This window comes from candidate division WOR-3 bacterium (assembly GCA_039804025.1).
Lineage (GTDB): Bacteria > Hydrothermota > Hydrothermia > Hydrothermales > JAJRUZ01 > JBCNVI01.
This window is the reverse complement of sequence record JBDRZP010000008.1, coordinates 1-57,671: the sequence shown is the minus strand read 5'-3', so window position 1 is coordinate 57,671 and position 57,671 is coordinate 1. Positions and strand designations below refer to the sequence as shown.

Here is a 57,671-nt window from a genome sequence, read left to right as displayed (position 1 = left end):
AAATTATTGAGAGATCCCCTTTTGTCAGATTAAAAATTGAGGAGATAATGGAAAGAAAAGCTGTGACAAGGGAGGAAATAAAAGAAATACTTATGGAATTAAGAGCTCAGAGAGAGGATACAAATAGAAGGTTTGAAGAAATAAATAGAAGATTTGAGGAGTTAAGAGAGGATACAAATAAAAGATTTGAAGAGATAAATAGGAGGTTTGAGGAGTTAAGAGAGGATACAAATAAAAGATTTGAAGAGTTAAGAGAGGATACAAATAAAAGATTTGAAGAGATAAATAGGAGGTTTGAGGAGTTAAGAGAGGATACAAATAAAAGATTTGAGGAGTTAATGGAGGATACAAATAGAAGATTTGAGCTTCTTACAAAGGAGATGAGGGATGGTTTTAAGGTATTAAGGGATGCGATAACGGCGGTGGGGGCAAGGTGGGGTATATTTGCTGAGGAGGCTTTCAGGGAGAGTATGGAGGGTATTTTGAAGGAGCTAGGTTTTTATGATGTTAAGAAGTGGGAGGATTATGATAAAGAGGGTTTTGTTTTTGGTTATCCTTCAAGAGTTGAGGTTGATTTAGTTATAAGGGATGATAAGCATTATTTAATAGAGATAAAAAGTAGTGTATCGGAGGGTGATGTTTTGAAGTTAAAGAGGTTAGGTGAGTTTTATGAAAAAAGGACAGGGGTAAAGCCGGAGCTTGTTATAGTTTCTCCTTATATAAAAGATGAAGCGAAGGAGAGATGTGAAGTTTTGGGAATAAAGTTTTATAGAAGAACTTGAAAGAAGAAATTTAATTTTTAAGCTTGGTATAATGGAGCAGATCCAGAAGGAATAATACAATTCGGAGAGATTATTTTTTAGGAAAAGCGACGGCTGAAAAATTTTAAAGAGATATTAGATAATGGGAAAATGTAAAAATTACCATTTTTTGAAAATTTTTAAAAATTTTCCCATATTCTATAATTTTATGTAGCCGCACCCTTTAGGGCGCGCAAAAATTCTTTAAGATTAAAATATGAAAAAAAGTGTAAAAAATAATGAGAGGGAGGAAAAATTAGTTAAATTTATAAAAAGGACTATTTCAAAAGATTTAAAGATGATTATACAGGAAATTGAGCCAAAAAAATTCAATATTGTTATGGTATTCTACAGGTACTTGACAAGATAAAGAACAATAAGGTATAATAAGATATATTATTATATGTGCATATAGGCATAAAATGTGATGCGAAAATTTATTGATTTATTTAAAATTCTGTCGGATGAGACAAGGCTAAGGCTTATAGTAGCCCTCATGCAGGGTGAATTCTGTGTCTGCGAGCTTGTGGATGCCTTAAAGGTCTCTCAATATAATATCTCCCGTCATCTTGGTGTATTGAGAAAGTCAGGACTTGTGGAGGACAGAAAAGATGGGGTGTGGGTCTATTACCGTCTTTCACCAAAAGTATCGCCAATTATTTACGACATCCTGAAAATCCTTAAAAAACACACGGCAAATGAAAATATTATCGAGGAAGATAAAGCTCGTCTTGAAAAAAGGCTTAAGATGAGAGTTGAGGGAAAATGTATCAAAGGATATGGAGAGATTGCGAAATAATTTTTATTTGGGCCACATATATGCTTCTACGGGCATAGATGCAATAAGAAAATATGAAAATAGTAGAGCTAAAAATTGATGGCCTGTGCTGCACTGAATGTGCAACAAAGGTTGAAAAGGTTTTGAAAGCAACGAAAGGGATAAAGGATTTAAAAATACTCATGGCAGCAGAGAAAGCTATTATTACATACAATGAAGCAGAAATCACGGAAGAGGATATTATTAAGAGGATTGAAGGTATAGGGCATAAGGCAGAAATAAGTTCAAAGTTAGAAACTGAAAGAAAGAGGAGAGATTTGGCTGATACGCTCCGCTTTGTCTTCATAACAGCTACAAGCCTTATTGCCCTCGGTGAAATTGCTTTTGAGTATTTTGGACTTCTTGAAAAAAGCATAGAGTTAATCCCGTTGCCTCTTTTACTCCTTGCCATCCTCCTTGGCGGATACCCCATATTCAAGAGGGCTTTTTTAGGTATTTTGAAAAGGCAGATAACTGTTGATCTGATGATGAGCATCGGGATTATCGGAGCAGCTGTTATTGGGGAATATATATCATCCATGCTGGTTGCATTTTTTATGAACCTTGCCCACTATCTTGAGGAGTTTACAGTAACAAGGTCAAGACAGGCGATAAAGGAGCTTATAAAGCTTGCTCCAAAAACAGCAAGGATAAAGGTGGATAATAGAGAGATTGAGGTTCCAGTTTCGGAGCTTAAGCCAGCAGATATAGTTGTAGTAAGGCCGGGTGAAAGGATACCTGTGGATGGGGTCGTTATAAAAGGTTTGAGTTCGGTAAATCAGGCACCCATCACAGGGGAGAGCATCCCTGTAGAAAAACAAATTGGTGACGAAGTGTTTGCAGGCACATTGAACGAAAATGGCTACTTAGAAATAAAAACAACAAAAATCGGAGAAGATACAACCCTTGGAAAGATTATAAAACTTGTAGAAGAGGCAGAAGCCCACAAAGCCCCTATCCAGAAGTTTGCAGATAGATTTACCACTTATTTTTTACCATGTGCCCTTGGTTTTGCAATTCTCACCTACTTTATATCTGGCAAAGCCATCTATGCAATTGCGGTTCTTGTCGCAGCATGCCCCTGTGCAGTTGGACTTGCAACACCTCTTTCTGTTATAGCAAGTGTTGGAAGCAGTGCAAGAAGAGGACTTCTTATAAAAGGAGGATTGTATCTGGAGGCACTGGCAAAGGTAGATTGCCTTGTAATCGATAAAACAGGAACAGTTACATTTGGAAGGCCGAAAGTAACAGATGTGATAGAAGTCAGTAATGAAGAATCAGAAGTTAGCAAAGAAGAAATCCTGAGGCTTGCAGCATCCGTAGAGAAGCATTCAGAACACCCCATAGCATCAGCTATAATTGAGAAAGCTGAAGAGGAAGGGATAGAGATTCCTGAACCTGAAGAGTTTGAATACTTTATAGGCCGTGGTGTTACAGGAAAGGTGGAAGGGAAAACCGTTGTTCTTGGAAATCGAAAACTCCTTGATGAAAAGGGGGTTATTCTTCCTGAAAATATAAGGTTAAAGGCTCAAGAGTTAGAAGCAGAAGGAAAAACCGTCCTCTTTCTTGGAAAGGATAGAGTGGTTGTGGGTCTTATCACAGCTAGTGATATCCTGCGGGATGAGGCCATAAGGGCGATAGAGGATTTAAAAAAGTTTGGGATTAAGAGAATCATCCTTTTAACTGGTGACAATGAAAGGGTTGCTTCAAATATCGCAAAGAGGCTTGGTATTACAGAATATAAGGCAAACCTTCTGCCCGAAGATAAAATAGCAATCGTGAAAAAACTCCAGGATGAAGGACATAAAGTCTGTATGATAGGTGACGGAGTAAATGATGCCCCTGCCCTCGCACAGGCGGATGTTGGGATTGCAATGGGTGTTGCAGGCACAGATGTGGCGATAGAAGCAGCCCATGTAGCACTTATGAGAGATGATCTTTCTCAAGTCCCTCAGGCTATAAAAATCGGAAGAAATACTTATAAGATTATCAGACAGGGGATAGCCCTGGGTATATTATGGGATATAATAACTATGGGGCTTGCATCTATTGGTATCTTAAGTCCTGTTATGGCAGCAGCCCTTGAAGAGCTGCCAACCTTAATGGTTGCAGCAAATGCATCAAGACTTATAGTCAATTCAAAAAATATAAAGATTTTTGGTGGCTAAAATATGCTTATATGGGTATAAAAACAACTATAAAAGGAGGTAAAAATTATGGAAAGAAAGAAAATTAAAAAAGGTATAAATCTAAAGCTTGTAACTGGGATTATATTGGCTATCTCAGTTATCATAGGTATAGCTTCAACCAGTTCAAACAGCAAAGGGACGAGAACAAAGGCTGTCAAGAAAGGAAAGATTCTAAGCATCAATGATATTATAGCTGACCCTTATATCTATAAAGGGACTATCACTGTCACAGGGGTTGTGGCAGATAAGTCAAGATTCAGGAAAATACCTAAAGATGTCTTTTTGATGATAGAGACTTCTGAGGCAAAGATCTGTAAGACAACAGGATGCGCAAGCTTCTACCTGCCTGTAAAATATGAGGGAGAACATCCCAAAGAATGGGATGAAGTGAATGTTACAGGGAGTTTTATTGAGGTTGAAGGTGGTATTCTATTTGTAGCCAAAAAGGTGGAAGTACTCAGACATCTGAAATTTTAAGTGGGCGCGATGAACATACCAAAACTCGTTTTTAAAAATCTAACATCAAAAAAGAGTAGATTTGTCTTTACCCTATCCGGCATAACAATAGGAATAGCTTCATTTGTGACTCTCGTCTCATTGGGAAGCGGGTTAAAGGCAGAAATAAAGAGGCAGGCAGGTGAAATCGGAGGAAACCTCATAGTAACACCAAAGGGATGGTGTGCCTACGAACAGGTATCTGTGCTTATAGGTGAAAAGTTGCCGGAGGCAATACCTTTTGATGAGTTCGAAAAGATTGCCAGCATAAAAGGGCTTACCGCGGTTCCATATTTAACAGAAAGGACTGCAATCAAAAACAATCCTGTTCCGGTTATCGGTATTCTTCCCTCTGAAATGAAGGCATTTAAAAAGTGGGAGATTGGAGAAGGTACTTACTTCGAATCACAAAATGAAAATGCCGTTATTATCGGTTTTAGCATTGCGAAGCAGTTCGAATTAAAGCCAGGAGATGAAATTACTATCAGGAAACAAATTTTTCTTATAAAAGGAGTTCTTAAAGAGACCGGGACAAAGGATGATATTGCCATATTCATGCCACTTTCAATTGCACAGAAAATTTACGGTATTGATAATAAGGTCTCTTTCATAGCGGTGAAAGTAGACGACATTTCAAAGATTAATGAATATATCCTGAAAATAGAGGATATAGCCAATGTTTCAGTGGTCTCGGATAAAGAGCTTTTAAAATCCGTCCTCTCAATTGTCGGAACAGTGAGCCTTACATTGCAGACTATCGCAGCAGTTGCAATCCTTGCAGCTTTATTTGGAATAATAAATACCATGATGATGGCAATTTATGAAAGAAAAAGGGAGATAGGAATTCTTCAAGCTATTGGATGCACAAGGGGCACCATATTTATCATCTTCCTTTTCGAATCGTTACTGTATGGTTTCCTTGGAGGGGTTCTTGGGCTTGTGATAGGCATTCTACTTTCATATTTCGGCTCACCTTACATCTCGCAGAATGAGTTCACAGCATTTTTAAAGGGGGGTGAATTTAGGGATGCATTTAATTTAAGTCTTATCATTGGGGTATTGGGATTTTCTGTTCTTATATCTCTTGCAAGCGGTTTGTATCCTGCATACAGGGCATCAAAAATTACACCTGTGGAGGCAATAGCTTATGAATAAAATAATAATAAAAACCTATAACCTTGAAAAAATCTATAATACCGGCAAGGTAAAGACACATGCATTAAGAGGGGTTACAATAGAAATACCAAAAGGAGTTTTTGCTGCTATTGTTGGTCCATCAGGAAGTGGCAAGAGCACCCTTTTGCACCTTATTGGCGGGCTTGATAGACCAACAAAGGGCAAGGTTTTTCTGGATGGAATAGATTTAAGTAAGGCCACAAATAGTGAATTAGCAAAAATCAGATGTAAGAAAATAGGTTTTGTATTCCAGTTTTTTAATCTTCTTCCTAACCTTACTGCACAGGAAAATGTAGAAATAATAATGTTGTTTGCAGGTTTAAAAAGGGATTTGCAAAAACAAAGGGCAAAAGAACTTTTATCTCTGGTAGGTCTTGGAAATAAGCTAAAAGCAAAACCATCTGAACTTTCAGGAGGTGAGCAACAGAAGGTTGCTATTGCAAGGGCATTGGCAAATGATCCTGAAATTCTTCTCATGGATGAGCCTACAGGGAATCTTGATTCTGAATCAGAGTCAGAGGTCCTTGAGCAGATATTTAAGCTCCATAAGCAAGGAAAGACCATTATAATTGTCACTCACAATAGCGAGATCGCAAAAATGGCGGAGATGGTTATAAGGATAAAGGATGGAAAGGTTGTAAATTAAAACTTTACAGGTTCAATCTACTGAGGGATAATTTTATAAAAATTTGATTTAATCCCGAAAGTCTTTTAAAATTAATGTATGAAAAAAATAATAATAATTTCACTTATCAGTTTTATTCTAAAAGCCCATATTATAACAGTGGATGGGGACCCTTCTGATTGGATGCCCCATTCTGTTTCGCAGAGAGATACTTTTTTTTACCTATTCCACCCTGGATACACAACAGATCAATATGAAGCAGTCTGGCTTGATGAAATTGATGATGATTTTGGAGATGGTGATTATACTTATCCTACTGATGTTTCATTTAAAGGTAAGGAAGCGGATCTTATAGAATTTAGATTCACAGAGGGAGCAACGAGCACTGATACTTTCCTTTATTTCTTAATAGTTGTAAGCGATACCTTTAATGGAGGACAGGACTGGCCATCTTTTATTGCCTATTTCACAATAGACACTCTAATAAACCGTCAAGGGGCAAAATATGCACCGCAGTATTCAGATGTTACAGTATCAGGTGAATGGCAATATTCTGGGGTTTTTTCAATGTATACAGCAAGATTACTAAAGTATGACTATAGTTATGTAAACCCTTCTGGACACAGTTTTGCTCATCAATATAATGTATACGAAGCAGGACTTAAAATTGATTCCTTAAAACTTTACCATAAATCTTACTGGGTAAGTTTCGGTATTGGTCTTGAGGATTTTGGCAATTTCAGAGAAGTTGATTCTATTGCTTCACAGTATAACGGCGGAGGAGGTATTCAAAACTGGGCAGATCCAGATTTATACGACCTTGCCTATATCAATGCAATTCAACAGAAAAATGAATTATCAGGTTACTCAGTAAATACACCTGTTACAATCACAAATGCAATGAGAAGAGTTTTTCTTTATGTAAGACTCAATGAAAAACCTACTTTAAAATTTGAAAAAATAAACGAAAAAATAAATAAAGGTATATACGATTTAACTGGTAGAAAGATTATAAATATCAAAAGAAAAGGAATTTACATAAATAAAGATAAAAGGAAAATACTGAAGATAAAATAGATAGTGAGTTATCTTGAAATAAAAGAACTCTATAAGAAATTTAAAAAAGAAGAAATTTTAAAAGATATAAATTTAGAGGTAAAAAAAGGGGAATTTTTTGTTGTTCTCGGACCCTCAGGATGTGGTAAGACAACACTTCTAAAAATTATTGCAGGACTTTTAAAACCTGATAAGGGTAAAATAATTCTTGAAGAAAGCGATATTACAAATCTTGAACCGGGAAAAAGGGATGTGGCAATGGTTTTTCAGAACTATGCTTTATACCCACATATGAAGGTTATAGAAAATATCCTTTTTCCCTTAAGAATAAAAAAAATAAAAATTGAAGAACAAAAGAAAAGGTTAGAATGGGTAACTGAATTTCTGAAAATTGGAGAAATACTTGAAAAAAAACCTTCTGAGCTATCTGGTGGCCAGCAGCAAAGGGTGGCTTTAGCAAGAGCACTTGTAAGAAATCCTAAAATCTTTTTAATGGATGAGCCCTTATCAAATCTCGATGCAAAATTGAGAACTGAAATGAGAAGTGAACTTAAAAATTTACAGAGAAATCTAAATATAACCACAATATATGTAACCCATGATCAAATTGAAGCAATGACTCTCGCTGATAGAATTTGCATTTTAAATAAGGGGGAAATAATGCAAATTGGAACACCTGAAGAGATTTATGAAAAACCCCAAAATTTTTTTGTGGCAAGTTTTATTGGAACTCACGGGATCAATATTATTGAATCTGAAAATTTTATACTCTGTGTAAGACCCGAAAAATTCTATCTTGCAAGACAGGAGGGCAAAAACTATGAATTTTATGTCAGGCTTAATTCTTACGATTTTATTGGAGAATACTATGTTTTAAAATGTGATATTGTGGATGTTGTATTTAACGGGAATCATATAGATACAAAAAAAGGAGAAATAAAAGTAATTATGAATAAAAAACCTGAATACAGAAATATAATTTTTTATGTAAGGGAAAAGGATGTTTATAGATTTGATAGAAATAAATTAAGACTTTCTTAATTCAAATAAAGCATCTCTATATTTTGCTGCCTTTTCAAATTCAAAAAGATCAGCAGCTTCTTTCATTTTCCTTTCAAGTTCTTCTATTAAACTTATTTTATCAAGGGTTGCTTTTAAAACCTCTATTTCCTTTTCAACATCCTCATATTCATCCCTTGCTTCAAGTCTTGCATCAGCAACAATTGTTGTCATTAAAATCTGTTCTTTAGTCTTTTTTATAGTTTCAGGAACTATTCCGTGTTTTTCATTATATTCCATCTGAATTTTTCTTCTCCTCTCAGTTTCCTCTATTGCCTTTTTCATAGCCTGGGTTACTTCATCAGCATAAAGGATAACTTTACCTGCTTTATTTCTTGCAGCTCTCCCGGCAGTTTGTATTAAAGCAGTTTCACTTCTTAAAAAACCAGTTTTGTCTGCATCAAGTATAGCAACAAGAGAAACTTCTGGTAAATCAAGACCTTCCCTTAAAAGATTAACACCAACAAGACATTCAAATTTACCAAGCCTTAAATCCCTCAAAATTTCCACTCTATCAATTGGATGAACTTCAGAATGAAGGTATTTAACTCTGAAACCTGCTAAAGACAAATACTCAGCAAGATCTTCAGCCATTCTTTTTGTAAGGGTTGTAACAAGAACTCTCTCACCTTTTTCCTTTATTTTCCTTATCTCTTCCATTAAATCATCAATCTGCCCCCTTGTTGGTTTAACAACAATTTCAGGATCCACAAGTCCTGTCGGTCTTACAATCATTTCAACTACTCTACCCTTAGCTTTTTCAATTTCATAATCTCCGGGTGTAGCTGACATATATATTACCCTATCAAGTAGTGCTTCAAACTCTTCAAACTTTAGGGGTCTGTTATCAAGAGCAGAAGGGAGTCTAAATCCATATTCTACAAGAACTTCTTTCCTTGATCTATCACCCCTAAACATTGCTCTTAATTGGGGAATTGTTACATGACTTTCATCTATTATGCATAAAAATTCCGGGGGGAAATAATCAAGTAAACATCTCGGTCTTTCACCGGGTTTTCTTCCGTCAAAATGTCTTGAATAATTTTCTATTCCAGGACAGTAACCTATTTCCCTTAACATTTCAAGATCATACCTTGTCCTCTGTTCTAATCTTTGTGCTTCAAGAAGCTTCCCCTGCTCCCTTAACTCTTTAAGTCTTTCCTCAAGTTCTTCTTCAATAGATTTTAATGCTCTTTCAAGAGTTGGTCTTGTTGTAACATAATGGGAAGCTGGGTAAATAGCAATTCTCTTTTTTCTTTCAAAAACTTTTTGAGATACTTTATCCCTTATTTCAATTTTCTCTATCCAGTCATCAAACATTTCTATTCTTACAAGATAATCCTCATAGGCAGGTATAAGTTCTATTATATCACCTTTAACTCTGAACCTCCCTCTTGCAAGTTCAAAGTCATTCCTTGTGTAATAAAGGTCTATAAGTCTTCTTAAAATAACATCCCTTTCAATATTCTGTCCTTCTTCTAAAATAAGATAAATTTTCTTTATCTCTTCAGGGTTTCCAAGTCCATAAATACAGGATACAGAGGCAACAACAATAACATCATCTCTTTCAAGAAGTGATGAAGTTGTCCTTAGCCTTAATCTTTCAATATCCTCATTAATTGAGGCATCCTTTTCTATATAAGTATCTGTCTCAGGTATATAAGCTTCAGGCTGATAGTAATCATAGTAAGAAATAAAGTATTCCACTTTATTTTCAGGAAAAAGCTGTTTTAACTCTCCGTAAATCTGTGCTGCAAGAGTTTTATTGTGGGAAATAATTAAGGTAGGTTTACCCCATTTTTCAATCACATTTGCAATAGTAAAAGTTTTACCACTTCCTGTAACCCCGAGAAGAACCTGATGTCTTAGACCTGATTCAAGACCTGAAAGTAATTCTTTTATTGCCTTTGGTTGATCACCTTTCGGCTTAAGGTCTGTAACCAGTTTAAAACTTGCCATATTATTTAATTTAATCCTTTTATAGAAAAAATTCAATTCTGTCCCCATTTTTTGTATTTTATTTTAAATAAGCATTAAAATTATTTTTAGAATCCTTTAAAGGAGGGATTTTAAATGAAAATAAATAAAATTTGTGTTCTTGGTGCAGGAACAATGGGCAGTCAGATTGCTGCCCTTTTATCAAGTCTTGGATTTAAAACCTATTTACTTGATATAGTTCCCAAGGAAGGAAAAGACAGAAATAAAATTGTAAAAGATGCAATTCAAAGGTTAAAAAAACAATTTCCACCTCCCTTATATTTACCTGAATTTGCAGATGATATTGAAATTGGAAATTTTGAAGATAACCTTGAAATTGTTAAAGAAGTAGACTGGATCATTGAGGCAGTTGTTGAAAATCTTGAAATTAAGAAAAATTTATTTAAAAAAGTGGAAAATTTTTATAAAGATGGAACAATTGTAACAACTAACACCTCAGGTTTACCACTAAGGGAAATATCTTCTGATTTTAAAAAGGAGATGAAGAGAAACTTCTTTGGTACTCACTTTTTCAATCCACCAAGATTTATGAAACTTCTTGAAATTATTCCAGGACCTGAAACTGATAAAAATATTTTAGAAGAATTTAAAAAATTTGCTGAAAGAAAACTCGGAAAGGGAATTGTAATTGCTAAAGACACTCCCAATTTTATTGCTAATAGAATCGGGGTATTTGGAATCATGTATATTTTTAAATTAATGGAGGAGATGGATTTGAAACCAGAAGAGATTGATGCCTTAACAGGGAAAGCAATGGGAAGACCTAAAACTGCAACTTTTAGAACCCTTGACCTTGTAGGACTTGATGTTCTATATCATGTTGCTAAAACTGTATATGAAAGGGCTACAAATGATGAAATGAGAGAAATTTTTAAACCACCCGAATTTCTTGAAAAAATGATAAAGGAAGGTTTGCTCGGTGATAAAACTCAAAAAGGGTTTTATAAAAAAGAAAAAGTGAATGGTGAAACAAAAATATATACTTTTGATATTAAAAACTGGACTTACAGGGAGCAAAGTAAGGCAAGTTTTCCCTCCCTTGAAAGAGCTATGCAGGAAGATAATGAACTTGAAAGAATTAAATTTCTCATAAACGGAAAGGATAAAGGAGCAGAATTTGCCTACAGGTCTCTTTCTGAAATCTTACTTTACTGTGCCAACAGAATTCCTGAAATTTCTGATGATGTATTGAATATAGATAATGCAATGAAATGGGGATTTGGCTGGAAATACGGACCTTTTGAAATATGGGATTATCTCGGAGTAAAGGAATTTACAAAGAGAATGGAAAGTGACGGTAAAAAAGTCCCTGACTGGGTTAAGGAAATTGATAGTTTTTACAAAAAAGATAAAACAAAAAGGCACTTTTACTTTTATCCAGAAAGAAATTACAGAGAAGAAATAAAAAGTAAATATGAGGTTTATATCAGTGATTTAAAGGAAGAGAAAAAAACTTTAAAGGAAAATAATGAAGCCACTTTATATGATATGGGAGAAGATGTGCTTTTACTTGAATTCCACACAAAAGCAAATGCAATAGGACCTGGAATAGTTGAGATGGTATTTGAATCTATTGATTTTCTCGAAAATTCTAATTATGCTGGAATGGTTATAGGAAATCAAGGGGAACATTTCTCAGCAGGTGCAAACCTATATTTAATACTTATGGCTATTCAGGAAGAAGAATGGGATGAAATTGATTTAATGGTAAGAAAATTCCAAGAAATGAATATGAGAATAAAATATTCAAATAAACCAATAGTTACAGCACCTTTTGGGAGAGTTTTAGGCGGTGGATGTGAAATTGTTCTACACTCACCTTATGTCCAAGCTTCTTCAGAATTATACATGGGACTTGTTGAAATTGCAGTTGGACTTTTACCAGCAGGAGGTGGAACAAAAGAAATGTTATTGAGACACAACGAAATTATACCAGAAGGTGTAAATGTTGATTTTTACCCTTATTTAAGAAGAATTCTTGAAATTATAGGAATGGCAAAAGTTTCCTCTTCTGCTTTTGAAGCTAAAAAATATTTATTTTTAAGAGATAGAGACGGTATAACAATAAATCAGGATCATTTACTTTATGATGCAAAAAGGAAAGTTATTGAATTAAATGAAATCGGTTTTCAAAGAAACAGAAAGAAAAAAATAAAAGTCGAAGGAAGAGATGGATACTTTTATCTTGAAATGCTTATATATAATCTACTTGAAGCAAAACAGATTACAGAACATGAAGCTCTTATAGCCAGAAAAATATCGGAAATTTTAACAGTTAAAGATGTGCCAAAGGGAACAGAGGTTAGTGAAGAAACCTTACTTGACCTTGAAAGGGAAAACTTTCTTTTCCTCTGTGGAACACAGAAAACAAAAGAAAGAATAGAGCATATGCTTTTAAAGGGTAAACCTTTAAGAAATTAAAAGGAGGCTTTAAAATGAAAAAAGCTGTGATTGTTGATGGGGTTAGAACCCCTGGAGGTAAAGCAAATAAAGGTTCTTTCAAAGACACAAGACCCGAGTACCTTGCAACCTGTGCAGTTAAAGAGCTTATCAAAAGAACCGGTATTGATAAAAAGGAAATTGATGATTTAATTTTAGGATGTGCTTTTCCTGAGGGTGAACAGGGAATGAATATAGCAAGAATTGTAGCACTTGCTGCTTCACTTCCAGTAGATGTTCCGGCTATGACAGTAAATAGATTCTGTGCATCGGGTCTTGAAGCGATCGCAATTGCTGCATCTAAAATAATAAGTGGACTGGCTGATTGTATAATTGCTGGGGGTGTTGAAAGCATGTCAAAAATTCCAATGGGTGGTCTTAAAACCTCTCCATTTCCTTTACTTATGGAAAAATTCCCTGGATACTATCTTTCAATGGGATTAACAGCTGAGAAAGTAGCTGAAAAATATAGTATTAAAAGAGAGGAACAGGATAAATTTGCCTATGAAAGTCATATGAAAGCCTTAAAAGCTCAGGAAAATGGAAAATTTAAAGATGAAATTGTTCCTGTTACCACAAAGGTTATAAAGTATGAGGATGGATTACAAAAAATAGAGGAGATAACTCTTGATTTTGATGAAGGAATAAGACCTGATACTTCAATTGAAGCCTTATCAAAATTAAAACCTGTATTTAAGGAGGGTGGAACTGTTACTGCTGGAAATTCTTCACAGATGACAGATGGAGCGGCAGCTTTACTTATAATGTCAGAGGAAAAAGCAAAAGCACTTGGTTTTAAGCCAATTTTAAGATTTGTTACCTATGCTGTGCATGGTGTTGAACCTGAGATAATGGGGATAGGACCTGTAAAAGCAATTCCTAAAGCACTAAAAATGGCTGGTTTAAATAAAGAAGATATAGGTCTCATAGAATTAAATGAGGCTTTTGCAGCACAATCTCTTGCAGTGATTAAGGAACTCGACCTTGATATGGAAAGAATAAATGTAAATGGTGGAGCAATTGCCTTAGGACATCCCCTTGGATGCACAGGAGCTAAATTAACAGTTACATTAATGAATGAAATGAGAAGAAGAAAAGTTCAATTTGGAATGGTAACTATGTGTATAGGTGGAGGAATGGGAGCAGCAGGAATTTTTGAACTAATATGAAAATTAAATAAGGAGGAAAAAATGGAAGAAAAAATTTATAAAAAGGGAGGAGGATTTTTAATAAGTGAAACCCCACCTGAGGAGGTCTTTATTCCTGAAAATTTCTCTGAGGAACAGAAAATGATTGCAAAAACTGCCGAAGATTTCATAATGAAGGAAGTACTTCCAAACACTAATGAAATTGAATCCCAGAATTTTGAAATTCAAAGAAAATTAATAAAAAAAGCAGGAGAACTTGGACTTTTAGGAGCTGATATTCCTGAAAAATACGGGGGACTCGGTCTTGATAAGGTTTCATCAATGTTAATTGCAGAAAAAATAAGCATGCATGGTTCCTTTTCAGTAACCTTTGGAGCTCATACTGGAATAGGAACCCTTCCTATTGTTCTATTTGGAAATGAGGAACAGAAGAAAAAATATTTACCAAAACTTGCAACTGGTGAATATATAGGAGCTTATGCTTTAACAGAACCTCAAGCAGGTTCTGATGCAATGAACATTAAAACAAACGCAAAACTTGAAGGATCTTATTTTGTTTTAAATGGAACAAAACAATTTATAACAAACGCAGGTTTTGCTGACCTATTTATAATTTTTGCAAAAGTAGATGGAAAAGATTTTGCTGCTTTTATAGTTGAAAGAAATTCAGATGGATTAATAATCGGAAAAGAGGAACATAAAATGGGGATTAGGGGTTCATCTACCTGTGCTTTGACCCTTGAGAATTTAAAAGTTCCAAAAGAAAATCTGCTTTACGAAATTGGAAAAGGTCATCACATTGCTTTTAATATTTTAAACATAGGAAGATATAAACTTGGTGTTGGAACAATAGGTGCATCAAAAGGAGCTTTAAAAGAGGCAGTTAGCTATGCGAAGGAAAGAGTCCAATTTGGGAAGCCGATTTCTGAATTTGGGCTCATTAAGGAAAAAATTGCAAATATGGTAACAAAAATATTTATGGGTGAAAGTATGGCTTATAGACTCGCAGGAAATTTAGATGAATCCCTTAAAGAACTGAATCCTGATTCACCTGATTACACACAAGAAGCTATGAAAAGAATTAGGGAATATGCTGTTGAATGTTCAATACTTAAAGTTTATGGCTCAGAACTTCTTGATTATGTTGTGGATGAATGTGTTCAGATATATGGAGGATATGGATTTATAACAGAGTATCCTGTTGAAAGGTATTACAGGGATTCAAGAATCAATAGATTATTTGAAGGAACAAATGAAATAAATAGGCTCCTGATTACAGGAATGTTAATGAGAAATGCCCTTGAAGGAAAATTACCACTTTTGAAGGAAATTGACAAAGTATCAAAAGAATTTGTTACCTTTACACCATCAACGGTTCAGGTTCTAAATGGACCAGTCGGTGAAGAAAAAACATTATTAAATTTAATGAAAAAAGTCTTACTAATTTCAGCAGGAGTTGCAGCACAGGTTTATAAGGAAAATTTAAGAGATGAAGAAGAAATTCTTGCTACAATTTCGGATATGATTATTGAAACCTATGCTTTTGAAAGTGCTATATTAAGATCAGAAAAATTAAGAAAAATAGGTAAGGAAAATGAACTGATGGTATTATGCATAAAATATTACGCCCCCAATTACTTAGAAAAAATGGAAAGTTATTCAAGGAAAATTCTGACAAACTGTAAAAAGGGAGATGAATTAAGGCTTCTTTTGACAGGAATAAAGAAGTTTACAAAATGGTATAATCCCTCTGATGTTATAGGTATAGGAAGAAAAATTGCAGAAAAAACATATGAACTCGGAAAATATCCTTTTTCAGTTGTTTAATTAAAATGTGAGATAAATCACTTTAAAAATTAAAATTAAACTGTATAATTAAACAAAAGGAGGTAAAAGTATGAAAAAATTTATAATTTTAATAATCTTCACACAACTAAAAGCAGGAATACTCTCTTACTGGGGTCTTGATAAACCTGTTACATTAAATTATTCAGGTTTTGATACTCTTAAAACACCCTATGTTCATTTAGGTTCTACATTATCCTTATCTATCACTATATTTCAACCAACTGATACACTTTCACAAGCTTATTATTCAAGAGAATCATCCGTTTTCATAATTAATGACACATTAATTTTTAAAGAGCTGGACACTATTAATTCTTTATGGGTTTCAGGACCTGTTATTCCAGTATACGGGTTTGAAAGTAAAGTCATAAATAATATAAAAATAATTCCAGATACACATTCATTAAGATTCCGCAATTATTCATGGGATCTCAGTCCGATAAATGAAAAATTAATAACAGACATTGATAGAGATAATATTAATGATACTGTAATAATTCAGAGCGGACAGGGAAAATTCTTAAAAATGGATACTTTAGATATTGTAATAGGTTTGATTAAAGCCTATCACATTAAAATTGAATATTGGGGGACAGGTAAATTCGGAAATGGACTTACACTTAATCATTATATTTCCATTGACCGCTGGTGGGCTCCTAATAATTTTGGAAATATATTTCAGGGATTAGCAAAGGAAGAATTTTTCCAGATTGATTCAGCTCCAGGTTTTGTAATGAAAATAAATAGAAGTTCAGGTAGAGGATCAGCACTATTAGAGAGTGTGGGAATAAATGAATCCTATAAATTTAATTCTGAAATTAAAACAAAAACAAGTTATTTTATAGATAAAAACTCAAATTTAATTGATAGATTTTTCTATGACCTTTCAGGGAAAAAAGTATATAAAATTAATAAGGGAATTTATTTTATGAAAAATAAAAAACAGAAAAAAATTAAATTTATTGTAATTAAATAAATTTCTTTAAAACATCTAAAGAGTATTTTTCTATAAGATAAATATTAAATTTTAGTTCCTTTTTTAAATTTCTAAGTTCACTTTTAATCTTTTTAAAATCTATCTTATTCAGCCACAATTTGTAAAAATTATAAAGTAAAAGTAAGTCCCTTCTTTTGGTATTTTCTATAATCTCTTCCATTTTTCTTAAAATTTCAGTTTTATTTTCCTTTTTAATTACCTTTATTTTAAAAAGAAGTGATAAAACCCTAAAATAAAAAACTTTTAACTTCTCCTTTTTAGAATAAAAAAGAGGTTCTTCTATGTATTTTATTGAATTATCAATGTCTCCTAACAAAAAATAACTTAAAGAAAGAGAATAAAGATTGAAATTTTCTCCATATTTATCCTTTTCTTTTCTTGATAGTTCTATAAGTTTTTTAAAATAAGTAATACTATCCTCAAATTTCCTTTTATATAATAAGAGAGTTGCATAATTATGAATAACTGTTAAATTAACACCTTTAAAAAGTTCTTCTGAGTCCAAAAAAATTTTTGAGTTTTCAAAAGATTTTTCTGCCTTTTTTATTTTACCCAAAGAAAGGAATACTATCCCTTCGTAAGCATCTATCTTTGCAAGGTATTCTTTATCTCTCATCGACTCTGCCAGATACCTTGCCTTTTTTAAATTTTTTAAAGCTTTTTCAAATTCCCCTTTCGTATACAAAAGATAAGAATATTCAACAAGAACAGGGTAAAGAGATTTATATTCTCTTAAAAAGTTATATTTCTCTATAGATTTTTCAAACCAGATTTCAGCATCCTCTAAATTGCCAAGGATTAAATTATTTAATGCAATACTTGATTCAAGAGCTGCAAGTTCACTAAGTGAAAGATTTTCTTTTTCTTTATAAAGCTTATAACATATTTCAAGTGACTTTTTATATTTACCGGTGTTTTCAAGAGCTGTTTGGTATAAATTCATAAATTTCAACCTATCTCTTTTTTCAAAAAAGGAAACCTCATCTTTTATCTTTTCAAGAATCAAAAAACCCTCTTTAAATTCTCCCATATCAAGTAAAACATCAGCAAGGGATAAAAAAAGTTTTTTACCTTTATCTCCCAGTAAACTTATGCCTTTTTTAAGAATATAGAGAGATTTTTCTTTTTCTCCTTTAAAACTGAAATAAAGTGAAAGGAAATCATAGTAATTTATATCTTCCTTACTTAAATTTTCTATCAAAATTTTAGCTTCCTCCAGAAAACCAAGATGTAAAAGGGAATATATTCTCTTATAAATACAGTTTTTAGAAACTTCTAAATTTTTTTCTTTATAACTTTCAATTAGAAAATCTGTTATTAATTTCAAATCACTTATACTTCCCCTTTCATATAGAATATTAAGCATTTTTTCCCCAAATTTTATAACATCATCGAATAGTTCACCTCTAAAGGCATGATAGATTGAAAAAATATTTTCTTTATCTTTTGAATTTTTCCATATTTTTCTATGAATATCCCTTCTTTCCTCCTTTAAAAGAGTGTTATATATTGTTTCCTGGAAAAGAGGAGTTTTAAAATAATATTTATTCTCTTCCTTAAATAAGTAAGCCTTTTCAACCAACTTTTCTAAATCTTTGCTTTCTATATCAATCAAACTCAAAGCTTTTTCCTCAAAAGAAGGACCTAAGACAGAAACTTTTTTTAATATCTCTTTTAAACTTTCATCAAGATTTTCAACTTCTGACATTAAAACGAGATCAATCCTGTCAGGTATTTTTTTCCCCTTTGATATAAGAATTTCATTAATGAATAAAGGATTACCCTTTGTTTTTTCAAATATTTCTTCCTGATAATGAACTGGAAGAGAAATATTCAATTTATTTATAAATTCTTTAAATTCTTCATAATCAAACCCTTTTAATTCTATAAAATCCAAATCAACCCCCTTTAATCTTCTTAAAATTACATCCTTATTTCTTGTGGCAATTATTAAAGTAAGTGGTATTTTAATTCTTTCAATTATAAATTTTATAAATTCATAAGAGAGAAAATCAGCCCATTGCATATCATCAAGAATAAAAATTGTTTTCTTTTTTTTCTCAATATAATCAATAAAATTAAAATAATCTTCTTCTTTTTTAAAATCAAAACTCTTCTTGAATTCAGAAGAAAAGATATTGAATTCTCCTCCAAAGGGAGAGGCTCGGAAACTATAAACTTTATATTCCCTTTCAATTAAATCTTTAATTTTATTGAGAAGTGAAGTTTTACCAATACCAGGGGGTCCATATATAACAAAAACTTTAATTTTTTTATTTTCATTAATTTCCTTTAAAATCTTATCAATAATTTCTTTTCTTCCAACAAAGAAAAATCTTCTACTTTCTTTTAACTCCTCAGATAATCCCAAAACTTTAAAAATTTTAATTTTTTCTTTTTTACCTTTAACTTTTTGAGCTCCCAAACTTTCAAAAAGAAATATGTCACCTGCTAAATTTTTTGTTGTTTCACTTACAAGTATTTCATCAATACCGGATAATGATTCTATACGTTGAGCAAGATTAACAGTGTCACCTATTACTGTATAATCAAGAGTTTCACTAAGACCTATACCTGTTAAAAGTATTTCTCCTGAATTTATACCTACATGCACACCTATTCCATATTCTTTTTTTAAATTTTTTACAAAATTAAGTATTTCAAGAGCTGCCCTTATTGCCTTTTCTGCATGATTTTCGTATCCCCCTTTTACTCCAAAAAAACATAAACATGCATCTCCTATGTATTTATCAATCTTTCCATCATAATATTCCACAATTTTCTTTACCTCTGTAAAAAAGATATTTAGAATTTTAACAACATCTTCTGCATCTCTTTTTTCTGAAAGACTTGTAAAACCAGCCACATCAACAAACATAACTGAAACTCTTTTCCTCTCACCTTTTTTCTCCTCTATTAATCTTGAACCACATTTACCACAGAAAACAAAACCATCAGGATTTTCAAAAGAACACTTTGGACATTTTATGGACATCCTATCTAAATTTTAAAGAAAATATCTATTCTATAACAAAATTTATTAATTCTTTCCAATTATTAATACTTATAATATCCTCTTTTACTTTTTTCCCCTTAGGATTCCATAAAATAGCCCTTGCACCTATTTTTAAAGGACCTTCTATATCAAGTTCAGGAGTATCCCCAATGTGTAAGAGTTCTTCAGGTTTTATTTTAAAAAAATTTATAACTTTCATAAAAATCTCTGGATGCGGTTTTCTTACACCTTCAAAAGAAGAAAAAAGCATTATATCAAAAAAAGATGAAATTCCTGCATCTTCAAGAATTTTCTTTTCCACATTTCCCCCAGGTGTGTTTGAAACAATACCAAGCTTAAACCCTCTTTCTTTTAATATTTTTATAACCTCTATTACCTCCTTATCAACACTTAAACCAGCTTTATAAAGATATTCTTCATAAATTTTTACGAGACTTTCAACCATTTTCTTACTTTTTCTAATTTTTAGATTTTTTAAAATTTCTTCAACCATAATATTAAGAGTCACTTCTTTATTATTAATTGGATTTACCCTGTAAAGCTCCCAAACTTTACTTGAAATTTCCTTAACTTCTTCATAAGAAAAACTGTATCCCTTTTCCTTTAAAAATCCTACAACCTCCTTTGCTCTTTCCTCCCTCATCTTTTTTATCTTTTCCTCATCAATTGGAACAAGGGTATCCCAATAATCAAAGGTTATTACCTTTATTTTCATAATCAAACAAAACCTGGAACATCCTCATACTTTAAAGGTCTGTCCATAAGTTCTTTTATTGCAATCTTTAAATCCTTCTTATCATACAAAACCTCATACAATTTTTTTGCTATTGGAATATAAATTCCCTTTTTTTCAGCCAACTTTACATAAGGTTTTAAAGTATAAAAACCTTCAACAGTTTTAATTTTTTTAAGAGATTCCTCTATACTCTCACCTTTTCCAATTAAAATTCCAAAATTTCTATTTCTTGATAGATCACCTGTTGCAGTTAAAAGAAGGTCTCCAAGTCCTGAGAGCCCTGAAAAAGTATGGGACCTTGCACCAAATTCCTTCCCAAATCTTGACATTTCAACAAGAGACCTTGTTAAAAAAGCTGCCCTTGCATTTAAACCTAAATTGAGTCCATCAAGTATTCCAGCTCCTATAGCATAAACATTTTTTAATGCTCCTCCCAGTTCAACACCTTTTATGTCATGGGAAATATAAACTCTAAAAAAGAAAGTTGTAAGTAATTTTTGAAGTTTTTTTATCTCATCTCCTTCTGGACCTGCAAGAACAGTAAGGGAAGGAACATTTCTTATAACTTCTTCTGCAAAGTTTGGACCTGATAAAACAAAAATTTTTTTAGCCTTTCTCTTTAAAACCTCCCTTATTATCTCACTTGGTCTTTCAAGTTTTTTAATTTCAAGTCCCTTTGAAGCTGAGATTATAATTTTTGGTTTTTTTATAAACCTTTCTAACTCTTCCCAAACACCTCTTACATACTGTGTTGGAATGGCAGAAATAAAAACATCTGAATCGTTAATACATTTTTCTAAATCAAAAGAGGGAACTACTTTTTCAGGATATTTAAAAAAATTAAAATAAATAGGATTTCTCCTCTCTTTACTTATACTTTCAAGAATTAAAGAATTTTTATCCCATAAATAAACTTTTTCAAAATTAAAAGAACATATATAGGAAAGTGCTGTTCCCCACCTACCTGCTCCTAAAATAAAAACTTTCAAGGTTTTATTTCCTCAAAAAAATATTTACCATCATTTTCTTTTATTAAACCTGCTCTTGGGATAGGGTCATGTTCAAAAAAAGTAAGCCACTTTTCCTTTGATGCTAATTCATAATATTTTCTTCTAACCTCAAGTGTTAAAAGAGGGAATGTATCATATCCCATTATATAGGGAAGCGGAACATGATAACTTGTCGGAACTATATCACCAAAATAAATTGCCTTTTCACCTTTACTTTCTATCAAAACAAATTGATGTCCCCGTGTGTGTCCACCTGTATGAATGAGTTTTATACCAGGTAAAATTTCCATATCACCATCTATTAAAAAAAGTTTTCCTTCTATATAAATAGGCTCAAAGTTTTCTTTTTTATAAGAAGCCCTTGTCCTTTCATTTGGATTCATCGCATCTTCAAATTCTTTCTTCTGGACATAAAAAATTGCATTTGGATAAGAAATAGATAGTTTATCATCAACATACTCTGTTGAACCACCAGCATGATCAAAATGTAAATGAGTCAAAACAACATGAGTTATTTCTTCTTTCTTTATTCCATAAATTTTAAAGGGATCACTTTTTAATTTAATTCCATAAATTTCAAATTCCTTTTCAGAATATTTATTACCAGTTCCATTATCTATTAAAAGTTTAAAATCCTTACCTATTACTAAAAGGGGATTTAAACCAAGTGTTATCCTGTTATTCCTATCAGGTTTTATGCTTTTTGACCATAAAACCTTAGGAACAACACCAAACATTGCCCCCCCATCAAGTTTAAATGTTCCAAAAGATAAATGTATTAATTTAAGATCTCCTAAATTAAAAATTCTTTTCATCATCAAAACTCCTTAAAAAATTTTAAATAAACTTTTCTTGTTCTCGGACCATCATATTCTGCTAAAAAAACCCCCTGCCACTTTCCAAGAACAAGATCACCATCTTCAACAAATAAAAATAAACTGTTTCCAGTTATAGTTGTCTTTACATGAGCATCTGCATTACCCTCTGTATGTTTGTAAGGACCTTTTGGCGGTGCAATAAGATGAAGAGAATGCATTATATCCTGAGCAACAGCAGGGTCATAACTCTCATTAACAGTTATACCACAAGTTGTATGGGGAACATATAAAAATAATATACCTTTTTCAAACTTCTTATTTTTAATAATTTTTCTAATCTCCTCGGTAATTTCAACATATTGTTCTCTTTCCCTTGTTTGAACTGTTAAAATTTCCATAAATTTTACCTCCTTTATCTATTTAAAATATGAATTGCTCTTTTATGAACATTTTCTGCTGCTTCCATTAATATTTCACTGAAAGTTGGGTGAGGATGAATTGTTAGACCTATATCCTCTGAAGTAGCACCCATTTCAATAGCAAGAGCTCCTTCTCCAATTAAAGAAGATGCTTCAGGAGAAATTATATGAACTCCTATAACTTCATCATTTTCTTTATTCACTATTATCTTTGCAAGCCCCATATTTTCCCCATAAGTTAAAGCCCTTCCACTTGCAATTAAAGGAAATCTCCCAATTTCTACATCAATTCCCTTATTCCTTGCCTCCTCTTCTGTCATTCCACAGGATGCAAACTCAGGAATTGTATAGACAACAGAAGGAATACATCTTGGATCAAACTCGGAATTAAGTCCTTTTATAACCTCTGCTGCAACAATACCTTCCCTTGAAGCCTTATGTGCTAAAAGTGGTGGTTCAGCTACATCTCCAATTGCATATATACCCTTTTCATTTGCTCTTCTTTTTTTATCAACTTGTATAAAACCCTTTTCATTTATTTTTAAACCAAGTTTTTCAATACCTTCTATTCTTGAATTTGGTTTTCTTCCAATAGAGATAAGTAATACATCACCTTCATAAACTTCTTCTTTATCCTTATAATCAACAAGTAAGTTTACCTTTTTATTTTTAACTGAAACTTCCTTTGCCCTTCTTTCAGTGAAAATCTTTATTCCTTTTCTTTTAAGAATCTTTGTTAATTCCTGAGCCATTTCTTTATCCATTCCAGGTAAAATTTGATCCATAAGCTCAATTACCTCAACATCACTTCCCAGATTTTTATAAACATAAGCAAATTCAAGACCTATTGCTCCACCTCCAAGTATTAAAAGTTTTTCAGGAACTTTCTTTAAAGAAACTGCATCATCACTTGTCCAGATAAATTCACCATCAGGTTCAAACCCCTTAAGTATAAAGGGACTGGAACCTGTTGCTATTACTATGTTTTCAACCGTAAACTCCTTTATTTCACCTTCTTCTGTTTTAACTTTTATCTTTTTATCAGAATCAAAAATCGCTTCACCCTTTATAAAATCAACATTATAAGATTTCCATAAACTCATAATACCTGTAACAAGTCTTTTTACAATTTTATCTTTCCATTCCCTCAATTTTTCTATATCATAACTGAAGTCGGAAAAATTAAATCCAATCTCCTTTTTTGCCTTTTCATTTGATTCTATAATATGAGCAGCATGAATTAAAGCCTTTGTAGGAATACATCCGACATTTAAACAAACACCACCTATATAATTTTTATCTACAACAAGAGTTTTAATCCCAAGTTGACTAAGTCTTATTGCACAAACATACCCTCCGGGGCCTGCTCCTATAACAATTGTTTTATAATCCATTTTTTACCTCCTGAAATTTTAAGATTAAATAGAGAATTTTAAAATATTACTCTAAATGCTTTCAAGAAATAAAAGTTCCGGAGTTTCTAAATATTTTATTAAATCCTTCATAAAAAGTGCAGCTTCAGCACCATCTATTACTCTGTGATCAAAGGAAAGAGAAAGATAAACCATATCCCTTATTACAATTTCACCCTTTTCATTTACAACCGGTCTCTTTTTTATGGAATGAAATCCAAGAATTGCTACCTGTGGATAGTTTATAACAGGAAAAGAAAATAGACCCCCTATAGAACCTATATTAGTTATTGAAAAAGTGCCTCCCTGAACATCTTCCAAGTTTAGCTCCCTTTTTCTTGCTTTTTCAGATAGTATAGATATTTCCCTTGCAATATCTAAAAGACTTTTTCTTTCACAATTTTTAACAACTGGAACAATAAGACCCTGTTCTGTAGCAACTGCAACACCAATGTTATATTCTTTATGCAAAACTATTTCACTCTTTTCATCATCAAATGTGGCATTTACATATGGATGTTTTTTTAAAGCTGAAACTGAAGCTTTTATTACAAAGGGCATAAAGGTAAGTTTAACACCCTCCTTTTCCGCAAGTTCCTTCATTTTTTCTCTTAATTTAACAAGCTCTGTTAAATCTGCCTCATCAACATGCAGAGTATGAACCGCTTTTGATTTAGATTCTCTAAGTCTTTGTGCTATTTCCCTCCTTAAACCTCTAAGTGGAATTACCTCTTTTTCAGCTTCAAATTTTTCTTTAGCTTTTTCTTTTTCAAGTTTTTCTTTAATTTCTAAAACATCCTTTTTAAATATTCTCTTTTTCTCAAAAGCTATTTTACTTAAATCAATTCCAAGCTCCCTTGCAAGCTTTCTTGCTGAAGGAGTCGCAAGGACTTTTCCTTTTATATAAGGTGGTTCAAGAGGTAATTTCACTTTTTCCTCTACATAAAAAGGTGTTTTTATTTTTTCCTTTTCTAAATTTGTAACAGGGGAAACTATACTTTCTTCTTTTTCTTCCGAAGAAGCACTAAGTTCTATTTCACCTTCTACTTTTTCTCCCTTTTCAATCATAATTGCTATAGGTTTACCCACTTCTACAACATTCCCTTCTTTTTCAAGTATCTTGTATAAAATACCTTCAAAGGGAGAGGGAATTTCAACTGTTACTTTTTGAGTTTCAACTTCAACAATGGGTTCATTCTTTTTAACAAATTCACCTTCCTTTTTAAGCCACTTTAAAATTTCTCCCTCAACAACACTTTCAGCAATCTCAGGTAATTTAAGCACAAAAGGCATTTAAAAACCTCCTTCCAGGAGCTTCTTAGCAGCTCTTAAAATTCTCTTTTGAGAAGGCATATAAAGGTGTTCAAGAATATAGGGAAAAGGTGTATCCCAGCCAGTAACTCTCACAATCGGTGCATCTAAATAGAAAATAGCCCTTTCAGAAATAAAAGCTGAAAGCTCTGAGGCAAAAGAATTTATTCTTGGAGCCTCAACAACTATCATAACCCTTCCTGTCTTTGCCACTGAATTAAGAATAGTCTCTCCGTCAAAGGGAATTATTGTCCTCAAATCAATAAGTTCACAGGAAATACCTTCTTTTTCTAATTCTTCCACTGCTTTCTTGCACTCATGAATTATATACCCATAACTTATAATCGTTAAATCTTTTCCTTCCTTTAAAATTTTTGCCTTTCCTATTGGGACAGTGTATTTTTCTTCTGGAACTTCCTCTTTAAAGGCAAAATAAATTTTTTTTGGTTCAAGAAAAATAACAGGATCTTCATCCTCAATTGCTGAAATTAAAAGACCCTTTGCATCATAAGGATTAGAAGGAATTATCACTTTAAGCCCCGGAATATGGGCAAAAATTGCCTCAGGACTCTGCGAATGATATAAACCGCCTTTTACTCCTCCACCGTAAGGAGACCTTATAACAAGTGGAACACTGAACTGTCCTCCTGACCGAAACCTTTCCTTTGCTATATCAGAAATAAGAACATCAAAACCCGGCCATATAAAATCAATAAATTGAATTTCAGCCACGGGTCTTAATCCGTACAAAGCAAGTCCTGCTGCCATTCCAAGAATTCCGTCCTCATCAAGGGGAGTATCAAAAACCCTTTCTTCTCCATATTTATCCTGCAATCCCTCTGTTATTGTAAAAACTCCGCCTTTTTTTCCAACATCCTCACCAAAAACCAAAACTCTTTCATCCTCATAAAGTTTTATATCAAGAGCATTCCTTAATGCTTCACCTATTGTCATTTTAGCCATTTTACCCCTCCATTTCCTTTTTTAATTCCAAGTATTCTTCTTCAAGATACCATGGAGTTTTAACATAAACCTCATAAAACATATCCCTTGGTTCAGGAAAAGGAATTTTCTCGACCTCTTCCACAATCTTGTTAAGTTTTTCCTCTATTTCCCTTTTCAAAAACTCATCCTTTTCCTCATTCCATATACCAAGATATTCTAAATATTTTTTTAATCTTAAAAGCCCATCCTTTCTTTTCCACATTTCTAATTCTTCTCTGCTTCTGTATTTTTTATCATCGTCTGCTGAAGAATGGGGATCAAATCTGTAAGTTTCTGCTTCAATTAAAAAAGGTCTTTTATTTAATCTTGCCTCATTTACACACTTCTTTGTTACAAGATATGTAATTAAAGCATCATTTCCATCAATATAGTAACCCTCAGCACCGTAAGCCTTTGCTTTTATGGCAATTGTTTCTGAAGCTGTTTGTTTTACCCTTGGAACTGAAATAGCATACTGATTATTAACTATAAAAATTATTAAGGGTAAACCAAAAACAGAAGCAAAATTCATCGCAGAATGAAAATGTCCTTCAGAAGTTGAACCTTCTCCTCCATAGGAAATAATTACTTTATTTTCCTTTTTATACTTTATTCCCATAGCAATACCCATAGCAACTGGATGTCCAAGACCAACAGGTGAACCCAAAACAAAAATATTTAAATCTTTTTTTCCAAAATGACCTGGCATCTGTCTACCTTTTAAAGGATCAGAAGCTCTTCCCATTATCTGAGCAAAAATTTCCTCAACTTTAGCACCTCTTACATGTAAAGAAGGAACAGTTCTGTAAAAAGGCATAACAAGGTCATCCTTTTCAAGTGCATATAAAGAAGCAACATGAGAAGTTTCCTGTCCACCTATAGAAATATAAAAATAAGCCTTTCCCTGCCTTACAAGAATCCATCCCATTCTATCAATCTCCCTTGTCAGAAGAATATCTTTATAGAGTCTTAGAAGAAATTCCTTAGATAAACCAAAATCTTCGGGCTCAAAATCAAAAAGAGGTTTACCTTCTTCATCCAAAAGCCTGTACGGCTCTTTTGTAAATGGCTCAATTTCAAAAGTCCTAATTTCCATTTTAAACCTCCATAATAATTTTAAAATAAATAAAATTTAAAAAATAATTTTAAAATAAATAAAATTTAAAATTCAATAAATAGGTTTATATTGAATTTTTCTGTCTCAATAAGATTTTTAGGAGTGCCTACTACAAAATGTTCTTGTATAGTCCTCTTTAAATCTTTCAACTTTAAAAATCATCCTTTGTTGCCTTGTTGTCTATTTTTCAAAAAATTTGATAATTAATTTCCCTCAATTTTTCCTCTCTATCATTATTTTTTAAACTTTTTTCTTTTTCATATTTTAATCTTAAAGCAAAATATTTCGCACCCTGAAGGGTGCGGCTACCATAAAATTGTGGATGCCATATAATTAAATATGATTAAATATAATTAAATAAAATTATGGGGATAAAAGAAAAAGGCTCTCTTAAAGAATTTTTGCGCACTTTAAAGGGTGCGGCTACCATAAAATTATAGAACCTTGTTTTTTTTGGAAAATTAAGGACGAAGGAGATATGAGGGATAATAGAAACAATATTCTAAAAATCTTGTTACTTTATACCTTAAAAGGTGTAGCTCCCCAGAAGAAGATTTTCAAAAAAATGGTAGCCTGCGGGATATAACGCACCCTAAAAGGTGCGGCTACCATAAAATTATAGAATCATGGGAATAAATATTAAAGATTTTCAAAAAAATGGTAGGCGCAGGCTTTAGCCTGCGAATTTTTAATGATATTGAATGCTTCCCACTTTAACCTTTCTCCATATTTTTCATAAACTACTTAATCTTAATCTCTTTAGTGTAGAATACTATAAGAATATTGAATTTTCCGTCTCAATAAAATCACAAGGGGTGCCTGCTACAAAATTTTCCTACATGTCCTCTTTAATTCTTTCAACATAGGCGTTTTCTCATAAAATCTTTTGCATTTCACCTTTATATCATTATTAAATTTTTAAAAAATTCCTCACTTCTTCTTATACCTTCCAGAATTAATTTGTCTTTTGAATTCTTATTTTTAATGTAGAATTTTTCAATTTCTTTTTTAATTTCCATTAAATGTTCTATTTTTCTTTTATCATTAAGAGCTTTTTCAGCAAGAATTTTTGGAGAACCTTCCCAAAATCCCTCCGGAAAATAAAAATCCTTCATCCATGTAAAGGAAAGCTTTAAAAGTTTAAAACCAATTCTTGAAAGATAAACTGGATTTCCTTTAAATAAAAAATCATAGGTCTCTTTATCCCTTATATACTCTATATAAATTTTTTCACCACCTTTTATATCCTTTGAAATAAATTCAAGAAAAAAATCTTCAAATTCTGAGTTAAAGAAATTTTCACTTATATTAAAAATTTCAATCCACTTTCTATAAAAGGGTTTTCTTCCTTCAAAATATTTCAAACTTAAAATAAAAAAAACTTTTTTATCTTTTCTTAAAAAAACATCAATATTATACTCTTCGGGAAATCTACCTGAGGAAATCCTATCAGCAAATATATAAAAATCCTTAAATTTTAAACCTTTTTTTAAATCCTCTATAAGATTCATTTGAAAACTTCGCCTGTCTCTCTCCACCAAAAGAAAAGATCGAGATTCTGTAAGGGAATACCTGTTTTATAAGAAAACTCTTTAAATTTTTTCTCTATTTTTAGATATTCATTTTTTTTCAAATTATCTGGAATTTCATCAATTACACCTTCTTTTTTTAGATTTTTTAAAATGTGTCTGTCAAGAATAGCAAGTTCAAAGGAAAATCCTATATTCCTTAAAAAATGAGAAGCTTCCTTCAAGCCATACCCTTTAACATTTTTAACAAGATATTCCCTTACTTTTTCCGGTTCTTTTATATTTTCAAGGATACTAACAATTTCAAAATTACCATTTTTAAAAAATTTTTCCCTGTTTTCCAAAATGTATTTTGTCTTACTTTTCCTGAACCTTACTTTAGCAAGTTCATTAAAAATATCATTATAATCACCATTAAAAAGAAGATTTTTTCTTTCCAGGTTTAAAACAGCCTCCCAACAAAATTTTGCTTTTGACTGAGGAGTTAAAAGACAGAAAAGAAATTCCTTAAAAATTTTAATATGATCTTTTTCTTTCCATATTTCCCTGAATTCCTTTAACCTTTTTTCTATTACTTCCTCTATTTTCTTATATTCTGAAAAAATAAACAAATTATTAATTTTTTTACTTTGAAAAAGTTTCAATCAGTTCATAAACTCTTTCTCTACCACAATAAAGGTCTTCCCTGCATGGGTTAGAGCTATCAAGAATCAATTCCTCATAAGTGGGTCTTTCTTTTTTATAAAAAATTCCAAGGGGTATTTTCCCCTTGAAAGAAGTAGCATAAGTAAAAGCCTCTGTAAGATTTTCCTTATCATGGTCATTTGGTAAAAACTCTATATTCTCCCTGTACCAATCATAGGTATTTACCTTATTATAGGTTACACATGGAGAAAGAACATCAATAACTGAAAAACCTTTGTGTAAAAATGCCTCTTTAATTATCTCTGTCAAAGAATTAGGCTCACCTGAAAATGCCCTTGCAACAAAACTTGCACCTGAAGCAAGAGCCAAAACTACTGGGTCAACAGGAAATTCAACTGAACCATATGGACTTGAAACTGTCACAAAACCATGATTTGATGTAGGAGAAAACTGACCTTTTGTAAGACCATAAATTTGATTATTCATTATTATAAGTTTTATATCAACATTTCTTCTTGCAGTGTGAATAAAATGATTTCCACCTATTGCAAGTGCATCACCATCACCTGAAAGAGCTATAACAAAAAGTTCAGGGTTGCCGAGTTTTATTCCAGTAGCAACAGGTAAAACCCTACCATGGAGTGTATGAACACCGTTTGCATAGAAAAAGGCATAGGATTTACCAGAACAACCTATACCTGAAACAACAACAGTTTTAAAAGGATCTAATCCAATTTCAGCAGCAACCTTTTTCAATGAAGAAAGAATTGAAAAATCTCCACAACCAGGACACCAGGTAGGTTTTTTATAACCTTCGTAATCTTTTGGAGTTCTAACTTTGACCTCACTTAATATTTCACTCATTTTAATTCCTCCCTTATTTTTTCCTCTATTTCAAGAGGTTTAAAAGGTCTTCCTGAAAACTTTGTAATTCCCCTTATTTTATTCTTATGAATATCAATAATAGCATTCTCCACAAGAAATCTTAACTGCCCCTTATAATTCTGCTCCACTATAAAAATTTTTTCCTTATCTTCAACAAACTTTCTTACTTCATCCTCAGGAAATGGCCATAAGGTAACAATTCTTAAAAAAGAAACAGAAATTCCATCCTTTTCCAATCTCTCTATAGTTTCCATAATAGGACCAAAAGTGGAACCTGCAGAAATAATCCCGATCTTAGCATTCTTTTTTTCATATAATACAGGAGGCGGCACCCTTTTTATTAAATGCTTTATTTTACTCATCCTCTTTTTTACCATACTTACTCTATTATCCTCATCCTCTGTTCCATAACCTGCTTCATCATGCTCATAACCTGTTGTTCCAAAAACACCTTCTTTTATACCAGGTATAATTCTCGGAGAAATACCATCTTCTTCAATTTTATACCTTAGAAGAAAACCATTATTCCTTGGAACATCATTTCCATTTAAAACTATTTTACCTCTCCTTATTTCTACTTTTTTAGGGTCTATTTTTTCTTTATCAATAGTAAATTTATTCTGTGCGAGAAACTGATCTGTTAAAATAATAACAGGTATCTGGAATTCCTCAGCAAAATTAAAAGCCTCTACTGTTAAATAAAAGAGTTCATCAGGTGTTGCTGGCATTAAGATAAGTCTTGGAAATTCTCCATGACCAGCAAAAATAATATAAAGCAAATCTTCCTGACTTGTCTTAGTCGGAAGACCGGTTGAAGGACCCACTCTCATCGCATAATAAATAACGATGGGAGTCTCGGTCATTCCTGCATAGGATAATCCCTCAGTTTTTAAAGCAACTCCTGGACCAGAGGAAGCAACCATCGCCCTTAGACCTGCTATTGAAGCACCAATTGCCATATTTATAGAAGAAATTTCATCCTCTGCCTGTATAGCAGCACCCCCAAATTTTTTCATTTCTTTTGACAAAAACTCAAGTATTTCTGAAGAAGGAGTAATAGGATAAGCAGCAAGAAATCTACAACCACCCGCAATAGCTCCCATTGAAACAAAATCGTTCCCCATTGCTAAAATTCTTCCTGGGTCATTATATTTCTTCAATTTAAATTCAGGAAATCTTCCGTGATTTTCCCTTACAAGTTCCCTACCTCTTAAAACAGCCTTTTTATTAAGCTCAACAACTTTTTCCCCTTTCCGCTTAAAATTCTCAAGAATAACCCTATCTGTAATTTCCTCATCCACTCCAAAAATTTCAGAAAGAACTCCAACAGCAACCATATTTTTTATTAGCTCAAGACCAAGTTCCTTTCTTGCAATCTCCCTTAAAGGAAGAGGAACATAAAAAACACCTTCTTTTTTCAAATCATCAGAAAGCTCCTTTCCATCCCTTGAATCGTAAATACAAACAGAACCTTCCTTTAAGTCCCTAAGATGGGTCTTTATACTGGGTATATCAAAGGCAATCAAAAAGTCATCATAGTCATTCCTACCGTATACAGGTTTAGAACTTCCCCTTACAGTATAGTTTGATGGAAGACCTCTTATATTTGATGGAAAATCCTTAACCGTAACAACATAATACCCAATTTTTTTTAAAATCGAAGCAAGAACTTCACCAGTAATAAAACTTCCATCACCGGCTATGCCGGCTATTCTTACTTGCACATCTTCTTTCAATTTTAACCTCCTTTTAAAATAAAATCATTTCAAAATTTAGTAAAGTTTTAAAAAGTTCAATTATATAATAACTTGAAAGAATTTATTTTTCAAATCTTATTTCAATCTTAAAATTTTTCTTGTGGTTTCATTTTTCTTTAAAATATAAATTCCAGATTTAAAATTTTTAAAATCTAACTTCCTTCCTGCAATATCATAAATACCTTCTCTAAAAGTTGAATTTTTTATTGCAACTTCTTTTTCCCTAACACTCACAGGATGGAACTTTGCTGTATGTAAAATAAAAGCCAAAACCCCTTTTATTATATTTGTAGCATAATTAATATCTAAAGAATCTACAACATCCCTTGGAGTGTGGTAACCTGAATTGAAATTTTTCTCAAAAACACCAAGAGTTGTGTATCCATATGCTTCAAAGGGCATATAATCAGAAGCAAATATATTTCCATAAGTGGTATTAAGTGAAGGGAGGTACAAATTATAAATTGTTTTAAGAGTTTCAGCAAAGGCGAAAGATTTACTATTATTTGTATCAACCTGGTTTCCCATATCGTATTCAATTATTACCGTATTATTAACAAAGTTTATATCTCCTCCTATCATATCTGCATTTAAAAGATATTTAATTTTTTTATTATTCTGCCTGTAGTAATTTGCAAGCTGAGTGGAGCCTATAAGTCCAGGTTCTTCAGCAGCAAAAGCAATAAATTTTATTGTGTAATCAAAATCAATATTATTGATTACCCTTGCTATTTCAATTAAAAGGGAAACACCTGAGGCATTATCATCTGCCCCTGGTGCAGGACCGTAGGGTGGATAGCTCCAGTTTTGACCCCTTGAATCATAATGGGCACAGATTATTATGGGTTTTAAGGTATCAATAAAACCTTCCTTTTTTGCAATTATATTCGCCTGTTCTCTGTTTCCATAAAAAAATATATGTTCTCTTAAATTATAACCGTAATTTTGAAATCTTCCCTTTATCCAAAGTCTTGATTTATACATGGAATCGCTTTTATAATGTCTTGTCCAGAAGTTCTGAAGTCTTAAAATATTCTTATAAACTGAATCTACCTGAACTTTCTGTATAATCTGTGCTATATCAGGATTATATGTTTGGGAGATTAATAAAAAAAATAAAAAATTCATTTTAAAACCTCCTTTATATGTTTCTCAAAAAGTTCTTTAATGTATTCAAAATTAAAAGGATAAAGATATTTTATCTTTAAATTCTTAAATTTTTCTTTTATTTTTTCTATCTCTTCTTTTATTTCTTCATCTACATGGTGCCCACCTGTAAACATTGTTGGAACAATAAAAATTTCTGAATTATTTTCATTTTTAACTATTTCTTCTATAACTTCTTCAAGATTTGGAGCACAGAATTCATTAAAGGCAAAATAACACTTTATATTCAATTCTTTTTCAATCTCATCTTTTAATTTTTTATGAAAAAAATAATGAGGGTCATTTTCTGCATTCCTCTCAAAATAATGGAGTTCCCTTTCAAGATTTAAAAATTCCTTTTTTTCTTCATTATTTAATTCACCTTTCATTTTTTTAGATCTTAAGAAAAAAAACCTTTTCAATTTTTCCTGTGGAAAATCATATGGCACAGAACCGTGTCCAACAAAAATAATGTATTTCATTTCCATATTATAAAAGAATTTAAATTTAAAACTAAAATATTTTAAAATTAAAATTAAATAAATTTAATAATAAGGGAAAAAAAATGAAAAAATCAAAGGAAATTTATGAAAAAGCAATAAAACTTATGCCCGGGGGTGTATCATCCCCTGTAAGAGCATTTAAAGCAGTTGATGCAGAACCACTTGTAATTGAAAAAGGGAAAGGTGCTTATATTTATGATGTTGATGGAAATAAATATATTGATTTTATCTTGTCCTGGGGTCCACTAATTCTTGGACATTCTCACCCTGAAGTAAAAAGAGAAGTTAAAAAAGTATTAAATAATGGGTTTTCCTTTGGAATGCTTACCGAACTTGAAGTTATTCTTGCTGAAAAAATAAAAAGAGCTTTCCCCTTTATTGATAAAATAAGATTCGTTAATTCAGGGACAGAAGCCACAATGTCAGCTTTAAGACTTGCAAGGGCTTATACAAAAAGGGATAAATTCATAAAGTTTGAAGGGTGTTATCATGGACACTCTGACTTCTTCCTTGTAAAAGCAGGTTCAGGAGGTCTAACCTTTGGTGTCCCCTCCTCTCCTGGTGTTCCTGAAAATATACTAAAAGATACTATTATTCTTCCCTATAATGATATTGAATTAGTTAAAGAAGCTTTTGAAAGGGAAGGAGAAAGAATTGCCTGTGTTATAGTAGAACCAATTGCAGGAAATATGGGGGTTGTTTTACCAAAAGAAGGATTTCTTGAATCCTTAAGGGAAATTACAAAAAAATATGGTAGTCTTTTAATTTTTGATGAAGTTATAACAGGTTTCAGAGTTTGTTATGGTGGTGTGAGTACTTTAAAAAACATAATGCCTGATATTATAACACTTGGAAAGGTTATTGGTGGTGGTTTTCCGGTGGGCGCTTATGGAGCTAAGGAAGAAATTATGAATTTAATTTCTCCATCAGGTCCTGTTTATCAGGCAGGAACCCTTGCTGGAAATCCTGTTTCAATGTCCTGCGGTATAAAAACCTTGGAAATTCTTGAAAGGGATAACCCTTATCCTGAAATTGAAAAAAATCTTACATATTTAATCAATGGATTAAAAAATATTTTTGATAGAAAAGGAATTCCTGCATCTTTTCCAGGGTTTAGAACTTTCTTTTCTATATTCTTTTCTGAAAAAGAGCCTGAAAATCTCAATGATGTTCTAAATACAAAAAAGGAATACTTTATAAAGCTTTTTAAAAATTTATTGAAAAAGGGAATACTCCTTCCTCCTTCACCCTTTGAAGCCTTATTTCTTTCAATTTACCATGATAGAAAAATAATGGATAAAGTCCTTTCTAAATTTGAAGATGCAATAAAAGAAATATGAGTTTTGAAAAAGTTTAATAAGTTATGTTAAAAATTGAGGTTATAAATCTTACTAAATTCTATGATAAAAGAAAGGCTCTTTCAAATATAAATTTTGAAATAAAGGAAAATGAGTTTTTTGTTCTGATTGGTTCAAACGGTTCAGGTAAAACAACTTTAGTGAGAATACTTTTAAAAATTTTAAAACCAAGTTCTGGTAAGGCAGGTATTTTCTATAATGGAAGAGAAATAAAAAAAGAGGAGATAGGTTTTGTTCTTGAGGATGAAATGCCTTTTGAATTTTTCTCGCCTCTCGAATATCTTAAATTCTATGCAGAGATTTTAAAAAGAAAAGTTAATTTAGAGGAACTTTTAAAAAAATTTAATTTATATGAAGATAAAAATACAAAAATTTATAAGTTATCAAAGGGTAATAAGAAAAAATTATGTATTTTAAAAGCACTTATAAATGATCCGAAAGTTTTAATCTTTGACCAAGCTTTTGAAATTATTGATATTGAGACAAGAAGGGAGATATATGAACTTTTAAGGAAGGAATTGGAAGGCAGAATAATTTTCATAACTTCCCATGATTTTGAATTTATAGAATATTATTCCACGCATTTTGGTATAATTAAAGAGGGAAAATTTTTAGGAAAATTTAAAACAGAGGAATTAAAAGGCAGAAAACTTTTGGATTTTTATTTTGAAAAAATAAAATGAAAAGTTTAATAAAAAGGGAAATTATTTATTTTTATATAAAAAGACCTTTAAATTTTTTATGGTTATTTATTTTAAATATGATTTTCTTTTCTGCAAAGGGTCTTGCAACACCTTCTGATATCTCTCCATCAAGTCCTGAATATACCTTTACAAAATGTTTTTCTCTTTTAATCCCCCTTTTTATTTTTGCTTTTATTGGTGGAATGAGTATGGATGAAATAATACACAAGGAAAAAGTTAAGAAATATTTTGAAACTCTTTTAGCATTTTCTTTTTCTCCTTTTAAAATACTTTTGAGTAAAATAATAGCAAGTTTTATAGTTTTATATTCAGTTTTTCTTTTTTCCTTTTTATTTTATGTTCTTTTATTGAAATTATCTGGAAGTGGATTTGAAAAGATTTTTTTTGAAGGTAAGTTATACTGGATAAATTTTCTTTTATTTTCACCTCTTTTAGGTATTTCAATTTTAAATTTAGAAGCACTTTTTTACTTTATATTCACAGATCAGAGAACAAGTTCGCTTTTATCTTTTTTTGCCTTTGGTTTTATAAGTTTTTTTATTTTATTCATAGCCCTTGCTTCACCTTATGATTTCTTTTTAATATTTTTCTTACCATTTTTTTCAATAATTTCTTTTATTGGTTCAATTTTGACAATTTTTATAATATTAAAAATTATTCCTCCTGAGAATTATCTATTAAAGTTTTAATTTTACCATGAATTTTCAATAAAGCTTTTGTATCTCCATGTTTTTTTGCTGCATTAATAAAATTTTTAATTTCTGCTTCAAACCTTAAAATAATACTTGTTCTCATATCCTCTGACCAGTTATCATACATTTTTTCAAAAGGTTTTCCTCTAAATAAATCAAAAGCAGTTAGGTATTCCCTTTTTGCATATTCCCATTCACCAGCCTGCAAGAATGTATTTGCAGCTGTAAGTGCTTGCATAAACTCCTGATAATCTGTTATAAAATAAACTCCATTATTTTTTAAAGTTTTGTCTCTTTTATTAATATCAATCAAAGACCCTCTAATTTTTAATTTTTTCTTAATATTTTTAAGTAACCTCCTAAAATTTTTTTGTGGGTTTTTTGTTCTATTGAAGAAATTATTATAAATAAATTGAAGAGGGATACTTTTTCCAGGTTCATTTATTCTCAATGCAAGATAAATAAGAAAAGCACTTTCTCTGTTAGATAAATTAATTTTTAAAAATCTTTTATTTTCACCCTTTTCTCTTTTATAAATCTTTAATTTTCCGAGAAATTTTATTTCATATACAGGATTTTCCTTGTTTAAAACAGGTAGATTCAAAATTTTTTTTGGGAATTTAATAAAACCTTTTTTAATGAAACTTTCTAAGGATTCAGGGAAAAAGAAAATAAACCGGTAAAAAAAACCTAATATACCTTTTTTCTTTGCAAAAGAAAATGCTTTAATAAATTTTTTCTTTTTAAGCAAAGTCATAATATAAATAGAAGAGAATAAGTTACTCTTTTTTGATTTTAAAATTTTTTCATTTTTACCTAATAAAATCTCAATAATATTTTGATATTTTTTTAACCCTTTATTTTTACAGAAAAATAAAATTCTTTTTAATAACTTTTTAGATTTTCTTACTTCCTCTAAAGCAGAGTAACAAGCTGAAATTGTAAGATATGAATAAAACATACCTAAACCAAGTTCTTCTTTTTTAAAATTTTTGATAGCATTATTGCATAAAAAAATAGATCTTGTTAGTTCGCCTTTTAAAAGATAAAAAAGAGAGTAAAATAAATCTCTGAAACTTTTTTGTGCCCAATCTCCAAAATAGGCATTCTTTGAAAGTTCTTTTGCCTTTTTATATTCACCTTTTAAAAAGAAAATCATTGCAAGGTTATAATTTACCCATTTTTTATTTTCTTCATCTAAACCATCAAGAGATTTTAAAAAGAAATATTCAGCTTTTCTATAATCTCCTATATGAGTGTATAGAGTTGCAAGATCAAGCATAAGATAAGGAGAGGAACTTTTTTTTCTCTCTAATATTTTCTTACATAGATTTGCATATCTCCGGGCGTAATATATCCTTCCTAAATAAGCATTTAGTATCCCCTTTTCTATAAGAAGGGTAAATTTTAAATTAAAAAGTAAATATGAATAATACTCTTTTTTTCTTTTTAATATTCTTTCCAATTCCTTTATTCTTTTCAAACCTTCATTTGCCTTTCCAACCCATTCTAAAACCACAACTTCAGCTAACCCAATAACTAATGCTGAATAATTTAAGTTTCTTTTTAAGCATTCTTTATACAATTTTTTGATTTTCTTAATATAAGATTTAACTTTTATTTTTCCAAAAAGAGAAAGTATTTTTTCAATTTTTCTTCTAAGGTTTAAAAATTCATCAGGAATTTCTTTTAAAATTTCATTTTTAGGTAAAACAGGAACAGAATTTAAAATTTCTCCTGCTTTTTTGAATTCCCTTTTAACAAAAAAAGTTTCAGCTAATTTATATTTCACCTCTGCTTCCTTAGACCAGGAAACATATTCAACAAAATTATTACTGATTTTCTCCTTTTTAAAACCTGCATAACCGTATCTTTTCCATACCCCCCATATACCCTTTATTGATATTTTTATATTCTCCTTTTCTAAAATTTCCTTTGCCCTTTTTAAAGTTAATGCAGGATCCTTTTCCTTTAATAAAACAATCTTCTCCTCTAATTCCCTTTCTATCCTGTTCCAGGGCCTTTTATATCCATAAAAAATTCCTTCATCAAATTTTCCTTGATCTTTAAATTCCTGATTTTTATATATTTTTACCCAATTCCAAAGAGTGTTGTAATGGATATTAAATTTCTTAGCAGTCTTTCTTAATGAACCATTATTGAGATAATGTTCAATTACTTCTATAGGTATAATTAAATTATTTGTCATATTTTGTGGAAAAATTATAAAATAAATAATAAAAAAAGTCAAATAAAATTATTCTTAAATAAAATAAATTGTGCCACAATATTTTTTTAAAGTAAAAAATAAAAATTTTGGGCATTTTTAAATTTATTATTTAATACAAAAAAGGAGGTGTTTTATGGGTAAAAATAAAATAAAACTTATAGTAATAATAGGGCTCCTCTTTTTTGGGAGCCTGAAGGCAGAATGGGAAAACATATCTCCTAATGGTGCAATAGTCTATGCCTTTGATATGCCGTCACCAGGTGTTTTTTATTTAGGAACTTATTACGGTGGAATATGGAAAAGCACTGATGGGGGTAATACTTTTTCTTTTAATTCAGGTCCATTTGCACCCATCTGGGATATAGCTGTTAGTAGACAAGACGAAAACATTATTTATGTTTTTACTGGAACTATTGGACTTGGATTCCATTTTTATTATGACACACGTTTATATAAAACAATGGATGGTGGACAAACCTGGATTCAGTTAGGAGGAACTGATGTTTTTAACTATCCAATAAGAATTCATCCACAAAATGATAACTTAATTTTTATCTGCGATAGAGATTTAGGGGGTCCTGGATTTAAAAGCACAGATGGCGGTTTTACTTGGCAACAGCTATCATTACCTTCAGATGTAAATGTTATGGATTTTGCAATTCATCCTTTTTATCCCAATATTATTTTTGCCGGTGGTGAAAGATCAGGTTCTGGTTATTGGTATGGTGTCATATATAAAAGCACGGATTATGGAGAAAGTTGGTCTCAGGTTTATGAGAGTTCCTACCAATATTGTTATGGCTTTGCTTTCCATCCTTCAGACAGTAATGTTATTTATTGTTTAGCTAGAACTATAAACGAAACTTATGTTTTGAAAAGTTTAAATAACGGAGAATACTGGTCTCAAGTTGGTAGCTTACCCTGGAATTCACTTCCAGTTTCTTATTTTTCTGAATTACTCATAGACAAAGATTACCCTGATTTAATGTTTATTGCTGCAGATAAGGGAGGTATTTATAAAAGTATTAATGGAGGTCAAAGCTGGTTTTCTTCAAACTCTGGTATGAAAATTCCTTATGCTTCCCGTATTATTCAGGATCCTTCACAATCCTTTACATATTACATTTCAAATGTTCAAGGTTTATATAAATCAACCGATGGAGGTATGACATGGACTCTTCTTAATGAAGGTCTTAGAGCCCCTTATACCTATGGAATTGCAATAGATCCCTTAAATAAAAATAAAATATATGTAACTTCTTTAGCAAATGGTATATTTATATCTAATGACAGAGGCAAAACCTGGACACTTAAAAATCAGGGAATTTTAAATGCTGATTTAAAGTTTAATACTATTGCTATTAACCCTAAAAATTTAAATGAAATCTATGTATCATACCCATATCCTACAGATATAATTGGCAGAGCTTCTAAATTCTATAGGAGCGTAGATTCAGGACAAACATGGAGTTATAGATCCACTTTAGGAGGAAGCTATGACGGAGTTGGGAAAATCGTAATGGATACTTTCTCTAATATATACGTTACAAATTCAGGAAACTCCGTGTATAAAAGTTCTGATGGTGCTTTGACTTTTAATCAGATTTTGTCTCCAGCAGCATACTGGTCCGGTATCACAATTAGTCCAGACCAGACAATTTTTGTAACTAAACGTCCCCCATTTGGTCCTGACAGGGATTCTTGTCTTGCAAAAAAAAGTCAAGATCAGGGCACAACTTGGCAGAAAATTTTTAGAAGCGGAGAATTTATTAGCAAGATAGGCACAGCAATAGCTGTTTATCCTCAAAATCCTAATATTATTCTGGCAGCTGACCATTCGGAGGTGCTTTTTAAAAGTATGGATGGAGGAGAAACTTACTTCCCTATCGCTTCTTTTCCTTCTTCCGTCTATAATGATATCCATGATATCTGTTTCAAACCATCCTCTCCTGAAACTATTTTGGTTTGTGTAAATTACCCTTGGGTATTATACTACTCAGCACACTTGTTAGATTATTTTGAGGTAATTGCTATTTCTCCTCCTCCTTCTCAACTTTACATAACATATAATGGTGGATTAACATGGGAAGAATTCCCAGTTCCTCCAATTCCTTATATTCATAGAGTAGAATGGAGTGAGGATTCAATAATTTATGTAACAACAAAAGGAGGTATTTTTAGATACAGATTTGGCTACACTAATATCTCAGAAAAAGAAAAACATAAGGAAATTAACCTTTTTGTTCTTTCACAGAATATCTTTAAAAATGAAATTAAAATACTATTAAACCCTGAGCTTTTAAAATCTCTTAATTCACCTTTAAGTTTAGAAATACTTGACATAAAGGGAAGTGTTATCAAAAAGTTTAATGTAAGAGATAAAAACTTCATCATCTTAAATGGTGAATCTGATTTTGGAAGAAAGTTAAAAACCGGAACTTATTTCCTTAAAGCATCAATAGGAAATAAAAAAGAGGTCAAAAAGATTATCTTATTAAAATAGGAGAAAAATTATGAATTTTTTGCTACTCTATTTTCTTGGAATTTTGCCTTTTTTACCTTTTGAAGGGAAAATAACACCTGAATTAAAAAAAGAACTTGAAAGAATCGGTAATAAGGATAAGGTATTTGCCATTGTTCACCTTTCAACTATATACCCTTATGAAGAAGTTGATAATCTCTCATATAAAGAAAAAGCAAAAATTTTTAAAAGTATAGCTGAAAATTCACAAAATAAAATTATAGAATTCCTGAAAAATAATTTTAAATCCGATGAATATGAAATTCTTAGAAAATTCTGGGTTTTTAATGGATTTCATATTAAAGCTACAAAATCTGTGATCTATACCCTTGAAAAATTAAATGATATATGGTTTATATGTGGAAACGAAAAGATAATACTGGATGGTATAATTAAAAAAGAAAAAAGAGAATTGAGAGAAAAAACTGTTGAATGGAATATACTGCGTGTTAGAGCAGATTCTTGCTGGATGGCAGGTTATACAGGTCAGGGAATTATAATAGGACACATTGACACAGGTGTTGATACCTCCCATCTTGCATTAAAAAATAAATGGCTTTCTCCCTATTGGTTTGATGGAGTTTATGGACAACCTTCTCCTTATGATAATGATGGACATGGAACACATACGATGGGAACAATATGTGGAGGAGACGGCTTAGGACCGTTTCAGGATGATATAGGAGTTGCACCTGATGTAAAATTTGTAACAGCAAAAGGGTTCTCAGGCGGGATAGGTTACTATGAATGGATCGATCCCTGCATGCAAAAGATTGTTGACTGGAAAGAAAGCGGAGTTGATATAAGAGCAGTTAGTAATTCCTGGAGTGGTGGTCGCCTTGACTTGCATTTCTGGCCAATTATTCTGACATGGAAATCAATGGGGATTTTCCCTGTATTTTCAAATGGAAATAGTGGTCCAAATTATGGAACTGCTAATACACCTGGAAATTATCCTACTGTTATTGGAGTTGGAGCCACAGATATAAGTGATGTGATTGCAAATTTTTCGTCTCGTGGTCCTGCTCCTGATGAATCTCCCTGGAATGATCCCCAGTATTGGTATCGTCCTGATTGGAATTTAATTAAACCCGATATATCAGCACCAGGTGTCTATGTGCGATCATCTGTCCCAGGAGGAGGTTACCAAGCCTGGAGTGGCACATCAATGGCATGCCCACATGTTACCGGAGCAGTAGCAATATTACTTCAAAAAAATCCAAACCTAACTCCAAATGATTTATACACCATCCTTGTAAATTCTGCTCGACAAGTAGAGCCTTGCCCAAATTTTGATTATGGATGGGGTATTTTAAATATTTATAAAGCCCTTTTAAATACGCCAACTCCTGATGAACCATTCATTTATTTACTTTCTTTCCAAAGAGATGACCAAAACCAGAATGGAATATGGGAACCAGGGGAGAATTCAAATATAACTATCAATCTAAAAAACTCAGGTGGCAGACCAGCGGTGAATACTTATGGAGTTTTAAAAACACAAAGCCCATATGTATCAATAATTGATTCCATATCATCTTTTGGAGATATTTATCCAGGTGACAGTGTAAATAATCCAAATGATCCTTATAAAATTTTTGCTCATTATGATGCTCCATGGGGTTCTGAAGTTCTTTTTACTCTTGAAATAAATGCTCAGGGATATTCATCAACAAAATTCTTTAAAACTTATATAGGAATACCTGGATTTGATTATGTAACACACGATACAGGAAATATAGTTTTATCTGTAACAAGACATGGTTCAATTGGGTATATGAGTTCATATCCACCAATGATTTATGGCAGGGGCTGCCATTATCCAAAAACTTCTCCGAGTCATTTATTTTACGGCAGTTTTGCAATCGGAAATTCTACATCCTATGTTGTTGATAGATATTACAATCAAGAGGGTGATGACCAAGATTGGATAACATTAGATCCAGAAGGAAAAGTAAGATTATATGAACCAGGTCCTTTTTCTGATGAATACACAATTGCACTCTATGATGATTCAGGTCACCCCTCTTCTAAAAATATTTTAGTTAAACAGGAAACTTTTGCATGGGGAGACACAAGTGCTGATGATTTTGTTATTTATAAATTTACTATAAAAAATAGAGGAAATACCACTGTCAACAATCTGTATTCTGCAATCTTTCTTGACTGGGATATTGGAGATTATCAGCAGAATGTGGGAGGAGTTGATACAATTCGGAATTTAGCCTATATGTATTACGGAAGTGTCGTTATGGGTTCAGCAGTAATTGACCCACCAAGAAATTCCGGAAAGATAAATCATTCTTTAATTGATCATGCTCAATATGTGTATCCTTATGGTGGATTACCTGATAATATCCAGTTCCAATTTATGAACGGAACAATAAAAGTTCTTTTCTCAGATAGACCTTATGACTGGTCAACCTGTATTTCTGCAGGACCTTTTAATATAAATTCTCAAGACAGTATAATCACTGCTTTTGCAATACTTGGAGCAACTTCCTTCACCAAACTCCGCAAATACTGTGATACTGCCTATGCAAGATACTGGAATGTGGTTCATATAAAAGAAGTAAGTGAAAGAAATAACAAATTAACTTTCTTTAATGTATCCCCAAATATCATAAAAGACAATATAATTCACATTAATTACACTTTAGAAAGACCTTCTGATGTTAAAATAAACCTGTATAATGTCTTGGGACAAAGGATATTTACATTATCAAGGGGAAAAATAAGTGAAGGTGAAAAACTAAAAATTCATACAAAACTTGCTAAGGGAATCTATTTTCTAAATCTTCAAACCGGAAAACAAAAATTTCAGAAAAAAGTAATTTTAATAAGATGAAAAAACCAAATGTATAAAAGATACTAAAAATTATAAGGTTCAAATCCTTAAAAAATTTTTGAAAGAAGATGAAGAAAGTAGAGGTTCTCGTAGGTATATTAACAGGGCTATATGCCCTTGAAGGTTATCAAACACCTGAGGAATTTGTAGTATTAAATAGAGAATATGTAGGATTTGAAAAAAACTATGGGCAGGTTCAGGATTTTGAAGGTAATCCTGTAAAAGAAGTTCTTATAAGAGCAATACTTCCTGGTCTTGGAATATTTATAACTCAAAAAGGTGTTTCTTATGTAATTTATGGAATGAAAAAAGAAGATTCAGAAAAAAATATGGATAATGTGAAAAAACATTTAACGGATGAAGAATTTGAAATTAAAGAAGTAAAATATTTAAGAATAGATATTGATCTTATAAATGCAAATATAAAAGAAGAAAATATAGAATTTGAAGATCCCTTACCAGGTTATTCAAACTATTATCTTACATCCTGCCCTGATGGAATTCTTGGTGTTATAACTTATAGAAAGGTAAGGATAAGAGAGATTTATCCTGGGATTGACTGGGTATGGAGATATGAGGATAGGAGGGTTCATCATGAGTTTCTTATAAAGCTTTATGCAGATATTTCAAAGATAAAGATGAAAGTAAAATATGCTGATTATAAGATAGAGGGTAATAAGCTTATTTTATCAACACCTATTGGGAAAATAGAAGATGGTGAAATTTTATCTTATGAAGGTGGAAAATCCTATATTCATGTTTTATATAAAGTAGATGAAGAGGGTTTTATTACTTATGATGTTAAAAACTATACTCGTAAATCAAATTTAATTATTGATCCGCCTCTTGCGCTTCTATGGGCTACTTATTATGGAGGAAGTAGTAATGATTATGGCTATTCAATTACAACGGATGCAAATGGTAATGTTTTTTTAACAGGATATACTGGTTCAACTAATTTTCCAACATATGATCCAGGTGGTGGCGCTTATTACCAGGGAACATATGCAGGAGGGGGTGACGCATTTATTCTAAAATTTAATAATTCTGGTCAAAGGCTCTGGGCCACTTATTATGGAGGAAGTAGTGATGATGGAGGTTATTCAATTACAACAGATCCAAATGGAAATGTCTTTGTAACAGGAAAGACGACTTCAACTAATTTTCCAACACAAGATCCAGGTGGTGGTGCATATTATCAGGGAACAAATGCAGGATATATGGATGCATTTATCTTAAAGTTCAGCAATTCAGGGGTAAGGCAATGGGCTACTTATTATGGAGGAAGTAGTGATGACATGGGCTATTCAATTACAACAGATGCAAATGGTAATGTTTTTTTAACAGGATGGACCTACTCAACTAATTTTCCCACATACGACCCAGGAAGTGGGGCTTATTACCAAGAAACATATGCAGGAAATGCTGATATATTTATTTTAAAATTTACTAATACAGGGCAAAGACTTTGGGCTACTTATTACGGAGGAAGTAATTGGGATTATTGTCTTTCTATTACACAAGATGCAAATGGTAATGTTTTTTTAACAGGATGGACCTACTCAACTAATTTTCCCACATACGACCCAGGAGGTAGCGCATATTATCAAGGAGGAATTGCAGGTAGTACTGATGCATTTATTTTAAAATTTAACAATTCAGGAGTAAGGCTTTGGGCTACTTATTACGGAGGAAGTAGTGCTGATGGATTCGAATACGCATCAATTACAACTGATGCAAATGGTAATGTTTTTGTAACAGGAGAAACTTATTCAACTGATTTTCCAACTTATAATCCAGGTGGTGGCGCTTATTACCAGGGAACAAATGCAGGAGGGGGTGACGCATTTATTCTAAAATTTAATAATTCTGGAGTAAGGCTTTGGGCTACTTATTACGGTGGAAGTGGTGATGAGAGAGGCTATTCAATTACAACAGATCCAAATGGAAATGTCTTTGTAACAGGAACGACTGTTTCAACCGATTTCCCAACATATAATCCAGGTGGTGGTGCTTATTATCAAGGAACATATGGAGGAGGAAATTATGATGCATTTATTTTAAAATTTGATAACAACGGAGGGAGAGGATGGGCTACTTATTATGGAGGAAGTAGTGATGATTATGGCTATTTAATTACAACGGATGCAAATGGTAATGTTTTTTTAACAGGATGGACTTCTTCAACTAATTTTCCAACATATAATCCGGGTGGTGCCTATTATCAGGGATTTGCAGGATATTATGATGCATTTATTTTAAAATTTGAAGGTCCTTCCGGGACTGGTGACTATGATTTCCCTCCTAAAAAGGTAAAACCACCTGTTGAAGATAATATTCTCTATGTCTTACAAAATCCAAAGTCCCTTGTTTTAGTTTTTGATATTAAAAACCCCTGTGAAATATCTTTGAACTTTTATAGTGAAAATGGTTCATTAATTGAAAGAAGAAACTATGGACCTGTTCAAAAGGGAATGCACCGAATTGAAATAGAAAAGAATGAGTTAAATAAATATATCTACTTTTTAAAAGTAAATTTTGGAGAAAAAACAGAAACAATAAAGATTTTAAATATTGAATAAATTTTAAAGCAACAGTAGGAATTTAGACTCTACTTAGTTTTTGAACGTGCCAAAAAAGAAATTGATGTATAGATGTGAATTTTTGAATTTTTTCAATTTTTTCTTTATAATTTAAATTATAAAAATAATAACAATTCCAAAGGTATTGAGGGAGAAACTTGGGGAAGATGGCGTTGATGCATTGATTGAACTTTTAAATGCTTCCAATGAAAAACTGAAAATTGATCTAATTGAGTTACAGACTGAAAAATATGAAAGAAGACTTGCTGAAGAAAGTGCAAAGATTGATAAAAGAATAATTGAAGAAATTAACAAATTAAGGTCTGAAGATATTGCAAAACTTGATAAAAGAATAACTGAAGAAACAGCAAGACTTGATAAAAGAATAACTGAGGAGATTTCAAAGTTAAGAGTTGAATTTAATGAAAAAATTTCAAAAACTTATGCGAACATAATAAAATGGATGTTTATATTCTGGGTAGGGCAAATAAGCGTTATGACTTTAATATTTTTTACCTTTCTAAAATTCATTAGATAATTTAAAATTGAACAAAGAAAAAAGAGCTCTGCGAAGAAAATTGGAAAAGTTTGATAAGACAAAAAGTGTAATGGTGATTTTTATGTAGTAGTGAGCAAGGTAGACGCAAATTTCATCTGCAAAATTAACCCATAATAAATTTTCTTATATTGGCAAAAATTCAATATTAAATGAAAAATTTTAAAGAGATATTAGATAATGGGGAAAGGTAAAAATTCGCAGGCTAAAGCCTGCGCCTACCATTTTTTTGAAAATCTTCTCTGCTGGGGAGTCACACCTTTTAAGGTATAAAGTAACAAGATTTTTAGAATATTGTTTCTATTATCCCTCATATTATCTTCACCCTTAATTTTCAAAAAAACAAAGGTTCTATAATTTTATGGTAGCCGCACCCTTCAGGGTGCGAAAAATTTTGCTTTAAGATTAAAATATGAAAAAAAAGTTTAAAAAATAGGCGACAAGGCTACAAAGGATGATTTTTAAAGTTGAAAGATTTAAAGAGGACTATACAAGAACATTTTGTAGTAGGCACTTATGAAAATCTTATTAAGCCAGAAAAATTCAATATTGTTATGGTATTCTACAAAAGTTGATTTTAAATAAATCTTCATTTTAAAATTAAAATATGACAACTGAAACAGTGAATATTCTTGCACTTATTTTAGGAATTCTTGCCTTAATTCAACCCCTCATATTATCTTATTTTACAAATAAACTCATACAAAAGGAGGATGAAAGAGCAAAGAAAATGATTGAAGCAACACAAAGAATGATTGAAGAAAGTAAGAAAGATACCGAAAAAATGATTGAAGCAACACAAAAAATGATTGAAGAAAGTAAGAAAGATACCGAAAAAATGATTGAAGCAACACAAAAAATGATTGAAGAAAGCAAAAAAAATACAGAAAGGATAATTGAGGAAAGTAAAAAAGATACACAAAAAATGATTGAGGAAAGCAAAAAAGATACAGAAAAAATACTTGAAAGAACTCAAAAGATGATTGATGAAGGAAATAAAAGACTTGAAAAATTTATAATGGAAACACAGAGAATGATTGACGAGGGAAATAAAAGACTTGAAATAATTCTATCAGAAGTTATTAAAAGAGTTTAATTCTCCTATATATTATGAAAATACATAGAAAAGATACCCATCTTTGTTTCTGACTTTAATTTCACCTGAAAAGTTTTTTACAAAATCCTAATGATACCATGTAATATAAATCAAAACTATCAACATCTTTTCTTCTTATTGAAAAAATATTTCTTTATGAAGTAAAATTTTTTTTAAATAAAAAGGAGGGTAAAATGCACCACTTTAAAGAATTATTTCAAAGTGCTGACTGGAAAAAAGAAAAACATTCCCCGGTAATAGAAATAATAGGTGAAGTAAAAAAGGGAGAAAAAATAAGAATTGAAGTAAGTGTTGGAAAGGAGATCCCTCATCCTAATACCACCCAACATCACATATCATGGATTGATGTCTTTTTCCTTCCTGATGGTGAAAAATTTCCCTATCATCTTGGGAGGTTTGAATTTTTATCTCACGGTTCTTCAACCCAGGGACCTGATACAAGCACTGTCTATACAGAACCTATTGTTATTTTTGACTTTAAAACCGAAAAAAATGGTGAAATTTTTGCCTTCTCATACTGTAATATTCACGGCTTGTGGGCAAATTCAAAGGAGATTAAATTTTAAACTTTAAAGGGTTAAAAAATGGACTTATCACAATATAACCTTGAAGAACTACTTTCTATTGCTATTAAAAGTGAAATAGAAGCAAAAGAAATATATGAAAGTTTAAGTCAGAAAGTTAAAAATGCCTTTTTAAAAGATAAATTGAAATTCCTGGCTCAGGAAGAACAGAAACATAAAGAAACCTTTGAATCAATTTATAGAAACAGATTTCCAGGAAAAAGACTTATTCTTCCAGAAAAATCACCTGTTCCCTTACCCCAGATAAAAATTGAATCTGAAAGAATTAAAATAAGTGAAATTTTTGAAATGGCTATGCAGGCTGAGAAAAACGCCTATGACTTTTATATTTCTCTTGCTACATATTTTAAAGAAGAACCTGAAACAGCTATTATGATCAACTATATTGCCTCAATGGAATTAGGACATTACAAAATATTTGAGATAGAAAAAGAAAATGCTCTTAAATTTGAAGATTACGATGTTGAAAATCCTTTAATGCATTTAGGTCCTTAAAAAGGTTCAAATCCTGAAAATTTTAAAAGGAGGATATTTAAATGCCATCTAATGAACTACTTGAACTTTTAAATAAGGCAATAGCAGCTGAATTGCAGGTTTGTATTCAATATATGTGGCAACATGTTTTATGGAGTGGACCTAAACATTTTGCGATAAAGGATGAATTTAAAAAAATAGCAATTGATGAAATGAAACATGCTGAAAAAATCGCAGAAAGACTCTTTTATCTTGGTGGTATACCCACAACAAATCCTCTTCCCATTAATGTGGGAAAAAATCTAAAAGAAATGCTTGAACAGGATAAAAAAGATGAAGAGATGGCAATTGATCTTTATAAAAAAATAATTAAAAAAGCAGATGAGGAAGGAGACTACACCACAAGTTTTATTTTTAAAGAAATATTGGAAGATGAAGAAGAACATCACGATACTTTTATAAGTTTGCTTGAAAACTTTGATAAAGAATAAAAAGGAATAAAACTATGAAATTTAACTCCATAGATGAAATCATAGAATTTGCAATTAAAAAAGAAGAGGAAGCATACAATATTTATAACAAATTAAGGGAAAAAACAAAAGACAAACACTTAAAAAAAATCTTTGAAGAACTTAGAGAAGAAGAATTAAAGCATAAACAGAAACTAATTGATTTTAAAGAAGGAAAAATTATTTTAACTCCAAAAAGTGAAAGAGTTCCTGATTTAAAAATTTCAGATACACTCATAAGTATAGAATTAAAAGAAGATTTTGATTTTCAGGATGTTTTAATTTTTGCAATGAAAAGAGAAAAACTTGCCTTTACTTTATATACAGAACTTGCTGAAAAATTTGAAAATGAAAATATAAAAGATCTGCTTAATTCTCTTGCAAAAGAAGAAGCAAAACATAAATTAAGACTCGAAACTATCTACGACGATTATATAGGTTAAAGTTATTTATTTTTTTCCAGTTTTTCAATTCTTTCCCTTAATTTTTCAATTTCTCCTTTCTTTCTCAATTTCCTCATGTATTTTTTTAGGTTCTCTGATTTCAAACTAATAACCAGGTTCAATTATTTTTTTAAGTGTTTTCTCAATAACAAATTCCTCCTTTTCTTTCTCACCAAGAGTAACTTCAATTTTCATATTTTTACCCTTTCTCATAATCTCTATATCAACCTTTTTAAGAGGATTTTAATATCACCCTTTTTAATTCCAGCTTTATCAGCAGGTGAATCTTCTATAACATCCTTAACGATTACTCCATAATCAATTGAAAGGGCAATTTTTATTTCCTCAGCAGGTTCATAGGCATTTACTCCAAGCCATCCCTTTTCTCTAAAGCACTCAAACTTTTCATTAAACTTGAGATTATCTTGGCATATAAAATTTTTTTTTATTGTTTTTCCTCATTTTATTTATCAAACGAATAAAATTTCTATAATGCTCCTAATTAAAGTTATATTAATCAAATTGTAAAGATTACGTCACCTACCCTTTTTAAAAAACCTTTTATTTGTTTAATGAATTTACTATACTTCAGCCCACTTCTTTAAATAATCTTCAGGTGGAAGTTCAGCTATTCCAACTGCTTTTTTTAATTGGGGGAATTTTTTTCTTAGTTCTTCAAAAATAATTTCTGTTATCTGTCTTGCAGCACAACCACAGAAGGGAGAACATCCAGTTGAATCTCCAAGAGCAACTCCCATCTGAATTGTTCCTTTCTTATTATCAACATCCTTAACCCAGACAATCACATCCTCAATTCCAGGGCTCATCTTTATCCTTGGTCTTATATCATTTAAAATAAAATCCTCAATTTCCTTCAAAAGACTATCTTTATTTTTTATCATTTTTTACCTCCTTGTTTTATAAGTTCAACAAGCTTAAAATTAAACTGGGGCTCCCTGGTTTCATTTACAGGCTTTACTTCCTTTACCCAGGGAATAAATTGAACTAAAACCCTTTTTATACCTGATGTGAGAGTATAAACAGAATGGGGACAACCAGAACAAGCATCTTTTAAATCAACATAAATAATACCCTTTTCCTCATCTATATCCTCTATTCCAATATCCCCTCCGTGACCTTTTATATAACCTAAAATTTTCTCACCTATAACAAAATTTATCTCTTCCTTAGGCTTTTTAAAAATTTTAACCTTATCACCCCAATTGTCATAAATAAATTTTTCAAAATCTTCACTACCACCTCTTACCCCAAGATAAAGAGTTCCGTCTTTTTCCATAATTAAATATAAAGCCTTAAGCTTAAAATTCTTTTTTAAAGATTCTAAATTTAAGGAAATATTCATAATTAATATTATAATATAAAATTAGAAAAATTTCAAATTTAAATTTTTTTTAATTATTTAAAAAGAAATTTTTTATTCTTTTTATTCCTTCTCTTATAAGTTCTTTTCCGAGAGTTGAAATTGAAATTCTTGCATACCCTGAAAAATCTTTACCAAAAGCCGAACCTGGTGTTACTGCTACACCCTCTTCTATAAGAGAATTTACTATGTAATCCTCAACATTCCCTTTTATTTTCTTTTTTAATAATTTTTTAAAATCAATAAAAAAGTAAAAAGTTCCACCCGATTTATAAACATCATCTATGAAACTTTTGAGCTCCTCATAAGCTACATCCCTTCTTTCTGAAAGTTCCTTTAAAAAGCTATTTAACCATTTTTCCCTTTCCTCTTTATTCAAAAGAGCCTCTTTAAAGGCATATTGAAGAAAAGTTACAACCCCTGCTGTTTGACTGTAGTCCCCAAGTGTCATTTTTTCAATTATTGAGGGAATCCTTGAAACAGTATAACCTATCCTGAAACCTGTTGCAGAAAAGGTTTTTGAGAAAGTAAAAACAGATAAAACATTTTCATTATCAAATTCAAGAATGCTGTAAAATTTATTTCCGTCAAACAGTATATCTTTATATGCTTCATCAGAAACAATTAAAACATCATTTTTTTTACATAAATAATTTATTCTTTCAAGTTCTTCGTAAGTAAAAACTTTACCTGTTGGATTATGGGGGTTATTAAGATATAATATTTCAGCATTTTTAATACTTTTCTCAAATTTTTCAAAATCTATTTCAAAATTTTCCTTTAAAGGCAGAAGTTTATAATTTGTTTCTGAATATGGAAAAATATTATCAAGCATACAGCTCCAGCACGGTGAAAAGGCAATGCATTTTGAACCCCTGAAAAGAGAAAAAACAAGCTGAAGACCTTCCTGGCCTCCATAAGTTGCCATTATATTTTCCCTTCCTATATTTTTTATTCCCATTTCCTTTAAGTGTTCTATGACAGCATCTTTAAAGAAATTTTCACCGCCTGATTTTGGATAATTTGTAAGACCTTTTTGAAGAGCATCATTAACAGCTTTTTTAATATAATCCGGTGTTGGTATTCCTATATCCCCTCTTTGAAACTGAATAAAAGGCTTACCTTTACTTTTTTCAAATTCTTCCTTTTTCTCTCTAACAATTTCACTAATCTTCACTATTTTTGAAAGCACAATATTTTTAAAGGCAGGAGAAATATTTTTCATTTGGTTAAAATTATATATAAAACTTTGTAAATAATTCCAAAATTTCTTTTATAAATTCACTCACATTAATAAAAACTTGAAATTTTTTAAAAAAAATATTATAATTATATCCTCGGGCTACCATACCGGAGGGGAAACACCCGTTCCCATTCCGAACACGGAAGTTAAGCCCTCCAGGGCCGATGGTACTGTGCCCGCAAGGGTACGGGAGAGTAGGTCGTAGCCCGGGGTTTTTTTATTTTATAATAAAATATGAAAATTTTTAAAAAAATAAATTTCTTTCTTTTTTTTGTATTTATATTTTTCTCCTGTAGAACTGTTCCTTATACTGGTAGAAAGCAGCTTATTCTTTTCCCCTTAGAAACTGAAAGAGAGCTTGGGAGAGAAAGTTTTTTAGAAATTTCTAAAACTGAAAAATTCTCTGAAAATCAAGAATATAATGAGCTTGTTAAAAAGGTGGGTATGAAAATTATAAGTGAAGGTGGAATAGGTATAAAGGAAAACTGGGAATTTAGAGTAATTGAAAATGATAAAGTTATTAATGCCTTTGCACTTCCTGGAGGAAAAGTTTGTGTATATACAGGACTTTTGAAATTGATCGAAAGTGAAGATGAACTTGCCTGTGTTCTTGGTCACGAAATAGCTCATGTTGTTGCAAGACATGGAGGAGAAAGAATGAGCCAATTACTTCTTGCAGAGCTGGGTGGTATTACTCTTGATATGGCTTTAAAGAAAAAAAGAAGTCAGACTATTGAAATGGCAAAAGTAGCATACGGAGTAGGTGTCCAGGTTGGTGTTCTCTTACCTTTTTCAAGAGAACAGGAAGAAGAATCCGATTATATGGGTCTTATTTTTATGACAAAAGCTGGGTTTGACCCTGAAAAAGCATTAAATTTCTGGGAAAAAATGGAAAAAGAGTCAAAGGGTAAAATTCCAGAATTTTTATCAACCCATCCTTCACATAATACAAGAATTAAAAATATCAAAAAATGGATTCCTGAAATTAAAAACAAATATGGTAAAAAATAAATGGACCTAAAAGTGTTAAGAAAAGAAGAAAAAGATGAAATAAAAAAAATTCTTTATGAACTTCTTAAAGAAGAAAAAATTATGGTTCTTGCAACATCCTTTGAAGATAAACCTTGGGCAACACCTGTTATTTTTGCCTGGGACGGTAAGAACAAAATTTATTTCCTTTCAAGGAAATCAACAAGACATGCAGTAAATCTTGAGAAAAATCCTCAAATAAGCGCTGCTATTTATCCGAAAGTTTTAAGACCCTTAAGGGGAATTCAAATGGAGGGAAAAGTAAAAATTTTAAAAGGAAAAGAAAATTTAAAAGGTTTAAAAGTTTATATTAAAAGATTCCCAACCGCAGAGGGAAGATTACCTTTAAAAGATATAATAGAAAAAAGAGGGGAATTTTCCTTTTTTGAGTTTTTAATAGAAAAAATTTTTCTTTTAAGTGAAAAACATTTCGGATGGGGAAAAAGGGTAGATGTCACATTTCTTCTCAATTCGGTGGAATAAAAAATTTATAAATACCTGAACCAGCAAGAACCCATAGAATTTCAATTGGTATTCTTCCCAATAAAAGAGATAATAAAAAATCTTTTTCCTTAACACCTATAAATCCAGCAAAATAACATAAAAGGTCTTTAGGAAGACCTGGAATAGGAAGGATAAAAAGTAAAGAAAGCCATAAAATACTTCTTGAAGCTATTTTTATTCTATAATTTTCTAAAACCTTTAACTTATTGGTACTTACAAGCTTTCTTTCACCAAACTTTCCAAGAAAATAAGAAGTAAAGGAGCCGATTAAATTACCAGTTATAGCCATTATTGAACCTAAATAGGCTCCATAAAGAAAACCCATAAGAAAGGGAAAAACCTGGCCTGGAATAGGTGATGCTATAATCTGAAAGGAATGAAAAAAAATAAGAACAAAAGGAGCAAAAAAACCGAACTTTCTAACTATTTCAAGAATTCGGGATTTACTGTAAGGATAAAGAATTATTAATAAATAGGATAGAAAAAATAAAAAGAAAAAAATTAGAAAAATTAAAAGGAATTTTCTTAACATAAGATAATTATAAAACAATGAGAGAAACAATTGAATATTTTTTCATTTACCTTCATATAATTTCAGCCCTGTATTGGGTTGGAGGAAATTTATTATTTTTTTCCTTTGGATACACAATAAGAAAAATATATAAGGATGAAAAACTTGTTCCGGGATTTAGAGCACTTGGAAAAACCTTCAGAGTAGGAAGCTGGATTTCAGTAATTATTCTTTTTTTAACAGGTATATATCTTCTTTTGAAAAGATGGGGCTATATAAATAACACAATGAAATTAAAACTTTCAATTTTTTTTGTTGTAATTATTTTAAAATTCATACACGATTTTTTTATTGCTAAAAGAGCAGCACTTGAAGAGAAGCCTTCTAAATATTATAAACTTACTCTTTTTATAGCAAGACTTAACTTACTTTTACAATTGGTTATAATTTACCTATCAATGATTTTTGTCAGATGAAAAAAGATTTTCTCTTAGCCAGTTTAAAACAAAAACCTGAAAAAGTTCCTGTTTGGTTTATGAGACAGGCTGGTAGATATATACCTGAATATGCTGAAATGAGAAACAAATACAGTATGAAAGAACTTATAAAAAATCCAACACTTTCGGCAAAGGTTACACTTTTACCTTTTAAATATCTTGACCTTGATGCAGCAATTTTATTTTCTGATTTACTTGTCATACTCTGGGGATTTGGAATTGATTTTGAATATGAAAAAGATGAAGGCCCAAAAATATTAAAGAGGAATATAAAAAATTTTGACTACAGGGAATTAAAATTCATAGAGGAGGAAATAAAAATTTTAAAAAAAGAACTTGATGTTCCTTTAATAGGTTTTACAGCAGCACCTTTTACACTTTTATCGTATATCATAGAAGGAAGTTATAAAAGGGATTTTCCGGAAACAAGAAAATTCATTTACAGGAAAGAAGAAGAATGGAATTTCTTGATGAAAAAGGTCTCAAATGGAATTTTGGAATTTCTAAAATTACAATCAGACGCAGGATGCGACGCTTTAATGCTCTTTGATTCCTGGGTAGGAGCAGTTACTCCTGAAATTTATATTAAAAATATTTATCCCTATATTCAAGATATTTTTAAAAATTTAAGGGGAAAAATAAGAATTTACTTTTCAATATCAAGTGCTCATCTTGCAGGTATTATTGATGAAATTGAATGCGAAACAATAGGAATTGATTTTAGAGTGCCTATTAACTTTGCAATTAAATTTTTTGGGAAAAAACACTCAATACAGGGAAATCTTGACCCTGCAATTTTATTTTCAAAATTTGAAAAAATAAAAGAAGAACTTGATAAAATTGAAAGGGAAAGAAAAAATTTTAGTGGTTTCATTTTTAACTTAGGACATGGAATTTTACCTGAAACTGATATTGAAATACTCAAAGAAATAATCAAAACTGTTCATTCCTGGAAAATTTAATTTTAATTTAATGTTAAAAAATTTGACAAAAAAAAATCTCTTATAATAAAATTAATTATTAATAGGTTCAAATCCTTAAAAATTTAAATTAAAAAATGAAAAAAATTTTATACATCCTACCTCTAATAACACCCCTTTTATTTTCAAACAAAATAACAGGGGTTGCAGGAGATAGATTGCGTGGAACCCCTCCTCAGGATTCTCTACAGATAAATATAAATGTTACACTTTTAGTTCCCGCAAGAATCGGGTTATATGTGGATGCTAATCTTACTTTTGATTTAAATACACCTGTTGGTCCATCAACAATATATCCCCCTACTCTTTTCCCTGGTTACTATTATCCTACATCTGCTTCTGCAACAAACCCGCAGGGTGTTGTAGTAGAGGTATTTTCAAATTCTCCTACTTTAACCTGGACACTTCAGGTTTTTGGCAGCGGAAATTTTTCACCAACTGTTACTCTTGACCAGTTATTTATTGCTCCAGATGGTGAACCTGCTCCTTCAGAGGGTTCTGATCCACCCGGAGGAAACTGGACAAGTTTAACCACAACACCTTTAAACTTAAATACAGGAGGAAAAACTAACGGGTGGAACAAATATAATAAAGATTTTGTATTTCAAGCAGAAGCAGATGATGAACCTGTAACAAGTACAATCACTCTCACCTTCAGACTTTACGCTCAATAAAAAATCTTAAAAAAGGGTTCAAACCCCTTTTCTTTTTTTTCAAATGATTTTAAATTTAATTTTCTCCTTTGCATTCTCATTAGAAGTTTTCCCCCCTATTGTTTTTGATCTAACAAAGGAAGAATTTCCTCCACCATATTTCCCCTATTTTTATGAAACAGTATATAAAAACCATTTCATAAGAATAGAGTACGATAAAGAGGGTAAAAGTGATATAAGATATATTTCTCTTTTTATAAAAGGTAAAGTAAATTCAGGGGAAATAGTTAAAATTAACAATTTCCTTTATTCAATTGAAA

At 31.3% G+C, this 57,671-nt stretch carries 52 protein-coding genes and 1 rRNA gene (1 of these 53 running past the window's edge); 32 read left to right on the top strand and 21 right to left on the bottom strand.

What is annotated here, in order from left to right; translation table 11 throughout:
* From ABIN73_04295 to ABIN73_04255, 9 genes are all read left to right on the top strand, one after another.
* On the top strand, positions 1-782 hold the 3' portion of the coding sequence (locus ABIN73_04295; protein MEO0268945.1) for a DUF3782 domain-containing protein. 58 nt of this gene lie to the left of the window's left edge; 782 of the gene's 840 nt are visible here — the last part of the coding sequence; the start codon falls outside the window, past its left edge; its stop codon occupies positions 780-782.
* 235 nt (positions 783-1,017) lie between these two features.
* Positions 1,018-1,170: a hypothetical protein gene (locus tag ABIN73_04290; protein MEO0268944.1), complete on the top strand. Its 153-nt coding sequence runs from the start codon at positions 1,018-1,020 to the stop codon at positions 1,168-1,170.
* Between the two features lie 57 nt (positions 1,171-1,227).
* On the top strand, positions 1,228-1,599 hold the full coding sequence (locus tag ABIN73_04285; protein MEO0268943.1) for a metalloregulator ArsR/SmtB family transcription factor: 372 nt from the start codon (positions 1,228-1,230) through the stop codon (positions 1,597-1,599).
* A 53-nt stretch (positions 1,600-1,652) separates the two neighbouring features.
* A complete protein-coding gene (locus tag ABIN73_04280) occupies positions 1,653-3,785 on the top strand; it encodes a cation-translocating P-type ATPase (GenBank protein ID MEO0268942.1) in 2,133 nt (710 codons plus the stop codon).
* 48 nt (positions 3,786-3,833) lie between these two features.
* Positions 3,834-4,283, top strand: coding sequence for a hypothetical protein (locus ABIN73_04275; GenBank protein ID MEO0268941.1), 450 nt, complete (start codon positions 3,834-3,836; stop codon positions 4,281-4,283).
* Positions 4,284-4,292: 9 nt separating this feature from the next.
* Positions 4,293-5,456, top strand: coding sequence for an ABC transporter permease (locus ABIN73_04270; protein ID MEO0268940.1), 1,164 nt, complete (start codon positions 4,293-4,295; stop codon positions 5,454-5,456).
* Complete coding sequence (locus ABIN73_04265; GenBank protein ID MEO0268939.1) at positions 5,449-6,123, top strand: ABC transporter ATP-binding protein; 675 nt, start codon at positions 5,449-5,451, stop codon at positions 6,121-6,123. The genes ABIN73_04270 and ABIN73_04265 overlap by 8 nt, the downstream gene beginning before the upstream one ends.
* A gap of 78 nt (positions 6,124-6,201) precedes the next feature.
* Positions 6,202-7,179 carry a glucodextranase DOMON-like domain-containing protein gene (locus tag ABIN73_04260; protein ID MEO0268938.1) on the top strand — a complete coding sequence of 326 codons (978 nt, stop codon included), beginning with the start codon at positions 6,202-6,204 and terminating at the stop codon, positions 7,177-7,179.
* Positions 7,180-7,182: 3 nt separating this feature from the next.
* Complete coding sequence (locus ABIN73_04255; GenBank protein MEO0268937.1) at positions 7,183-8,199, top strand: ABC transporter ATP-binding protein; 1,017 nt, start codon at positions 7,183-7,185, stop codon at positions 8,197-8,199.
* Here the strand turns inward: ABIN73_04255 and uvrB are convergent.
* Entirely contained in the window at positions 8,185-10,176 is a 1,992-nt protein-coding gene (gene uvrB, locus ABIN73_04250; protein MEO0268936.1) for an excinuclease ABC subunit UvrB, read from the bottom strand. The two genes, ABIN73_04255 and uvrB, sit on opposite strands and share 15 nt — an antisense overlap.
* A gap of 114 nt (positions 10,177-10,290) precedes the next feature.
* Here uvrB and ABIN73_04245 point away from each other — a divergent pair, with 114 nt between their 5' ends.
* The 4 genes from ABIN73_04245 to ABIN73_04230 all read left to right on the top strand — a co-directional run bounded on the left by ABIN73_04245 (position 10,291) and on the right by ABIN73_04230 (position 16,626).
* Positions 10,291-12,636 carry a 3-hydroxyacyl-CoA dehydrogenase NAD-binding domain-containing protein gene (locus ABIN73_04245; GenBank protein MEO0268935.1) on the top strand — a complete coding sequence of 782 codons (2,346 nt, stop codon included), beginning with the start codon at positions 10,291-10,293 and terminating at the stop codon, positions 12,634-12,636.
* Between the two features lie 14 nt (positions 12,637-12,650).
* Positions 12,651-13,823 carry a thiolase family protein gene (locus ABIN73_04240; GenBank protein MEO0268934.1) on the top strand — a complete coding sequence of 391 codons (1,173 nt, stop codon included), beginning with the start codon at positions 12,651-12,653 and terminating at the stop codon, positions 13,821-13,823.
* A gap of 21 nt (positions 13,824-13,844) precedes the next feature.
* Positions 13,845-15,629: an acyl-CoA dehydrogenase family protein gene (locus tag ABIN73_04235; GenBank protein MEO0268933.1), complete on the top strand. Its 1,785-nt coding sequence runs from the start codon at positions 13,845-13,847 to the stop codon at positions 15,627-15,629.
* 70 nt (positions 15,630-15,699) lie between these two features.
* Positions 15,700-16,626 carry a hypothetical protein gene (locus ABIN73_04230; GenBank protein ID MEO0268932.1) on the top strand — a complete coding sequence of 309 codons (927 nt, stop codon included), beginning with the start codon at positions 15,700-15,702 and terminating at the stop codon, positions 16,624-16,626.
* On the opposite strand, the gene ABIN73_04225 is transcribed toward ABIN73_04230, so the two are convergent.
* From ABIN73_04225 to ABIN73_04155, 15 genes are all read right to left on the bottom strand, one after another.
* Positions 16,619-19,642 carry an adenylate/guanylate cyclase domain-containing protein gene (locus ABIN73_04225; GenBank protein MEO0268931.1) on the bottom strand — a complete coding sequence of 1,008 codons (3,024 nt, stop codon included), beginning with the start codon at positions 19,640-19,642 and terminating at the stop codon, positions 16,619-16,621. The two genes, ABIN73_04230 and ABIN73_04225, sit on opposite strands and share 8 nt — an antisense overlap.
* Before the next feature lie 25 nt (positions 19,643-19,667).
* Entirely contained in the window at positions 19,668-20,378 is a 711-nt protein-coding gene (locus ABIN73_04220) for an HAD family hydrolase (GenBank protein MEO0268930.1), read from the bottom strand.
* Between the two features lie 2 nt (positions 20,379-20,380).
* Entirely contained in the window at positions 20,381-21,388 is a 1,008-nt protein-coding gene (locus tag ABIN73_04215; GenBank protein MEO0268929.1) for an NAD(P)H-dependent glycerol-3-phosphate dehydrogenase, read from the bottom strand.
* Complete coding sequence (locus tag ABIN73_04210; GenBank protein ID MEO0268928.1) at positions 21,385-22,224, bottom strand: MBL fold metallo-hydrolase; 840 nt, start codon at positions 22,222-22,224, stop codon at positions 21,385-21,387. The genes ABIN73_04215 and ABIN73_04210 overlap by 4 nt, the downstream gene beginning before the upstream one ends.
* A 2-nt stretch (positions 22,225-22,226) precedes the next feature.
* Positions 22,227-22,625, bottom strand: coding sequence for a secondary thiamine-phosphate synthase enzyme YjbQ (locus ABIN73_04205; GenBank protein ID MEO0268927.1), 399 nt, complete (start codon positions 22,623-22,625; stop codon positions 22,227-22,229).
* A gap of 14 nt (positions 22,626-22,639) precedes the next feature.
* On the bottom strand, positions 22,640-24,040 hold the full coding sequence (gene lpdA, locus ABIN73_04200; GenBank protein MEO0268926.1) for a dihydrolipoyl dehydrogenase: 1,401 nt from the start codon (positions 24,038-24,040) through the stop codon (positions 22,640-22,642).
* Between the two features lie 51 nt (positions 24,041-24,091).
* Positions 24,092-25,351 carry a dihydrolipoamide acetyltransferase family protein gene (locus ABIN73_04195; protein MEO0268925.1) on the bottom strand — a complete coding sequence of 420 codons (1,260 nt, stop codon included), beginning with the start codon at positions 25,349-25,351 and terminating at the stop codon, positions 24,092-24,094.
* On the bottom strand, positions 25,352-26,332 hold the full coding sequence (locus ABIN73_04190; GenBank protein ID MEO0268924.1) for an alpha-ketoacid dehydrogenase subunit beta: 981 nt from the start codon (positions 26,330-26,332) through the stop codon (positions 25,352-25,354).
* A 1-nt stretch (position 26,333) separates the two neighbouring features.
* Positions 26,334-27,449, bottom strand: coding sequence for a thiamine pyrophosphate-dependent dehydrogenase E1 component subunit alpha (locus ABIN73_04185; protein ID MEO0268923.1), 1,116 nt, complete (start codon positions 27,447-27,449; stop codon positions 26,334-26,336).
* A 920-nt stretch (positions 27,450-28,369) separates the two neighbouring features.
* Positions 28,370-28,981 (bottom strand): DUF1122 family protein, encoded by a 612-nt coding sequence (locus ABIN73_04180; protein ID MEO0268922.1) that lies wholly within the window; start codon positions 28,979-28,981, stop codon positions 28,370-28,372.
* Entirely contained in the window at positions 28,978-29,610 is a 633-nt protein-coding gene (locus tag ABIN73_04175) for an N-glycosylase/DNA lyase (GenBank protein ID MEO0268921.1), read from the bottom strand. Before ABIN73_04175 ends, ABIN73_04180 begins: the two co-directional genes overlap by 4 nt.
* 13 nt (positions 29,611-29,623) lie before the next feature.
* Complete coding sequence (locus ABIN73_04170; GenBank protein MEO0268920.1) at positions 29,624-30,508, bottom strand: 2-oxoacid:ferredoxin oxidoreductase subunit beta; 885 nt, start codon at positions 30,506-30,508, stop codon at positions 29,624-29,626.
* Positions 30,505-32,265, bottom strand: a complete 1,761-nt coding sequence (locus ABIN73_04165) for a 2-oxoacid:acceptor oxidoreductase subunit alpha (protein MEO0268919.1) — start codon at positions 32,263-32,265, stop codon at positions 30,505-30,507. The genes ABIN73_04170 and ABIN73_04165 overlap by 4 nt, the downstream gene beginning before the upstream one ends.
* A gap of 96 nt (positions 32,266-32,361) precedes the next feature.
* On the bottom strand, positions 32,362-33,414 hold the full coding sequence (locus ABIN73_04160; protein ID MEO0268918.1) for a M20/M25/M40 family metallo-hydrolase: 1,053 nt from the start codon (positions 33,412-33,414) through the stop codon (positions 32,362-32,364).
* Positions 33,411-33,914, bottom strand: coding sequence for a CbiX/SirB N-terminal domain-containing protein (locus ABIN73_04155; protein MEO0268917.1), 504 nt, complete (start codon positions 33,912-33,914; stop codon positions 33,411-33,413). The genes ABIN73_04160 and ABIN73_04155 overlap by 4 nt, the downstream gene beginning before the upstream one ends.
* Positions 33,915-33,997: 83 nt before the next feature.
* On the opposite strand from ABIN73_04155, the gene hemL reads away from it, so the two are divergent.
* From hemL to ABIN73_04140, 3 genes are read left to right on the top strand one after another with little or no spacing between them, the layout of a single operon-like run.
* Positions 33,998-35,275, top strand: a complete 1,278-nt coding sequence (gene hemL, locus ABIN73_04150) for a glutamate-1-semialdehyde 2,1-aminomutase (protein MEO0268916.1) — start codon at positions 33,998-34,000, stop codon at positions 35,273-35,275.
* Between the two features lie 23 nt (positions 35,276-35,298).
* Positions 35,299-35,976 (top strand): ABC transporter ATP-binding protein, encoded by a 678-nt coding sequence (locus ABIN73_04145; protein MEO0268915.1) that lies wholly within the window; start codon positions 35,299-35,301, stop codon positions 35,974-35,976.
* Positions 35,973-36,686, top strand: a complete 714-nt coding sequence (locus ABIN73_04140; protein MEO0268914.1) for a hypothetical protein — start codon at positions 35,973-35,975, stop codon at positions 36,684-36,686. Before ABIN73_04145 ends, ABIN73_04140 begins: the two co-directional genes overlap by 4 nt.
* Here the strand turns inward: ABIN73_04140 and ABIN73_04135 are convergent.
* Positions 36,652-38,898, bottom strand: coding sequence for a hypothetical protein (locus tag ABIN73_04135; GenBank protein ID MEO0268913.1), 2,247 nt, complete (start codon positions 38,896-38,898; stop codon positions 36,652-36,654). The genes ABIN73_04140 and ABIN73_04135 overlap by 35 nt on opposite strands.
* A 154-nt stretch (positions 38,899-39,052) precedes the next feature.
* Between ABIN73_04135 and ABIN73_04130 the strand changes: the two genes are divergently transcribed.
* The 9 genes from ABIN73_04130 (at position 39,053) to ABIN73_04090 (ending at position 50,553) form a co-directional block, all read left to right on the top strand.
* On the top strand, positions 39,053-41,422 hold the full coding sequence (locus ABIN73_04130; GenBank protein MEO0268912.1) for a T9SS type A sorting domain-containing protein: 2,370 nt from the start codon (positions 39,053-39,055) through the stop codon (positions 41,420-41,422).
* A gap of 10 nt (positions 41,423-41,432) precedes the next feature.
* Positions 41,433-44,288, top strand: a complete 2,856-nt coding sequence (locus tag ABIN73_04125; GenBank protein MEO0268911.1) for a S8 family serine peptidase — start codon at positions 41,433-41,435, stop codon at positions 44,286-44,288.
* 68 nt (positions 44,289-44,356) lie between these two features.
* The gene (locus ABIN73_04120) at positions 44,357-46,870 is read left to right on the top strand and encodes an SBBP repeat-containing protein (GenBank protein MEO0268910.1); all 2,514 of its coding nucleotides are present in this window, start codon (positions 44,357-44,359) and stop codon (positions 46,868-46,870) included.
* Between the two features lie 145 nt (positions 46,871-47,015).
* The gene (locus ABIN73_04115; GenBank protein ID MEO0268909.1) at positions 47,016-47,408 is read left to right on the top strand and encodes a hypothetical protein; all 393 of its coding nucleotides are present in this window, start codon (positions 47,016-47,018) and stop codon (positions 47,406-47,408) included.
* A gap of 625 nt (positions 47,409-48,033) precedes the next feature.
* Positions 48,034-48,522: a hypothetical protein gene (locus ABIN73_04110; GenBank protein MEO0268908.1), complete on the top strand. Its 489-nt coding sequence runs from the start codon at positions 48,034-48,036 to the stop codon at positions 48,520-48,522.
* A gap of 194 nt (positions 48,523-48,716) precedes the next feature.
* Positions 48,717-49,109, top strand: coding sequence for a class II SORL domain-containing protein (locus ABIN73_04105; GenBank protein ID MEO0268907.1), 393 nt, complete (start codon positions 48,717-48,719; stop codon positions 49,107-49,109).
* 18 nt (positions 49,110-49,127) lie between these two features.
* A complete protein-coding gene (locus tag ABIN73_04100) occupies positions 49,128-49,622 on the top strand; it encodes a ferritin family protein (protein ID MEO0268906.1) in 495 nt (164 codons plus the stop codon).
* 41 nt (positions 49,623-49,663) lie between these two features.
* Positions 49,664-50,092 carry a ferritin-like domain-containing protein gene (locus tag ABIN73_04095; protein ID MEO0268905.1) on the top strand — a complete coding sequence of 143 codons (429 nt, stop codon included), beginning with the start codon at positions 49,664-49,666 and terminating at the stop codon, positions 50,090-50,092.
* A 14-nt stretch (positions 50,093-50,106) separates the two neighbouring features.
* Positions 50,107-50,553 (top strand): ferritin family protein, encoded by a 447-nt coding sequence (locus ABIN73_04090; GenBank protein ID MEO0268904.1) that lies wholly within the window; start codon positions 50,107-50,109, stop codon positions 50,551-50,553.
* A gap of 581 nt (positions 50,554-51,134) precedes the next feature.
* Here the strand turns inward: ABIN73_04090 and ABIN73_04085 are convergent.
* Genes ABIN73_04085 through ABIN73_04075 form a run of 3 tightly spaced genes read right to left on the bottom strand, consistent with a single transcriptional unit; the run spans position 51,135 to position 53,159 of the window.
* Complete coding sequence (locus ABIN73_04085) at positions 51,135-51,455, bottom strand: hypothetical protein (protein ID MEO0268903.1); 321 nt, start codon at positions 51,453-51,455, stop codon at positions 51,135-51,137.
* Entirely contained in the window at positions 51,452-51,916 is a 465-nt protein-coding gene (locus ABIN73_04080) for a NifU family protein (GenBank protein ID MEO0268902.1), read from the bottom strand. Before ABIN73_04080 ends, ABIN73_04085 begins: the two co-directional genes overlap by 4 nt.
* Positions 51,917-51,965: 49 nt before the next feature.
* Complete coding sequence (locus ABIN73_04075; protein ID MEO0268901.1) at positions 51,966-53,159, bottom strand: pyridoxal phosphate-dependent aminotransferase; 1,194 nt, start codon at positions 53,157-53,159, stop codon at positions 51,966-51,968.
* A gap of 112 nt (positions 53,160-53,271) precedes the next feature.
* Here ABIN73_04075 and rrf point away from each other — a divergent pair.
* From rrf to ABIN73_04060, 3 genes are all read left to right on the top strand, one after another.
* Positions 53,272-53,388, top strand: a 5S ribosomal RNA gene (rrf, locus tag ABIN73_04070).
* A 23-nt stretch (positions 53,389-53,411) separates the two neighbouring features.
* Complete coding sequence (locus ABIN73_04065; protein ID MEO0268900.1) at positions 53,412-54,188, top strand: M48 family metallopeptidase; 777 nt, start codon at positions 53,412-53,414, stop codon at positions 54,186-54,188.
* Positions 54,189-54,689 carry a pyridoxamine 5'-phosphate oxidase family protein gene (locus tag ABIN73_04060; protein ID MEO0268899.1) on the top strand — a complete coding sequence of 167 codons (501 nt, stop codon included), beginning with the start codon at positions 54,189-54,191 and terminating at the stop codon, positions 54,687-54,689.
* Here the strand turns inward: ABIN73_04060 and ABIN73_04055 are convergent.
* On the bottom strand, positions 54,673-55,242 hold the full coding sequence (locus tag ABIN73_04055; GenBank protein MEO0268898.1) for a VTT domain-containing protein: 570 nt from the start codon (positions 55,240-55,242) through the stop codon (positions 54,673-54,675). The genes ABIN73_04060 and ABIN73_04055 overlap by 17 nt on opposite strands.
* 17 nt (positions 55,243-55,259) lie before the next feature.
* Here ABIN73_04055 and ABIN73_04050 point away from each other — a divergent pair, with 17 nt between their 5' ends.
* The 4 genes from ABIN73_04050 to ABIN73_04035 all read left to right on the top strand — a co-directional run.
* The gene (locus tag ABIN73_04050; protein ID MEO0268897.1) at positions 55,260-55,697 is read left to right on the top strand and encodes a hypothetical protein; all 438 of its coding nucleotides are present in this window, start codon (positions 55,260-55,262) and stop codon (positions 55,695-55,697) included.
* Complete coding sequence (gene hemE, locus ABIN73_04045) at positions 55,694-56,680, top strand: uroporphyrinogen decarboxylase (GenBank protein ID MEO0268896.1); 987 nt, start codon at positions 55,694-55,696, stop codon at positions 56,678-56,680. Before ABIN73_04050 ends, hemE begins: the two co-directional genes overlap by 4 nt.
* Before the next feature lie 95 nt (positions 56,681-56,775).
* Complete coding sequence (locus ABIN73_04040; protein ID MEO0268895.1) at positions 56,776-57,372, top strand: hypothetical protein; 597 nt, start codon at positions 56,776-56,778, stop codon at positions 57,370-57,372.
* Positions 57,373-57,415: 43 nt separating this feature from the next.
* Positions 57,416-57,671 (top strand): hypothetical protein (locus tag ABIN73_04035; GenBank protein ID MEO0268894.1); only part of this gene is annotated, 256 nt, incomplete at its 3' end.

What these genes read in the sequence shown, in the direction of transcription:
- ABIN73_04290 (MEO0268944.1), top strand. Translation starts at nt 1,018, where the DNA reads ATGAAAAAAAGTGTAAAAAATAATGAGAGGGAGGAAAAATTAGTTAAA.
- ABIN73_04285 (MEO0268943.1), top strand. Translation starts at nt 1,228, where the DNA reads ATGCGAAAATTTATTGATTTATTTAAAATTCTGTCGGATGAGACAAGG.
- ABIN73_04280 (MEO0268942.1), top strand. Translation starts at nt 1,653, where the DNA reads ATGAAAATAGTAGAGCTAAAAATTGATGGCCTGTGCTGCACTGAATGT.
- ABIN73_04275 (MEO0268941.1), top strand. Translation starts at nt 3,834, where the DNA reads ATGGAAAGAAAGAAAATTAAAAAAGGTATAAATCTAAAGCTTGTAACT.
- ABIN73_04270 (MEO0268940.1), top strand. Translation starts at nt 4,293, where the DNA reads ATGAACATACCAAAACTCGTTTTTAAAAATCTAACATCAAAAAAGAGT.
- ABIN73_04265 (MEO0268939.1), top strand. Translation starts at nt 5,449, where the DNA reads ATGAATAAAATAATAATAAAAACCTATAACCTTGAAAAAATCTATAAT.
- ABIN73_04260 (MEO0268938.1), top strand. Translation starts at nt 6,202, where the DNA reads ATGAAAAAAATAATAATAATTTCACTTATCAGTTTTATTCTAAAAGCC.
- uvrB (MEO0268936.1), bottom strand. Translation starts at nt 10,176, where the DNA reads ATGGCAAGTTTTAAACTGGTTACAGACCTTAAGCCGAAAGGTGATCAA.
- ABIN73_04245 (MEO0268935.1), top strand. Translation starts at nt 10,291, where the DNA reads ATGAAAATAAATAAAATTTGTGTTCTTGGTGCAGGAACAATGGGCAGT.
- ABIN73_04240 (MEO0268934.1), top strand. Translation starts at nt 12,651, where the DNA reads ATGAAAAAAGCTGTGATTGTTGATGGGGTTAGAACCCCTGGAGGTAAA.
- ABIN73_04235 (MEO0268933.1), top strand. Translation starts at nt 13,845, where the DNA reads ATGGAAGAAAAAATTTATAAAAAGGGAGGAGGATTTTTAATAAGTGAA.
- ABIN73_04230 (MEO0268932.1), top strand. Translation starts at nt 15,700, where the DNA reads ATGAAAAAATTTATAATTTTAATAATCTTCACACAACTAAAAGCAGGA.
- ABIN73_04225 (MEO0268931.1), bottom strand. Translation starts at nt 19,642, where the DNA reads ATGTCCATAAAATGTCCAAAGTGTTCTTTTGAAAATCCTGATGGTTTT.
- ABIN73_04220 (MEO0268930.1), bottom strand. Translation starts at nt 20,378, where the DNA reads ATGAAAATAAAGGTAATAACCTTTGATTATTGGGATACCCTTGTTCCA.
- ABIN73_04210 (MEO0268928.1), bottom strand. Translation starts at nt 22,224, where the DNA reads ATGAAAAGAATTTTTAATTTAGGAGATCTTAAATTAATACATTTATCT.
- ABIN73_04205 (MEO0268927.1), bottom strand. Translation starts at nt 22,625, where the DNA reads ATGGAAATTTTAACAGTTCAAACAAGGGAAAGAGAACAATATGTTGAA.
- lpdA (MEO0268926.1), bottom strand. Translation starts at nt 24,040, where the DNA reads ATGGATTATAAAACAATTGTTATAGGAGCAGGCCCCGGAGGGTATGTT.
- ABIN73_04195 (MEO0268925.1), bottom strand. Translation starts at nt 25,351, where the DNA reads ATGCCTTTTGTGCTTAAATTACCTGAGATTGCTGAAAGTGTTGTTGAG.
- ABIN73_04190 (MEO0268924.1), bottom strand. Translation starts at nt 26,332, where the DNA reads ATGGCTAAAATGACAATAGGTGAAGCATTAAGGAATGCTCTTGATATA.
- ABIN73_04185 (MEO0268923.1), bottom strand. Translation starts at nt 27,449, where the DNA reads ATGGAAATTAGGACTTTTGAAATTGAGCCATTTACAAAAGAGCCGTAC.
- ABIN73_04180 (MEO0268922.1), bottom strand. Translation starts at nt 28,981, where the DNA reads ATGAATCTTATAGAGGATTTAAAAAAAGGTTTAAAATTTAAGGATTTT.
- ABIN73_04170 (MEO0268920.1), bottom strand. Translation starts at nt 30,508, where the DNA reads ATGAGTGAAATATTAAGTGAGGTCAAAGTTAGAACTCCAAAAGATTAC.
- ABIN73_04160 (MEO0268918.1), bottom strand. Translation starts at nt 33,414, where the DNA reads ATGAATTTTTTATTTTTTTTATTAATCTCCCAAACATATAATCCTGAT.
- ABIN73_04155 (MEO0268917.1), bottom strand. Translation starts at nt 33,914, where the DNA reads ATGAAATACATTATTTTTGTTGGACACGGTTCTGTGCCATATGATTTT.
- hemL (MEO0268916.1), top strand. Translation starts at nt 33,998, where the DNA reads ATGAAAAAATCAAAGGAAATTTATGAAAAAGCAATAAAACTTATGCCC.
- ABIN73_04145 (MEO0268915.1), top strand. Translation starts at nt 35,299, where the DNA reads ATGTTAAAAATTGAGGTTATAAATCTTACTAAATTCTATGATAAAAGA.
- ABIN73_04140 (MEO0268914.1), top strand. Translation starts at nt 35,973, where the DNA reads ATGAAAAGTTTAATAAAAAGGGAAATTATTTATTTTTATATAAAAAGA.
- ABIN73_04135 (MEO0268913.1), bottom strand. Translation starts at nt 38,898, where the DNA reads ATGACAAATAATTTAATTATACCTATAGAAGTAATTGAACATTATCTC.
- ABIN73_04130 (MEO0268912.1), top strand. Translation starts at nt 39,053, where the DNA reads ATGGGTAAAAATAAAATAAAACTTATAGTAATAATAGGGCTCCTCTTT.
- ABIN73_04125 (MEO0268911.1), top strand. Translation starts at nt 41,433, where the DNA reads ATGAATTTTTTGCTACTCTATTTTCTTGGAATTTTGCCTTTTTTACCT.
- ABIN73_04120 (MEO0268910.1), top strand. Translation starts at nt 44,357, where the DNA reads ATGAAGAAAGTAGAGGTTCTCGTAGGTATATTAACAGGGCTATATGCC.
- ABIN73_04110 (MEO0268908.1), top strand. Translation starts at nt 48,034, where the DNA reads ATGACAACTGAAACAGTGAATATTCTTGCACTTATTTTAGGAATTCTT.
- ABIN73_04105 (MEO0268907.1), top strand. Translation starts at nt 48,717, where the DNA reads ATGCACCACTTTAAAGAATTATTTCAAAGTGCTGACTGGAAAAAAGAA.
- ABIN73_04100 (MEO0268906.1), top strand. Translation starts at nt 49,128, where the DNA reads ATGGACTTATCACAATATAACCTTGAAGAACTACTTTCTATTGCTATT.
- ABIN73_04095 (MEO0268905.1), top strand. Translation starts at nt 49,664, where the DNA reads ATGCCATCTAATGAACTACTTGAACTTTTAAATAAGGCAATAGCAGCT.
- ABIN73_04090 (MEO0268904.1), top strand. Translation starts at nt 50,107, where the DNA reads ATGAAATTTAACTCCATAGATGAAATCATAGAATTTGCAATTAAAAAA.
- ABIN73_04085 (MEO0268903.1), bottom strand. Translation starts at nt 51,455, where the DNA reads ATGATAAAAAATAAAGATAGTCTTTTGAAGGAAATTGAGGATTTTATT.
- ABIN73_04080 (MEO0268902.1), bottom strand. Translation starts at nt 51,916, where the DNA reads ATGAATATTTCCTTAAATTTAGAATCTTTAAAAAAGAATTTTAAGCTT.
- ABIN73_04075 (MEO0268901.1), bottom strand. Translation starts at nt 53,159, where the DNA reads ATGAAAAATATTTCTCCTGCCTTTAAAAATATTGTGCTTTCAAAAATA.
- ABIN73_04065 (MEO0268900.1), top strand. Translation starts at nt 53,412, where the DNA reads ATGAAAATTTTTAAAAAAATAAATTTCTTTCTTTTTTTTGTATTTATA.
- ABIN73_04060 (MEO0268899.1), top strand. Translation starts at nt 54,189, where the DNA reads ATGGACCTAAAAGTGTTAAGAAAAGAAGAAAAAGATGAAATAAAAAAA.
- ABIN73_04055 (MEO0268898.1), bottom strand. Translation starts at nt 55,242, where the DNA reads ATGTTAAGAAAATTCCTTTTAATTTTTCTAATTTTTTTCTTTTTATTT.
- ABIN73_04050 (MEO0268897.1), top strand. Translation starts at nt 55,260, where the DNA reads ATGAGAGAAACAATTGAATATTTTTTCATTTACCTTCATATAATTTCA.
- hemE (MEO0268896.1), top strand. Translation starts at nt 55,694, where the DNA reads ATGAAAAAAGATTTTCTCTTAGCCAGTTTAAAACAAAAACCTGAAAAA.
- ABIN73_04040 (MEO0268895.1), top strand. Translation starts at nt 56,776, where the DNA reads ATGAAAAAAATTTTATACATCCTACCTCTAATAACACCCCTTTTATTT.